We start from the raw sequence: 41,206 nt of genomic DNA on the forward strand, positions 1-41,206 counted from the left end.
ACAACACCCAAGAAGTGTTCAGAGACTTGTAGCAGATACCGAGAACGAATAACTAAATCAGCTTTTTCAGATTGAAGATTTTTGCCTGGCGGCAATAGCGCAGTGGAACCACCTGACCCCATGCCGAACTCAGAAGTGAAACGCTGTAGCGCCGATGGTAGTGTGGCATTCGCCATGCGAGAGTAGGACACTGCCAGGCACCCAATTAAACGGTGATGTGAAAAACACATGACCGGCTGCGAGGATGACACCTCATAAAGAAGCGGCAAAAGATTTAGCGAAAGCTAACCGAATGCGGAGCGGTAGTTCAGTCGGTTAGAATACCGGCCTGTCACGCCGGGGGTCGCGGGTTCGAGTCCCGTCCGCTCCGCCACTAAATTGAAAGGCCTTCCCTGACGGGAAGGCCTTTTTTCTTACTGGCTTTTGCAAACGTGATAAGGAAACAAGAAACAACCGACGGGCGACGGGGCTGCGACTTGCCACTGGCAACTCGGTCCCGGTCTGTTGTCTCTTGTGCTAGAGCCGGACGCTGTCCGTCTCCCCGTCCGCTCCGCCACTAACAAGAAGCCCAGTCGAAAGACTGGGCTTTTTTTCGTCTCTACGATCTCTTTATCTCATCTCAGTTAGCCTGATTTCGTTGCTCCATCCCGTTTCATGTTTATCTGAAATTCGCCGCCGCCCATGGTTGTCGCTATAATGGCCGCCCTCAAGCAAGGTGGTGGTATGAAAGCAGAATATCTACAGCGATTCGGGGGCATTGCCCGTCTTTATGGCCAGAGCGCGCTTAACTCCTTCAGCCAGGCAAAAGTCTGCGTGGTCGGGATCGGCGGCGTCGGCTCCTGGGCGGCAGAGGCGCTGGCCCGTGCCGGCATCAACCAGATCACCCTGATCGACATGGACGACATCTGCATCACCAACACCAATCGCCAGATCCACGCCATGCAGGGCACGGTCGGTCGCCTCAAGACGGAGGTGATGGCCGAGCGTATCCGTGCCATCAACCCGGATTGCGAGGTGATCGAGGTGGATGACTTCGTCACCGCCGACAATCTGGCCGAGTATATCAAGCGGGAGTTTGACTATGTGGTGGATGCCATTGACTCGGTCAAGGCCAAGGTGGCGCTGATTGCCTTCTGCAAGCGCAACAAGATCCCGGTGATCGTGGCGGGCGGCGCAGGCGGGCAGATGGACCCGACCCAGATCACCGTGGCCGATCTGGCCAAGACCATTCAGGATCCGCTGGCCGCCAAGGTGCGCTCCGACCTGCGCCGACTGCACAACTTCAGCAAGAATCCGGCGCGCAAGTTCGGGGTGGAGTGTGTCTTCTCAACCGAGCAGTTGAGCTACCCGGACGGGAATGGCGGTACCTGTCAGGCCAAGGCGGCCAGCGATGGCAATATGAAGATGGATTGTGCCTCCGGCTTTGGTGCCGTGACGCCGGTGACGGCCACCTTTGGCTTGGTCGCCGCGTCTCGGGTATTGAAGAAGATTGCGGAACGGGGGGCCCGCGCCGAGAAAGAGGCCGGGAATGAAGGCGCAGGGTCGATTGGTGAGGCCTGATCGGCCACTGAACAAGGCGGGTTAGACGGCCTGCTCCCGGATTGCCAACACGATTGCCCTGAGTCCGTTGCCCCGCGACGGGCTCAGGTGTTTCTCGAGCCCCAATTCGCTGAAATAGGCATCCATATCAAAAGCCTGGATAGCATCGGCAGTCTGATGATTGAGCGCCGCCAGTACGATGACGATGAGGCCACGCACGATGCGGGCATCGGAGTCGCAGGCAAAGTGCCAATTGCCATCCTCACCCACTTCTGCTTTTAGCCAGGCCTGGCTTTCACATCCCTTGAGGCGGAATTCCTCCTGCTGCCATTCGCCGGGTAGCGCGGGCAACAGCTTGCCGAGCTGGATGATGAGCCGGTACTGGTTCTCCCAGCCGTTCGCCGCCGCAAACTGTCGGCGGATGCTATCTGCGTCGGGATCAAGGCCGATCCGGGTATAGGTTGCGAGGCTGTTCATCGGGTTGTCTGCCTTAGAAGAAGTCACTGAGTTTGTGCAGGGCGGCCAGCAGGGCGTCCACATCGTCACGGTTGTTGTAACAGGCGAGTGAGGCTCGCATTGTGCCGCCAATGCCAAGGCTCTCCATCAACGGCATGGCGCAGTGGTGGCCGACGCGCAGGGCAATCCCCTGCATATCGAGCAGGGTGGCCGCATCCTGGGGATGGATCTCCTCCAACAGGAAGGAGACTGCACCGGCGCGCTGGCCTGGCTCACCGACCAGACGCAGCCCCGGCACCTGCCGCAGGCCGGCGACCAGATAGTCGGTCAGCGCCTCTTCGTGGCGGGTCAATCCCCCCCGGTCTTGTTCCATCACAAAGTCGATGGCGGCAGCCAGGCCGATGGCGCCAGCGATATGGGGGGTGCCTGCCTCGAACTTGAAGGGCAGGCTATTGAAGGTAGTGCCGCTGAAGCTGACTCTGTCGATCATCTCGCCTCCCGCTTGCCAGGGCGGCATCCGCTCCAATAGCTCAGTGCGGCCCCACAGCACGCCGATCCCGGTCGGGCCGTAGAGCTTGTGGCCGGAGAAGGCGTAGAAGTCGCAGCCGATGGCTTGCACATCCACTTCGAGATGAGCCACAGCCTGGGCGCCGTCGATCAGGGTCAGGGCACCGACCGCCTTGGCCGCCGCCACTATCTGCCCGACAGGGTTGACGGTGCCGAGGGCATTGGATACATGGGCAACGCTCACCAGCCGGGTACGTGGCCCCAGCATGGTCAGATAAACGGCCATGTCGAGATTGCCCCGCTCATCGAGAGGGATGACCCGGATGACGGCGCCGGTACGCTGGGCGACCAGTTGCCAGGGGACGATATTGGCGTGGTGCTCCAGGGTACTGAGCAGGATCTCGTCCCCCGCCTTGAGCGCGCTCATCCCCCAGCTCTGGGCCACCAGGTTGATCGCCTCCGTGGTGCCACGGGTCCAGATCACTTCGTGGTTGAGAGGGGCATTGATAAAGCGGGCGACAGTCTCGCGGGCATCTTCGAAGGCCCGGGTGGCCCGGCCGCTCAGGGCGTGGGCGGCACGGTGCACGTTGGCGTTGTCGGCTCGATAGTAGTGATTGATCGCATCCAGCACCGCCTGCGGTTTCTGGGTGGTGGCGGCGTTGTCCAGATAGATCAGAGGGTGGCCGTTGACCTCCTGTGCCAAGGCCGGAAACTGGCCGCGCAGCAGGGCGTGCTGTTGCTGATTCATGCTCCCCTCATCTCATCTGGAAAAGTCGGTCATGATCCGGAAAATGGCGGGCAAACACAAGACGAAGTGACGGGCTCCCGTGTCCGGTTTCGGCTGCCCGCGGGATCTCTGCTACAATGCCGCCCCTCATCATAAGCCAAGAGATCCGGCCCATGAAGCTCAACCCCAATCAGAACGAAGCGGTCAAGTATGTCTCCGGCCCTTGCCTGGTGCTGGCGGGAGCCGGATCGGGCAAGACCCGCGTCATCACCAACAAGATTGCCTATCTGGTTCAGCAGTGCGGCTACAACGCGCGCAACATAGCGGCAGTCACCTTTACCAACAAGGCGGCGCGGGAGATGAAAGAGCGGGTTGGCCAGACCCTGGGTCGCAAGGAGGCTCGGGGGCTCATGGTCTCCACTTTCCATACCCTGGGGCTCGAGATCATCCGTCGTGAGCACAAGAGCCTGAACCTCAAGGCCAATTTTTCCCTGTTCGACGATACCGATCAGCTGGCGCTGCTCAAAGAATTGACGGAAACCGAGCTCGACAACGACAAGGACAAGCTCTCCGCCCTCATCAGCCAGATCTCCAATTGGAAGAACGACCTCATCCTGCCGGCCCGCGCCATGCGCATCGCCCGCGGGCCGGAAGAGGTGCTGATGGCTCAGCTCTACGAGCGCTATCACCGGCAAATGGTGGCCTACAATGCGCTGGATTTCGACGATCTCATCGTGATGCCGACCCTGCTGCTCAAGAGCAACCAGGAGGTGCGCGAGCGCTGGCAGAACAAGATCCGCTATCTGCTGGTCGACGAATACCAGGACACCAACACCAGCCAGTACGAGCTGGTAAAGCAGATCGTCGGCGAGCGTGCCCGCTTCACAGTGGTGGGGGACGACGACCAGTCCATCTATTCCTGGCGCGGGGCAAAGCCGCAGAATCTGGTGCTGCTGAACGAAGATTTCCCCAATCTGCGGCTCATCAAGCTTGAGCAGAACTACCGCTCCAAGCGGCGCATCCTCAAGTGCGCCAACATCCTGATCGCCAACAACCCCCATGTCTACGACAAGGCGCTCTTCTCCGAGCTGGACGAGGGGGTGAAGCTCAAGGTGCTGTTTGCCAAGAACGAGGAGCACGAGGCGGAGCGCATCGCCGCCGAGCTGATGGGCCACAAGTTCATGAATCGCACCCGCTTCAAGGATTACGCCATCCTCTACCGGGGCAACCATCAGTCGCGCATCTTCGAGAAGGCGCTGATGACCAACCGCATTCCTTACCGTATCTCGGGGGGCACCTCCTTCTTCTCCCGCACCGAGATCAAGGACATCATGGCCTACCTCAAGTTGCTGGTGAATCCGGACGAGGACACCGCCTTCCTGCGGGTGGTGAACCTGCCGCGTCGGGAGATAGGCCCCACCACCCTGGAGAAACTGGGCCAATACGCCAACCAGCGTGGCAAGAGCCTGTTTGCTGCCAGCTTCGAGCTGGGGCTGGAGCAGCACCTCTCCGGCCGTGGCCTCGTCGCCTTGCAGGCTTTCACCAACTGGCTGGTTCGGCTCGGTGATCAGGCCCTGCGCGGCAACCCGGTGGAAGCGGTGCGGGACATGATCAAGGAGATCCACTACGAGGAGTGGCTCTACGAGACGTCTCCCAGCCCCAGGGCGGCCGAGATGCGGATGCAGAACGTTTCCACTCTCTATCGCTGGATCAGCGAGATGCTGGAGGGAGATGAACTCGAGGAGTCGATGACACTCGCCCAAGTGGTCACACGCCTCACCCTGCGGGACATGATGGAACGCAACGAGGGGGAGGACGAGGCGGATCAGGTGCAGCTGATGACATTGCATGCCTCCAAGGGGCTGGAGTTTCCCTATGTCTACATGGTGGGCATGGAGGAGGGGTTGCTGCCTCACCAGACCAGCATCGACGAGGACAACGTGGAGGAGGAGCGTCGCCTCGCCTACGTGGGGATCACCCGGGCCCAGACCGAGCTGACCTTCACCCTCTGCAAGGAGCGGCGCCAGTATGGCGAGTCGGTCCGGCCGGAGCCGAGTCGCTTCCTGCTGGAGTTGCCCCAGGATGACCTGGAGTGGGAAAACCAGAAGCAGGTGAGCGCCGAGGAGCGCCAGCAGAAGGGGCAGATGGCGGTGGCCAACCTGCGCGCCATGTTCAAGAAGGATTGATGTCGGAAGGTATCATTTCCCGACCCGTCTGACTCAGCAGGGGCAGGATGTCGGCTCCCGGCAGCGGGGGGGAGATGTGGCGCCCCTGCCCGAGAGCACAGCCGAGCTCGATCAGCTTCATCAGTTGCTGCTGGTTTTCGATGCCCTCGACCACCAGAGTGAAATCGAGATCCTGACAGATGTCGCGCATGGCGCGGATCAGCGCGAGATCCCTGGGGGAATTCATCATGCGGTGGGTGAAGCTGTCATCCACCTTGATGTAGTCCACCGGGAAGTGGAACAGGGCGTTGAGGGAGGAGAAGCCGGTGCCGAAGTCATCCAGGCTGATCTGGATCCCCTTGGCCCTGAGCTCATGCAGCGCGGTGAGCGAGTCGGCATTCTGCCTGGAGATCTCGCGCTCGTTGAACTCGAAGATGAAATAACCTGGAATGACTCCCTCCTCCTCCATGATGCCGACCAGCCGCATGATCTGATCGCGGCTGGCCAGATGCTTGCCGGAGAGATTGAGGGCTATCTTGAAGCGACTGTTCCCCGAAACCGGCAACCAGAGCTTCAGCTGCTGGCAGGTGCGCCTCAGGATCTGGCGATCCAGATCCTGGATGAGGCCGCACTGCTCGGCCAGGGGAATGAAGTCGAAGGCATCCTTGAGTTCCCCCTCCTCGGTGATCCAGCGCGCCATCACCTCCAAGCCGACCAGACGGCTGTCGCACAGCCGGATCACCGGCTGGAAGTAGGGGACGACCCTGCCTTCTCGCAAGGCCCTGAACAGCCGCTCCTCCGGTGAGCCGGCATGCTCGGTGCAGGCCTCGGAATACATGACGATGCGGCTGCGGCCGTTGCGCTTGGCCTGATACATGGCGAGATCGGCCTGGTGTAGCAGTTCGCTGATGTCGGCGGTCTGCTCCGACACACTGGCCACCCCCAGGCTGAGGGTAATGGTCAGCTCATTGCCCTGCAGCCGGAACGGGTGGGCAATGCGGGCAAGGATGCGGTTGAGCACGGGGCTGATGTCCGCTTCCCGCTGGCTGTTGTCGAGATAGATGACAAATTCGTCCCCCCCGAGCCGTGCCACCATGTCATTTTGCCTGATGCAGCTCTGCAGGCGGTTGCCCAGCTCCTGCAGCAGCTGATCCCCTGTGCTGTGTCCCAATGCGTCATTGACCTGCTTGAAGTGATCCACATCGGCGAAGATCAGGGTGAAACCGGCGCTCTGGTAACGGCGGTAGCGTGTCATGGCATGGTGAAGGTGATTCATCAGCAGGGCCCGGTTTGGCAGCTGGGTCAGGGGGTCGTGCAGGGCGTTGAACTGGAGCCGCCGCTCCAGCTCCTGGTAGTGCTTGAGCCGCTTCTGCAGCCTGAGGTTGGTTTGGCGAAGCTGTTGGAGCCGCTGGTTGATGGACTCTTCCGAGTTGAGAGCATCCAGTTGTTGCCTGACTCTTTTCAGCTCCAGCAGCAGGGTCAGCTGATGGCGCAGGAAGTCGAGAAACAGCCTGTCATCGGCTGCCAGGGGGTGGGCCGTGTTGATGATGAGGTGGGCAAAATACTGTTGTTGCTGGCGCAGGGGCAGACTGTACCAGTAGAGGCCGGCGTCGTGGCGCTCGATGCTGTTGGTGCTGTGGCACAGGGCCTGGAGAATGTCGTCATCATACGAGAGGTGCGTCGGGTAGAGTCGATCCAGGCGCTGGTTCTCCAGCCGGATCAGCAACATGTCGCTGACGGCCAGCATCTGGCGCAGCACCGCCTCCAGCTGGGCAAACAGGGCATGCTGCGGCAGGTTGTGAGCGAGCCGCATGATGCGGCCTATCTTCTCTATTTTTTCCTGCCAGTGGGGATCCCGCTGCATGAGGGGGGAGGCCTGCCCAGCCAGCTGGGCGCCGGCCTGGGTCTCGTGCAGGCGCTTGGCCAGGCACTCCAGCAGCAGCCGCAGGGTGGGTGTCTGCTCCGGGGTCGTGCGGGCCAGCAGCCACTGTACCTCGAGGTGCTCCACGATCTGCACGCACCAGCCCTGGTGCTCATCGAGCCGGGTGAGCTGTTCCGTGAGGCGGGGTTCTTCCCGTCCCAGCTGCTGCTTGAAAGTCTCGGGCAGCTGATGTTCGTGCAACCAGCGCAGGCCACCGTTGACCAGCCCCAGCATGGCAAAGTGCTGCAAGGGGCAGAGTCTGTCCAGCTGTGCAACGAGTCTTGCGTAATCTTGGGGGGCGGCGATGCCGGGAGCGGGAAAATCCATGATGGATGAAATGACCGCCAGCAAAGAGGAGGAGTCTGGCGGCGTGGTGGACTGGACTGACATGCAATGCTCCCGAATCAACTTACCTTCAAGCGTAGTCGGAAGTGCTTGGATTGAAAGGGCTGCAATGGGAGCCCTTTCAGATACTTAGAGCTTGTCGATCATGTAGTGAATGGCGTTCTCGATCTCTTCGTCACTACAGGCTGCGCAAGTGCCCCGTGGTGGCATCATGCCGGCCTTGCCGGTGAAGCCTTCGATGGCATGCTTGCGCAAGGTATCGAAGCCCTGGGCGATGCGCGGTTCCCAGGCCGCCTTGTCTCCCCGTTTCGGGGCGCCGGCGGCACCGGTGTCGTGGCAGGCAAAACAGGCTGCCTTGAACACGGTCTCGCCATCCCGTGGACCGGACGATGCGGCGGCAGGGGCTGCGGCGGCCGTCGCGATCCCCTCCAAATCCTTGGCGGTATAGACCTGGCCGACCGGGGCGATGCGCTCGGCGATGGCTTCCGGTGACATCTCATCGGCGGCAAACACGGTGCCGGACAGGGTGGCGGCCGCCATCCCGGCAGCCAGCAAATAGCTCAGTTTTTTCAACACGCTCATGTACTCCCAGCAGGCTCTTATTATCCCTAGAAAACGACGGGATTATAACCGAATAGTTACAGGCATTTAAACGCTTGTGTGTGAAGTGTTAAGCAATCTGCGAACAAAGTTTCGACGACGGGAGAGAGGAAGATCTGGTGGCCCCAAAAAGAAACCCGGTATGCACCGGGTTTCATGAGTCAGTCAAGGCGGGGGGCTATGTGCCCCGAGCTCGTCAGTCCCAGCTCAGGATCACCTTGCCGGACTGGCCGGAGCGCATGGCATCGAACCCCTGCTGGAAGTCGTCGACCTTGAAGCGGTGGGTGATGATGGGGGAGAGATCCAGCCCGGACTGGATGAGGCTTGCCATCTTGTACCAGGTCTCGAACATCTCGCGGCCGTAGATCCCCTTGATGAACAGTCCCTTGAAGATCACCTTGCCCCAGTCGATGGCCATGGTGGAGGGGGGAATGCCGAGCATGGCGATCTTGCCGCCGTGGTTCATCTTGTCGATCATGTCCTGGAAGGCGCTGGGTACGCCGGACATCTCCAGCCCCACGTCGAAGCCCTCGGTCATGCCGAGCTCGGCCATGACGTCGGAGAGCTTCTCCTTGCTCACGTTGACGGCGCGGGTGGCACCCATCTTGCGGGCCAGCTCGAGACGGTACTCGTTAACGTCGGTGATCACCACGTGGCGGGCGCCCACATGACGGCAGACCGCGGCGGCCATGATGCCGATGGGGCCGGCGCCGGTGATGAGCACGTCCTCACCCACCAGATCGAAGGAGAGGGCGGTGTGCACGGCGTTGCCGAACGGATCGAAGATGGCGGCCAGCTCGTCGGGGATGTTGTCCGGCAGCTTGAAGGCGTTGAAGGCCGGGATCACCAGGTACTCGGCAAACGACCCCGGGCGGTTGACGCCCACGCCAATGGTGTTGCGGCACAGGTGGGTGCGGCCGGCGCGGCAGTTGCGGCAGTGGCCGCAGGTGATATGGCCTTCACCCGACACGCGATCCCCCACTGCGAAGCCGCGCACTTCCTGACCGACGGCTACCACTTCCCCCACATATTCGTGGCCGACGACCATGGGTACCGGGATGGTCTTCTGGGACCATTCGTCCCAGTTGTAGATGTGGATGTCGGTGCCGCAGATGGCGGTCTTGCGGATCTTGATCAGCAGATCGTTGTGGCCGAGCTCGGGAGCCGGCACGTCTGTCATCCAGATGCCGACTTCGGATTTGAGTTTGGAGAGTGCTTTCATGACAGAGTCCTCACGGCGCTGTGCCGGGTACAGAGGGTAATAAAAGGGGCCCAACCTTGGCCCCTGTTTCAATCAATCATCCGGGTTCAGATCACGCCCAGTTCGCGGCCGATGCGGATGAAGGCATCGATCGCCTTGTCCAGCTGCTCCCGGGTGTGGGCGGCGGACATCTGGGTGCGGATGCGTGCCTGGCCCTTGGGCACCACGGGGAAGGAGAAGCCCACCACGTAGATGCCGGCGTCCAGCATGCGGCTCGCCATCTCGGCGGCCAGCTTGGCATCCCCCAGCATGACCGGGATGATGGCGTGATCGGCCCCGGCCAGGGTGAAGCCCGCGGCGCTCATCCGCTCGCGGAAATAGGCGCTGTTCTCTTTCAGGCGGGCGCGCAGGTCGTGGCCGTCGGCCAGCATGTCGATCACCTTGATGGTGGCCGAGACGATGGAGGGGGCCAGGGAGTTGGAGAAGAGGTAGGGACGGGAGCGCTGACGCAGCCAGTCGATCACCTCTTTCTTGCCGGAGGTATAGCCGCCAGAGGCGCCGCCCAGGGCCTTGCCCAGGGTGCCGGTGATGATGTCGACCCTGTCCATGACGCCACAGTATTCGTGGGTGCCGCGGCCGTTCTCGCCGATGAAGCCGACGGCGTGGGAGTCATCCACCATGACCAGGGCATCATACTTGTCCGCCAGATCGCAGATGGATTTGAGGTCGGCGATGACGCCGTCCATGGAGAAGACGCCGTCGGTGGCGATCAGCTTGAAGCGGGCGCCATCGGCATCGGCCTGCTTGAGCTGGGCTTCCAGCTCGGCCATGTCGTTGTTGGCGTAGCGGTAGCGTTTGGCTTTGCACAGGCGCACGCCATCGATGATGGAGGCGTGGTTGAGCGCGTCGGAGATGATGGCGTCTTCCGCACCGAACAGGGTCTCGAACAGACCGCCGTTGGCATCGAAGCAGGAAGAGTAGAGGATGCTGTCCTCGGTGCCGAGGAAGGCAGACAGCTTCTGCTCCAGCGCCTTGTGCTGATCCTGGGTGCCGCAGATGAAACGTACCGAGGCCATGCCGAAGCCGTGGCTGTCGAGGCCCTGATGGGCGGCGGTAATGAGATCAGGGTGGTTGGCCAGCCCCAGATAGTTGTTGGCACAGAAGTTCAGTACCTGCTCGCCGCCCACCGCAATCTGGGCCTGCTGGGCCGAGGTGATGATGCGTTCCTGCTTGTATAGCCCTTCCGCCTTGACCTGTTCGAGCTGCTCGGTCAGGTGACGATAGAATCCGTTAGACATCCTCGGTCCTCATTGCTGTATCGACTGGGTAATCAGGATCTCGGGCCGTGCAACCCGTACGGTGCGGCGTCGTCACGGTCGCGACGAAACGCCGACAGACCCTAGAATGGGCAACATTTTACTGTAATCCCTGCGCATAAATTCAAATTTTTATGCTGGTATTAAACAATTGTGAAACAGATCTCACCCGGCTGGTTGGGCCAGTTGGTGGTAATGCTGCTCCAGCTGGTGGATCTGCGTGGCCACCTGAGGCTGCACATAGGGGCGCAGCAGGAACAGCACGCGCAAGACTCCCTGATAGAGCAATGGCTTGGTGATGCGGGTGTGGGGAGCCTGGGCGATCTGGAAGGGGATCCAGCAGGTGACGACCATCTTGATGGTCTGGCCCAGATCCGGCAGGTCTTCGTCGCTGACCGCGAGTATGCCCCCCTCGCGCAGGCTCCTGAGCAGCGCCTCCACGGTGGCACGCAGCTGCTCCTGGGCTTTGAGGTATTTCTGTTGCAACGGTTCGTCGCGACTCAAAATGTCCGGCAGATTTGCGTAAAAGAAGCGGAATTGCCACATCAGGTAGAAGATGGCATCCAGATAACCCATCAGGTCTTCCAGATTGATCTCCTGTTTGCGCGCGGGGGCAAAGCTCTCGCTCAGGTGGCGGGCATATTGATCGAAGATGGAGTGAATGATGTCTTCTTTGTTGCGAAAGTGATAGTAGAGGTTGCCCGGGCTGATGCCGAGGTGCGCGGCAATGTGGTTGGTGGTGATGTTGCGTTCACCCTGGTCGTTGAACAGCTCGATGGCGCTGTGGATGATCCTGTCTCTGGTCTTCATCGCTGATCCCTCTGCCGGGCCCCGGGGGGAAAGTCATCGAGGTCGAATCCCCCTGCGGCCCGTGATAAACTTTTCGGCAATTTCAAATTGGCCCACTATACACAGCTTTAACAGGCAGTCACACGGGGCCACAACGTACGCGAGGCAAACTCCATGATCGTAGTAACTGGCGGTGCTGGCTTTATCGGCAGCAATCTGGTCAAGCAGCTGAACGCTCAAGGACGGACCGATATCGTGGTCATCGATGACCTGACCGACGGCACCAAGTTCGTCAACCTGGTCGATCTCACCATCGCCGATTACATGGACAAGGATGAGTTCCAGGCGCGCATCGTCTCCGGTGACGAATTCGAGGAGTGGGATGGCGGTATCGAGGTGATCTTCCACGAGGGTGCCTGCTCCGCGACCACGGAGTGGAACGGCAAGTTCATCATGGAGGTCAACTACGAGTACTCCAAGGATCTGTTCCACTACTGCATCGAGCGGGAGATCCCGTTCATCTACGCCTCCTCCGCCGCTACCTATGGCGGTCGCAATGACAACTTCATCGAAGATCCCAAGTTCGAGCAGCCCCTGAACGTCTATGGCTACTCCAAGCAGCTGTTCGATCAGTACGTGCGCCGCTGGATGCCGGAGATCAACTCCCAGGTCGTGGGCCTGAAGTATTTCAACGTCTACGGTCCGCGCGAGCAGCACAAGGGCTCCATGGCGTCCGTGGCTTTCCATCTCAACACCCAGGTGAAGCAGGGTGACAACCCCAAGCTGTTTGAAGGCTGTGACGGCTTCCCGGACGGCGGCCAGATGCGCGATTTCATCTATGTGGACGACGTCTGCAAGGTGAACCTCTGGTTCTGGCAGAACCCGCAGCACTCCGGCATCTTCAACTGTGGTACCGGCCGTGCCGAGCCGTTCCAGAACGTGGCCGAGGCGGTGATCAAGCATCACCAGAAAGGCGCCATCGAATACATCCCCTTCCCGGATCACCTCAAGGGCCGCTACCAGAGCTTCACCCAGGCTGACCTCACCAAGTTGCGCGGCGTCGGTTATGACGGCGAGTTCAAGACAGTGGCCGAAGGCGTGGCCGATTACATGGCCTGGCTGAACCGGGCTTGATCCCCCTCTGACGGGTGGCCCTGGCCACCCGTCGATCGGATGCGCTTGCATGAACATATTGATGGCTCTCTCCCAGCTCGAAGTGACGGGAGCTGAGGTCTATGCCACCACGGTTGGCAACGAGCTGACCCGGCGTGGTCACAACGTCTTCTATGTCTCGGATACCCTGACCAAGCCCACCCAAGGGCCTGTGTTCAAGCTGCGTTTCAACAAGCGCAGCATCCTGCGCCGTTTCTGGCACGTGTTTTACCTCGTCTACCTGATCAAGAAGCATCATATCCAGTTGGTGCATGCCCACTCGCGTGCCTCCGGCTGGAGCAGCTATGTGGCCTGCAAGCTGACCGGCACCCCCATGATCACCACGGTGCACGGTCGCCAGCCGGTGCATGCCTCCCGCAAGGCATTTCATGCGTTGGGCTACCGGGCGGTGGCAGTGTGCGAGGATATCGCCAGCCAGATCATCGACAATCTGGGGGTGGATCCCGCCATCGTCCAGGTACTGCGCAACGGCATCGAGACCGACAAGTTCCAGCCCGTGCCGGCTCCGGACAACGACAAGCCGGTGATTGCCATCATCGGTCGGCTGAGCGGCCCCAAGGGGGAGCTCTGCTACCGGTTGCTGGATGAGGTGCTGGATCTGGATGCCTGCCGGGTGCGGGTCGTCAGCGGTACCCGGGTGCCGGAGCGGTTCGCCCGGTTCCAGGACAAGGTCGACTTTGTGGGCTATATGGACGATGTGCCCGCCCTGCTGGCAGGCTGCGATCTGGTTGTGGGCGCCGGTCGGGTGGCGATGGAGGCTCTGCTGTGTGGTCGTCCGGCGTTTGCCATCGGTGAGGCCAAGGCGATCGGGCTGGTGGACGAGTCGAATCTGGATGAGGCGCTCGCCAGCAACTTCGGTGACATCGGCCCCAGGGATCTGGCCATCGACTTTGCCGGGCTGAAGGCGCAGATTCCTTCGGCGCTGGCCTGCAAGGTGGTGCCAGACCCTGTGCGCCAGCGTGTTTTGCAGGAGTATGACCTGCAAGGTGTGGTCACCGGGCTGGAGTCCATCTACCAGGACGCCGTAGTGGAGACCCTGCGCCGGGAGATGCCGGTCATCATGTACCACCGCTTCATCGAGCATGACAGTGAGAAGGGGGTGCATGGCACCTGGTTGCCCATCACCATGTTCGAAAAGCACCTGCGCTTAATGAAGTGGCTCGGCTATGAGACGCTGACATTCGCAGATATAGCGGACAAGGGTTTTATCCATCGACTGCAATACGGCAAGAAGTACCTGATGATCACCGTGGACGACGGCTATCTGGACAACCTGACCCGCATGTTGCCGCTGCTGGAAAAATATGGCTACAAGGCGGTGGTCTACGTGGTGACTGGCGAGGATCACAACCGCTGGGACGTGGAGCATCCGACCCACCCCGATACCCCGGTGACCCTGATGAAACCGGAGGAGATCAAGGCGATCGTGGCCTCCGGGCATGTGGAAATCGGGGGACATACCCTGACCCACCCCCGTCTGAGCCAGCTGACGCCTGAGCAACAGGCTCACGAGATCCGGGCAAACAAGGCGTGGCTGGAGCAGTTGCTGGGCCACCCGCTGCTCTCTTTTGCCTACCCTTACGGGGATCTGAACGACAGCGCAAAAGCCCAGGCCTGCGACGCCGGTTATCGCTATGCTGTGGCCACCAACAGCGGCCCCAGAGCCATGCATCAGGACCCGCTTCAGATCCGCCGGATCGCCATCTTCCCCCGTACCGATGTGTTCGGCCTGTGGCGAAAAATTTGTGGCAATTATGTATTTAGGAAGAATTAGTTAATGCCTATTAACAGCAAAATTCTACTTGTTCGAATGACAATAGGTTTATTTTCCTTATCAATTATATTTTTGTTTTGTGGTTTGTTTATCGTTCCATCTGGAACATCATACATGTCAACTCTTATTGTATTATCATGTTTTTTTGGTGTTGTTAATTTTTTTACTGGTGATAAGACAAGTGTAGGTTTGCGAGACAAAAGGCTGCTGTTTGCTTTTCTAGCATATGCACTGGTCATTCTCGTTAATAGACAAATTCATGGCGATGCGTCTTGGATCATGAGAAATATACTTTATGTTATAGTTTTTTCATTTTTCCTGCCAAGAGAGAGAATAATAATTAATATAGGTGTGCTGAGTGTGATTATGGGAGGCATATCTATTGGCGGGCTTAGTGTGTGGCAATACTATCATGGCTTGGATAGAGTTGAGGGGTATACAAATGCCATCTTATTCTCCCAGGCAGCTTTAGTCATGTTTATCTTAAACATGATGGTTGTGTTTTCCTGCCAGCGGATTTATGTGTCTTTTCTCGCTAGTGTTGCAGTACTTGGCTCACTCTATGCGCTATATCAATCACAGAGCAGAGGGGTATGGATTGCAGCTGTTTTCATCATAATGATCGTATCATTTGTAAAACTAAAACATAAGCCTATAAAACTGTCTCTTTTAATTCTTGCCTTTATCATATCAATGATACTGCTGTACCAGTACAGCCCTGTAGTGCAGCAGCGAATCTTGGATGCTACGAGTGACCTGGATAAGATGCAAGGTAATTCCTATGACACATCGTGGGGATTGAGGCTAATGGCATGGAAGAGTGCCTGGTTCGGATTTTTAGAATATCCCATTTTTGGCATTGGCTATCATGGCTTAGATGGTCTGAGGCTTGATCAACTGAAGTTAGGCATTGTTGATCAGTTCTATATAAATAATGGGGTGTATCATGCGCACAACCAATTCATGCAAAATATACTTATTAGAGGAATGTTAGGTGGGGTGGTGGCTATTCTTGTTTTAATTTATCCTATTGTAATAGCTAGAAGATCTTTTGGTGTTTTTTCTGCCTCGACATTAGTTCCTATCGGTATACTGATCTGCAGTTTATCAGATGTCCCTCTAGAGCATCAAAATACATTGTATATCTATACATTGAGTCTTGTGCTCTGCTGGTTTTACTATGAAAACGCTCATCTTTTAGAGGGTGTAAATAGTGAGGAGGGGATTTCTGAAAAATGAAAAAAGTAGCCTTTTTGATCGAGAGATTACACATGGGGGGGGCCGAAAAGGTTCTTCTAGAATATATTAAGTTACTGTCATCTTCAGGAAAGTATTCATTGCTGGTAATAACAAGCAAGAATAATCAGGAGGAGTTCCTGTGTCAGGAAATTATGAGGTATGCACAGTATGCATACCTCCTTGAAGATGAGGTTGTAAATAAAGCTAACTTTATTAACAAGATCAAGCGCTCATTGAATAGAAAAGCAAAGCTAAAAGCCCTTCTTGCTGGCTATGATGTGATAGTGGATTTTATTGATGCTGACTTTCATAAGTATATTAAAAAATTTAAAAATAAAAAAATAACTTTTTTACACTCTAGTTTTATTAATCTCGAGAAGAGAAAGCGTGGTATTAGAGAACGATGTGATGGTTATGATAATATAATTTTTATTTGTCACGATATGCGTGATGAAGTAGCGCCTCTGAATGTTTCATGGTGGAATAGAACATCGGTTATTTATAATCCGTTTGACTTTATCAAGATAGAACGTGAGTCACTAAATTACTCCGTTCTAACTTCAAAAGAGAAAGAGCTTCTATCGTGTGATTATATATTGAGCGTATCAAGGTTGGATGAAAAGACGAAAGATATTTCTGGTCTTATAAATGCTTTCTCTATCGCGAGAGATAATGGATTGAACAAAAAGTTATTCATTGTTGGTGATGGCGAAGATAGGTACCTGTTGGAAGAATTAGCTAGAAAATTTGGTTTGACAAATGAGATAGTCTTTCTTGGGCAACAATCCAACCCTTATGTGTGGATGAGGCATGCTAGTTCATTTGTACTTAGCTCTAAAGGAGAGGGATTTGGCCTTGTTCTTGTGGAGGCTTTATTTTTAACAGGCAGCGTTATCTCAACCGATTGTCCTGTTGGACCAAGTGAGATATTAGAAAGGGGCTCCAATGGAGCTCTGTATCCGATGGGAGACTATGACCAGCTTGCTAAGTTGCTTTGTAATCCACCACCAAAAATTGAAAATATTGATCTGACAAAATACTCAAGAGAAAAATTGCTTCGTGATATAGTATCTGTTCTGGATAAGTAGTGCTTAATTTATATGACAGTTTTTACATACATTATATGAATGAAACTTAAGTCTTTTTTCATAAATAGCGATTATAGTTTTTGAGGTGGAGTCTAATGGTCCCTGTCTTTGTTATCAGCTTGAACCGTAGCATGGATAGACGTGCAATGGTTACAAAGCAGATGAAGCATCTCAATATTGACTTTGAGTTTTTTGAAGCTGTCGATGGCCGCTCTTTGAATGATACTGATATTGGGGCGGTAGACTTTACCTTGGCTAAGGAATTTTGCGGTCATGACCTAAGTATGGCTGAGGTTGGCTGTGCTTTGAGCCATATCCGTTTGTATGAAAAAATTATTTCTGAGGGAATCGAACGTTGTATAATTTTGGAAGATGATATTTATCTGCACATGCACTTCAAATCAATTATAGAGTTTATTATCGGATGCAATCAGGCGGATATTGTTTTCCTTCATCATGGAAAAGCAAAGTATTGGCCAATATTAAAAATGCTCCCGGAAGGGTATCGTTTGGCTCGCTACATGACCCCGAGCCGAAAATCCAAGAGGGGTATAATCTCGGCTGCTGGTTATATGCTGACGTTAGCCGGTGCAGAAAAATTATTAGCAACAGCTTATCCGCTTCGAATGCCAGCTGACTATTTGACGGGGCGGTTACAGCTCAACGGTCTAACGGCATCGGGTGTTGAGCCTTGCTGTATGGATGTTGGTATGTTCGATACCACGATTGATGACCGCAATTATGGTCCTCATGTTGGCAATGAAGAGGTGTGATGGTGATCGGCTATCTGCAACTGTTGCGTGATCGGGTGCGCAGAGCGCTGGGCATACTCTTGTTTGACAAGAAGATGCCCCTCGGCATGCAAGGGGATGTCAACCATGTGCTGGTCGTCCGCTGGGATGCCAAACTGGGAGACTCGTTTATCTCTTCATTTTTCTTCAGGGAGATAAAAAAGCTGCCGGGGAGCAAGAGGGTGACCGTGATCACGACCCCTGCGTTGGCCAGCCTGTATCGGGATTGTTTCGGCGTTGATGAAGTCATCGAGATCGACAAGAGGCCCGGCTACCGTGCCATCGGCGAGATGGCGGCAACCATTGACCATGTCGATCTGGTGATACATCTCACCGAGGGGATGAAGATGAAAGATCTTTATCTCCTGCACAAGCTCTCGCCGACCAATGTTGCCTCCCTTGATGACAGTATCGGACGCGTCAATGTGAAACTCTCCAGGGCGACGGCGGGCATGCTGTTCCAGGATAAATATCGCCATCTGTTGTCTCTGCTGGGGGCTGGAGATATAGATCCCCAGTACATCATCCCTGTGGCAAGGAGGGGGAATGTGACCTCTGCCTGCGAGGATCTTGTTCTCCTCAATCCCTTCGGCAGCACCCAGTACAAGTCGTTCTCCCACGCCAAGGTGGTTGCGTTATTGAACACGCTGGGGAATGAATTCTCGGATTGCCGCTTCGGGCTTCTGTCCTCACCCGCCACTTATGACGCGGCAGCGTCCATGGTCAGCGCCTGTACAGCCAGCAATGTCATGCTGCTGGAGGGTGTGAAAACCATTGATGATGCGATCTATTGTGTCCAGCAGTCCAGAGCCGTGCTGTCGGTGGACACCGCCATAGTGCATATCGCCGTCGGATTGGAGAAGCTGCTGGTGGCGGTCTACCCGCGCCATGGTGAAGTGTTCAATCAGTGGCTGCCGACCAGCACGCCAAAGGTCCGAATCCTCTTCAGCGATTCCCCGGGCCTGAATGCCGACATGAACAACGTCGATAATCGGGCCGTTTGTGAGGCGCTATCTAGTCTGTTGACTGTGACTGAGCAAGCAGAGTCTCTAGCCGCTGAATAACCAGCTCCGGCGTAATTGCTCGGAACAGGGCTTCATCGAAGGCGTCTTTCTCCTGGGGCGGGAGCCGATAGTCTGCCCCCTTGGCATCGAAGATGTCGATGGCCTGATAGCGCGGGTGGTTCACCGGGTTGGCGATGATTTTGTCGCCACCTGGCGCCACTATGGTCAGCAGCGGTAGATCGATGGCCTGCGCCATGTGCCGCGGGCCGGTGTCGTTGCCGACGAAGAGCTGGCAATGGGCGAAGAGCCCGACCAGCTCGCGTACCGAGCGGGTCTTGATCTGGTCAAACACGCTGGCTTGCAGCGCCTCAGGCAGTAACGGTCTGAGACCCCGATTGTACTCCTCTTCCCCCGGCCCGCAGTAAATCAGTATCTGGGCGTTGTGCTCCTCGATGAGCCAGTGCGCCACCTCGGCGAAGCAGTCGATGGGCCAGCGCTTGTAGTGGCCCAGCGAGTTGACCCCCATGGCGATGAGCGGGCGGGCCGGATCTACATCGGCGGCCAGCAGGGTCTCGCGTCCCCGTTGCCTCTCCTCGTCGCTGAGCCAGAGATAGTAGTTGCGATCCTCCCTGACGAGGCCGAGGGGCTTGAGCAGGGAGAATCTGTCGTCCACCAGGGTGCTGTTGCCCCGATGCTCGGTGTCATGTCGGAAGCGCACGATGCGATTGTGGCCGAGTCGCCAGGGGAAGGAGTCGAATCCGATCCGCAGCCCGGCCCCGGAGAGCAGGCAGGTCAGCAGGCCTATCATCTGGCCCTGGCTGTTGATCACCACGTCGTATTGCTCGCGGCGGATCCTCAACAGCAAATCCTTCATGTAGCGCCACTCGTTGCGGCGCGCCTTCTCGATGACGATTAAGCGGTCGATGTTGGGGTTGCCCTCCGCCATTCCCGCACAGTAATCCATGACCAGATAGTGAACCTCCCCGGCAGGATCGTGCTGTTTGAGGTTGTTGCACAGGGCGGTGGAGATCAGCACGTCCCCTATCTGTTTGGTTTGTACTACCAGGTATTTCATGGAGAAGGCCTCATGTGAGGTCATGGTTGAACGACAGCGAAACAGCATATCGCACTCGACCGTCAGATGCTGCCGCGACGGCGTGAAAATCCGATCCCCGGCACTGTGCGGACCCGATTTTTGTCTCTCTGCTGGAATATTCGCCACTCACGCGGCCAGCGCAGTGAAAGGCAAAAGGCACGACCCTGGGTCGTGCCTTTTTTCGGCCACACATTGCTGCGATCAGCGCACGATAAGGCCGAGCAGTATCCCCACCACGCCGAAGTCGGCATCGCTGAAGGTGGTGTTGGCAAAGCCGAGATCCCCCAGCACTGGTAACAGGAACACCGGCAGGAAGGTGATCAGCAGGCCGTTGGCGAAGGCCCCCAGCATGGCACCGCGACGGCCGCCGGTGGCGTTGCCAAATACTCCGGCCGCCGCGCCGACGAAGAAGTGCGGTACCACCCCAGGAATGATGACGGTGAGCCCCAGCAGATAGAGCAGCACCATGCCCACCAGACCGGCGGCAAAGCTCGACAGGAAGCCGATCAGCACCGCATTGGGGGCGTAGGGGAAGACGATGGGGCAGTCCAGCGCCGGTTTGGCGTTGGGCACCAGCTTGTCGGAGATCCCCTTGAAGGCCGGCACGATTTCGGCGATGACCATCCGTACCCCCTGCAGGATCACATAGACCCCGGCGGCGAAGGTGATGGACTGCATCAGGGAGAACATGAACCAGTGCTTGCCCTTGGCGACTTCCGATACGTAATCCGCACCGGCAAACAGGGAGGTGATAAGGAAGATGATGCCCATGGCGAAGGAGATGGCCACCGGGGTATCGCGCAGGAACAGCAGGCTCTTGGGCACCTGCACCTCCTCGCTGCTGCGGGCCTTGTTGCCGAACCTGGCGCCGATCCAGCCGGCCAGCACGTAGGAGCGGGTGGAGAAGTGGCCGAGTGCCAGGCCATCGGAGCCGGTGATCTGCTTCATGTAGGGGTGGGCGAGGGCCGGGAACAGCACCATGGTCACGCCGACCACCAGGCTGCCCACCGCGATCAGCGGGATGCCGCTCATGCCGCCGGCGGAGAGGATGGCCGCCACCATCATCGACATGAACAGGGTGTGGTGGCCGGTCAGGAAGATGAATTTTCACGGGGTGAGCCGGGCGATCAGGATGTTCACCAGCATGGCGAAGAACATGATCATCGCCATCTCCTTGCCGAACGACTGCTGGCGCGGGATCTGCCGGCTGGCGTCTTCACCCAGGTGGCGACCGGGATCGGGCTGAGACAGGTGGCTGGCCGGACCTTAATTAATCGCTGACTAGCACCACTGGCGGGCCCCATTTTTCTGGATAGACTTTGAAGGCCGGTGCACTATCCAAGGAGAATGAGCATGGGTAAGCAGACACCGGATTTCGAGCTCGACGACGAGTGGGAGCCGGAATCCTGGGAAGACGAACTGGAGGAGTTCGACGACGAGAGCTGGCTGGACGACGACCCTCTCGACGATCAATGACTCCCTGTAACGCCTGCGGGCGGGCCCTGTGCCCGCCCGATTTATTTGGCGGCCGGGGACGTCGCCCTTGGTGGGAAGGCGTCGGGCTGGTTAGAATGAATCTCTCAAATGGCGCTGTGCTTGGCGGTGACCCGTCGGGCTGGCGGCTGGATACACACGCAAACGACAATCAAGGATGATTATGCGCTCACTCGTCATCATGTTTTGTGTCGCCCTGCTCGGGGGCTGCGTTTCCAACTCGGACGATCCCTGCGAGAAGGTGTGGAGTGACGTCGGCGAGGCCGACGGCAAGCTCGGTTTTGCCGGCGACAGGGTGGCATTCCATCAGACCCAGTGCGGAGACAAGGTGGACGTCGCTCTGTGGGAACAGGGGCGGCAGAAGGGACTGGCCTGGTATTGCCGGCCCGAGCACCTCTATCTGGCCGGGCGGTCGGGAGAGGAATATCGAGGCGTCTGCCCCAACGACGTCCAGGCCCGTCGCCTGGTCGAACAGGGCCGCCACGGCTGGACCGATCAATAGGGCTCGGCCCGCCCTGCCTTTCCCCTCAGCCCCTGCAGAAACGGGGCCTACTCCTCCTTGTTCTTCAGCCGCAGCGGCTGACACAGGTAGTCCTTGTCGTTGGCGCTGCGGGCACACTTGCCGCACACAAACTTGGGCTTGCGCAAGATTTTGCGCAGCGCCTTGAGATCGGCCGGGATCTCGTGGCGGCGCCATTCACACAGCGTCTTGTGACCCATGGCGTTATGTCCTCGACTGTGAATGTAAGGGGAGTGAGTTACTGGTACAGGTACTTGGTGAAAATGAGCTCGCGCACCGCCTTCTTGCCGGTCTCCTTGACCAGCAGTTCGTTGACTCTGGCCTCACACTCCTTGCGCAGCTCCTCCCGGCTCACCAGGGACTTGATCTGGGCGCCCGTCTTGCTGCCAATCAGGCGGATGATGGCGTCGCGGATCAGGGGGTCGTGCTGTTCCAACAGCGCGAGATCGGCGGCGTTCTCGGCCATCAGCTCCACCGTTACCCGCACGTAGCCCAGGGTTTTGCCATCGCCAAGGTAGTTGGTGATGATGTCCGGATCCAGCGCATGATAAGCAAAGCCCGGCTGGACGGCGGAGGAGGCAGCGTCGGTGGCTGCCTCTTCGTTGGCGAAGGCCTGCGTTTGCAGCAGGGTACAACCCAGGGATAACACCAGCAGAATTCTGAAGATCTTCATCTAGATGGCTCGGCAGCGATGGATGCCCCATTTTTGATGCTGTCATCGGGGCCGTCAAGCACGGATGTTCTTACAATTCGCCATTGATTTACGGATAATAAACCGGATTTTAACCTGACAACGGAAATCTCCGGATGGTGAAGCTGTGAAGTCCGAGTTGACTGTTCCCCTCATCCAGCTCGTCCCATGGCGGGCTCCCGCAGAGTGCGAACTCCCCGAGGCCTTGCGCCCCTGGTTGCTGGAGACCGATTCCATGACCCGGCGCCTGCGCCGTTACAATCGCCACCTCTCGGTGCAACTGCTCGGCAATCGCAGCGTGTCGCTGGCAGAGGACGAGCAGGCGCTGGTGGCGGTGCATGATCCCGTTGGGATGTGCCGCGAGGTCATTCTGCACGGGGACGGCGGGCCCGCCATCCTGGGCTGGACCCTGTTTGCCGAGGAGGTACTGCTTGGCGGCGGCCTGCAGGATCTGGGGGAGCAACCGCTGGGGGAGCGCATTTTCGGTGATCTGCCCGCGCGGCGCGATCACCTGCAACTGGCCTGCTTCGAGATCGCGAGCAATCCCTGGTGCCCGGCCGGCACTGTCTGGGGGCGCCGTTCCCGCCTCTATCTGGGGCAGTGGCCCTTGCTGGTCCACGAACTCTTCCTGCCCTCGCTATCGTCCAACGGGTTGCCATCGCATAAGGAGCTGGTGTGAAGCTGTTAACCAAGGAGCGGGGACTGGCCTATGCGCAGTTGGCCCGCATCGACAAGCCCATCGGCACCCTGCTGCTGCTGTGGCCGACCCTCTGGGCACTCTGTCTGGCCGCCGGCGGCCTGCCGGACCCCTGGATCCTGACCGTGTTCGTGATCGGCGTCTTCCTGATGCGTTCGGCGGGCTGCGTCATCAATGACTATGCGGATCGCAACTTCGACGGCCACGTGAAACGCACCGCCGGGCGACCGCTGCCCATGGGCCGGGTCGCCGAGCGCGAGGTACTGATCCTGTTCGCCGTGCTGGCGCTCATCTCGTTCGCCCTGGTGCTGACCCTGAACCCGCTCACCATCGGCCTGTCGTTTGCCGGCCTGCTGCTGGCGGTCTGCTACCCCTTCATGAAGCGGTTCATCCCCATTCCGCAGCTGGTGCTCGGGATGGCGTTCTCCTGGTCCATTCCCATGGCCTATGCGGCCCAGGCCAATGCCCTGCCGCCTGTGGCCTGGCTGCTGTTTCTCGCGAACCTGCTGTGGACCATCGCCTACGACACCGAGTACGCCATGGTGGACAGGGACGACGACCTCAAGCTCGGCCTCAAGTCGAGCGCCATCCTGTTCGGCCGCCACGACAAGCGGATCATCGGCGGGCTGCAGCTCGCGACCCTGCTGATCCTGCTGGGAGTGGGCCAGCTGATGGGGTTGGGCTCCGGTTACTACTGGGGTCTACTGGGGGCGGCGGCGCTGTTCGTCTATCAGCAGCGGCTCATTCGGGAGCGGCAGCGGGAGGCCTGCTTCCAGGCCTTCCTCAACAACAACTACGTGGGGGCCCTGGTGCTGCTCGGGGTGATCGTTCACTACCTGCAGGGCTAGCCCCACGAGATAAAAAAAGGCCGCATGATGCGGCCTTTTTTCTTTTCCGGTTGCTCCTCAGAGCCGGTTGCCCGCCTGTATGGTGCGGCGGATCTTGGTGCTGAGCAGCGGCACTATGTTGTCCGCCAGCGCCTGGAAGCGGCCCAGATCCGGCTTGCAGCCCGGGTCCAGATAGCCTTCGCTGCGCAGGGTGTGGATCAGGGTGCTGAACAGCTTGGGGTCGAAGAACTCGGGGGCATTGATACCGTGCAGGGTGCCGAGGCGCTCCGCCATCATCAGACCGTCCGCCTCCAGCTGCTCCGCCTCGATGTGGGGCTGGGCCAGCATGCGGGTCAGCACGATGGCGTAGCGCTGCAGGGTCTCCTGGATGCTCTCGGCCAGCAGCAGCAGGCGTGTCTGGTTGACCGGGTTGACCCAGAAGCCGCCGTCGCGCGCCTCGATGAGTTGCTGGCGCTGCAGTTCGGCCAGCAGGGCATCGACCAGCTCCGGCAGCTCGTCTTCCTGGTAGCGCAGGAACAGCTCGGTCTTGAGCAGCGGGTAGATGTCGACGCAGCGGGCGACGATTTCGTTGCGGGAGATCCCCTCGCACCGCTCGATCAATGCCGCCACCAGGGAGGGCATGGCGAACAGGTGGAGGATGTTGTTGCGGTAGTAGGTCAGCAGGATCGCCTGGTAGCGGTCCAGGCTGATGATCTGGCCCAGCTTGTCCTCGCTCACCTCGAACTTGTTGAGCTCCATCGCCTGATCCAGCAGGGTCTTGGCATCCTCGGCCGGCATGGTGCTGTGCGGGCTGTAGGGCACCTGCTTGAGCAGGTCCAGATAGGTGTTGAGCTGGGCCTGCAATTCATCCCGGGTCAGGGCGTGGCGCTCGGCGGCCAGCAGCGCCAGGGCGCTCAGGGTCAGGCCGTTGACGGCGGCGGCATCGTTGATGCGGGTCATCATCAGCTCGGCCAGCTGGTTGACGGTGGGCGCCATCCACTCGGGGCGCTCCTCCTTGCCGATGTGGGCCTTCCACTCCGGCACCCGTTCGTTGAGGTAGCCGTTGATGGTCAGGGGCTCGCCGAAGTTGACGAAGCCGCGGCCGTAGTTGCGCAGCTTGCGCAGGATGCCGAGTACCTGCAGGAAGCTCTCTTTTTCCTTGCGGCTGCCCTTGAGCTCGTTGTGGTAGGTGTTCACCTCCATCACGTGCTCGTAGCCGAGGTAGACGGGGACCAGGGTCACCGGGCGGTCTAGCCCGCGCATCATGGCCTGCAGCGTCATGGCCAGCATGCCGGTCTTGGGTGGCAGCAGACGGCCGGTGCGCGAGCGGCCGCCTTCGGTGAAGAACTCCACCGAGTAGCCCTTGGCAAACAGCAGGTTGAGGTATTCACGGAACACCGTGCTGTAGAGCGGGTTGCCCTTGAAGGTGCGACGGATGAAGAAGGCACCGCCGTGGCGGAAGATGGGACCCGCCGGCCAGAAGTTGAGGTTGATACCTGCCGCGATGTGGGGTGGCACCATGCCCTGGTGGTAGATGACGTAGGAGAGCAGCAGGTAATCCATGTGGCTGCGATGGCAGGGCACGTAGACGATCTCGTGCCCCTCCTGGGCCAGCTGGCGCACCTGCTCGGCACCGTTGACCGACAGGCCGCGGTAGAGCTTGTTCCACAGCCAGCCGAGGAAGCTTTCGCCGAGACGGATCAGCCGGTAGGAGAAGTTGGAGGCGATCTCGTCCATGTAGCCGTGGGCGCGCTTCTGCGCCTTCTCCAGGCTGATCCCCTCGCGCCTGGCCTCTTCCTCGATGGCCTGCTGGATCACGCCGGAGTCCAGCAACTGCTTGAACAGCAGGTTGCGGTTCGGCAGTTTCGGTCCGGTGGCGGCCAGCTGCTGGCGGCTGAAGTGGGTGCGGGCGACCCGGGCCAGCTTGTGGGCGATGGCCTCGTCGGTGCCGTGCTTGTCCGCCATGTAACGCAGAGAGAGGGGCGGGGAGAAGCGCACCAGGTTCTCGCGCCCCTTGAGGATCACGATCAGCGCCTTCTTCAGGCGGTTCGGCGCCAGGCTGCTGATGATGTTCCAGCCGGAGGCCTCTTCGCCCTCCCGGCCAGGGGCGCGGCCCCAGAACAGGGTGACGGGGACGACCTGGATATCCAGCGCCGGATCCTGCTTGTGCAAGTCCAGCAGCTGGTGGAACTCCTGCAGGAAGGGGAGCGGCTTGGTGCGCTTGCCAAACAGGGGAGGCGGACGATCCAGGCAGACATAGCGCGGCAGCAGCTGACCGTTCAGCTCCAGCGGCGTGAAGGGGCCGGGCAGGCCGAGATCCTCGCAGCACTGCTGCAGCGTCATCAGATCGGTGATCGAGCTGGTCTTCAGGGCATAGACGATGGGTCTGGCCGGATCCAGCTTGAGCTCGGTGATGGGGTTTTCCGGCAGGCTCTTGTGATTGACCAAGCCGCTGACCGGCCATTGCAGTATGGCTCTGGAAATCTTCTGTCCAAGGGACATGTGCGTCTGCTCTCCAAAAAAATGCGGCGTGAGCATAGCAAATCACCGGCGGCTTGTCGCCGAGAGGTACGATGAGTCCCGAGACGGGATCGAGGACACCCTTTTGGCTGCAATGGGGGACAAATGTCAGCAACGCCTTGCCTTGGCCACAGCACTGTATATACTGCCAGTGTGCTGTATAAAAAGACAGGTGCCCATGCTATGAAACCCCTTACCCCTCGCCAGGCCGAAGTCCTGGAGCTGATCAAGGCGAACATGAACGAGACCGGCATGCCGCCGACTCGCGCCGAGATCGCCCAGAAGCTTGGCTTCAAGTCGGCCAACGCGGCCGAGGAACATCTGAAGGCCCTGGCCAAAAAGGGGGTCATCGAGATCATGCCGGGAACCTCTCGCGGCATCCGCCTGCTGCTCGAAGAGGAGGAGGCGCAGCCGGAAGAGAGCGGCCTGCCGCTGATCGGCAAGGTGGCGGCCGGTGAGCCCATTCTGGCGCAGGAGCACATCGAGAGCCACTACCAGGTGGATCCCGCCCTGTTCCATCCGCGGGCAGACTTCCTGCTGCGGGTGCAGGGCATGAGCATGAAGAACATCGGCATCATGGACGGGGATCTGCTGGCGGTCCACAAGACCCAGGAGGTGCGCAACGGCCAGGTGGTGGTGGCGCGGCTCGACGAGGACGTCACCGTCAAGCGCTTCCAGCGCAAGGGCAGCCAGGTATGGCTGCTGCCGGAGAACGAGGAGCTCTCCCCCATCGAGGTGGATCTCGCCAGCCAGCACCTCACCATCGAAGGGTTGGCGGTCGGCGTCATCCGCAACGCCGACTGGATGTAAGCATCCGGCTCGGTGAGGGGCCTCCTGCGGGAGGCCCCGTCATTTGGACACTCCTCCCCGGGCGCCAGTCTGTTCCCCCTTTCGTCGCTCCCACCGCCCTCCCCGCTGCAAACAGTCCCGCCACAGACAGTGCATTTCGGATATATCCTTTGATAAGGCTCGCACTGTCATGGCCGGGTTTCCCCCATGACGACGCGTGTGCCGCACCGGCCGGTTGGGCGGATGTGCAGGGATGCATCACCGTCGGGACGGGGCGGGAAGAAGGGAGAGTCGTCTGCAATGGCACGACTCGTACAGTCAGTACGCGACGGTGGTTGGCTTGCCTCCCGATGGCAGTAACACTGGTCGGCGTGACCTGTTGAGCAAGGAGGACAGGTATGGCTTCAAGCTCGCCGTGGGATCCGGTGCCGGTCGCGGCCCCCGCATCCTCCATCACCCGATTCATCAAGGGCAGTCGGATGACGTGGTTCTATGCACTCTGGGTCTACCACAAGGGAGATGGCTGGACCGTCTGGCTTGGGTGTCCCAAGGACAAGATCGTCCGCCTGGTGCGTCTGTTTCGCCGCCACCATGACATAGGCTTGCCGGATGCCCCCTGGACGGCGCCCGTGATCCCGCTGCGTGCGCCGATCAGACGTTCCCAGCCGTTGCGCAGGCTGAAACCCTGACCCTTTCTGTTTGCTGCGAGCCCCGCCCAGTGCGGGGCTCTTGTTTTCCTGCCGCCAGGGCCACCGAGTGTCCCTGAATGGCGCCATCCGGACGAAGGGCTAGCCATAAGCGGGGCCTGGCGGGTTACAATGGCCCCTCTTCTGGTTCTGCCCTTTGGGCTGTTGATACAGGCAACACATTGTTTCATATGGTTAAACCACGCTTCTACCTGCTGCTGTTGCTCTTCATTGGCAGCCTCATGGCCGCCTATTACTGGAGCCAGCCCTCCCTGCCGGAGCAGGCCGATTACTATCCGACGGGGCGGGACATCAATCCCTTCACCCTGACGGACGGGGATGGCCAGCCCTTTACGCCAGCGGAGCTCGCGGGTCACTGGACCTTCCTGTTCATCGGCTACACCTATTGCCCGGACGTCTGTCCGACTACGCTGGCGGATCTGCGGGCCGTCTATCCGAGCCTGAAGACGATCGCGTCCAACAGCCAGGTGGTGTTCATCTCGGCGGATCCCCAGCGGGACGACAGCGCCCGCCTCAAGAGCTATACCGCCTTCTTCGAGCCGGAGTTCAAGGCGGCGACCGCGCCCCACAGCGCCCTCTTCCCCCTGGTGCGCAATCTGGGCCTCGTCTATTCCATCGTGGAGAACGATCGCAAGGATTACCTGATAGACCACTCCGCCTCGATCGTGTTGATCAACCCGGCGGGCAAGCTGGCGGCCATGTTCCGTCCCAGGGTGGCGCCGGGCGAAGTGCCCCACGTGGACATGCAGACCATGGTCTCCGATTTTGCGCGCATCGTGCGGCTGGTCGACGAGTGATCTCCCTGTCTCTGTCCCGCCCATGCTGATGGCACCCTGGTTGAGGGATGCCGGCCGCCACCGGGCGGTCTTTGCCCTGGCCCTGCCCATGGTGTTCTCCAATATCACCACCCCCTTGCTGGGGCTGGTGGACACCTGGGTGATCGGTCATCTCGGCGAGGCCTGGTTCCTCGGCGGCGTCTCGGTCGGTGCGACCCTCATCAACCTGTTGTTCTGGCTACTCGGTTTCCTGCGCATGTCCACCACAGGGCTGACGGCTCAGGCCCAGGGGGCGGCCAGCGCAGAAGGCCAGCTCGACACCCTGGCGCGAGCGCTGGGGCTGGCGATCGCCCTCGGGGTGGTGATCCTGCTGCTGGTGCTGCCTTTCCTCCCCGCCATCATCGCCCTCGGCGGCGGCTCCGCCGAGGTGCAGGCCTATGCCGGCCAGTATGTGTCGGTGCGGATCTGGAGCGCGCCGGCGGCGCTGTGCAACCTGGTGATCATGGGATGGCTGCTGGGCATGCAGGATGCACGCAGCCCCATGTGGCTGCTGATCCTGAGCAACCTCGTCAACATGGTGCTGGACGCCGGTTTTGTGCTGGGGTTGGGGTGGCAGGTGAAGGGGGTCGCGGCCGCCTCCGTGCTGGCCGACTACAGTGCGCTGGCGGTGGGGCTCTGGCTGGTGAGCCGCCACCTGCGACGCCTCTCGCCGGCGGTATGGCAGAACGCTTGGTCGCGCTGGCGGCAATGGCCCGCGCTGGTGCGCCTGCTCGCCCTTAACCGGGACATCTTCATCCGTTCCCTCTGCTTGCAGCTCTGCTTCGCCTTCATGACCCTGCAGGGGGCCAGGCTGGGGGACGTGGCCGTGGCGGCCAATGCGGTGCTGCTCAACTTCCTGATGCTGATCTCCTACGGGCTGGACGGCTTCGCCTATGCGGTGGAGGCCATGGTAGGGCGCGCCATCGGGCGGCGTGACCGGCAGGGGCTGCGGGAGGCCATCGTCCTCAACCTGGGCTGGGCCCTGCTGATCGCCCTGGCGTTTACCCTGGCGTTTGCCGTGGGGGGCGACGCGCTTATCGCCCATATCACCGACATACCGGCGGTGATCGCCGAGGCCAACCGCCAGCTGCCCTGGCTGGTGGCCATGCCGCTGCTGGCCGTCTGGTGTTTCCTGCTGGACGGGGTCTTCATCGGGGCAACCCGGGCCCGTGAGATGCGCAACAGCATGCTGGTGGCGGTGTTTGCCGGTTTCTTCCCGATCTGGTGGCTCTGTCAGAGCTGGGGTGTCGCCGCCTTGTGGGCCGCCATGAGCGCCCTGATGGCCGGACGGGGCCTGACCCTCGGCTGGCTCTGCTGGCGGCTGGAGCGTGACGGCCGACTGCTGACGGGGCAGAGGGCCAAGGGGGTGGCCTGACTCGTGATTCTGCCCGGCCGGGTCAGGCAGATCCTGCGTAGTCGAACTGTCGCCAGCTCTCGTAGACGAACACGGCGACCGCGTTGGCCAGGTTCATGCTGCGGCTCTGGGGCAGCATGGGGATGCGCAGCCGCTGCTCGAACGGCAGGCTCTCGATGATCTCCGCCGGCAGACCGCGGCTCTCCGGCCCGAACAGCAGGGCGTCGCCTTGGGCGAAGCGGACCGCCGAATGGGCGGTGCGTCCCTTGGTGGTGCAGGCAAAGACCCGTTGGGGGGCGACGGCCGCCAGAAATGCCTCGTAGCTCGGCCAGCGCTTCACCTCGGCGAACTCGTGATAGTCGAGCCCCGCCCGTTTCACCCGCTTGTCATCCCACGCGAATCCCAGAGGCTCGATCAGGTGCAGCCGATAGCCGGTGTTGGCACAGAGACGGATGATGTTGCCGGTATTGGGCGGGATTTCCGGTTGGTAGAGCACGATGTCGAGCATGACGGGATCCTGGGGTGGTGCGAAATGGGCGCCAGCATACCCAGCGCCCGTGTCGATGAAAAGGGGGCGACTCAGGCCATGGGCAGGCGGATGGTGATGACCAGGCCGGTCGGCTGGTTGCTGCTGGCCCGGATGGTGCCGCCATGACGCGCGATCGCCTCGGCGGCGATGGCGAGACCGAGGCCGGTGCCGCCGGTCTTGGCATTGCGGGCATCATCGACCCGGAAAAAGGGCAGGAACAGCCTGGGTTGCTGTTCCACCGGCACACCGGGGCCGTCATCCCGTATGGTCATCACCCACTCCCGACCCTCCCGGTACCACTCCACCTTGATGAACTCGCGGGCATATTTGAGCGCGTTGCGCAGCGGGTTTTCCAGGGCGCGCGCCAGCAGCTCAGGCCACATGGTGAGGGACTCCTCCGGCAGGGGGGGCAGCCTGAGCTGCTTGCCGTTCTGGTTTGCCTCGAACATGGCGTCATCCAGGATGGGCTCCAGCAGCTCCGCCAGCGGCAGAGACACCGGGGCCTCCACATGCTGCTGTACTCGCGACAGATCCAGCAGGTCCCCGATCAGCTTGTCGAGCCGGGCGATCTCCCCTTCAATGCGTGCCAGCTCGGCGCTGTCCCCCTGCTTGCGGCGGATCAGCGCCTGGGCCAGCTGGATGCGGGTGAGGGGGCTGCGCAGCTCGTGGGAGATGTCGGAGAGCAGCTGTTTCTGCTTCTGGATCATGTCCTTGAGGGTATCGACCATGTGGCTGACATGCTCCGCCAGCTGGCCGATCTCGTCCTTGCGACCGAGGTTGGGGATCTGCATCTCCAGGTTGCCCTGAGCCAGCCGGGAGACAGACCGTTGCAGCTCCAGGATGGGGCGGGTCAGGCGCCAGGCCAGCAGCAGGCAGAGCGGAGTGCTGACCAGCATGGCGATGCCGAGGATCTGGATGGGGTGATCCAGGATCTGGATGAACAGGAACAGGTAGGAATTCTCGACGTTGAGGCCGAAGTAGACGTGATAGACCTGGCCGTGGTGGGTCATCTGGAAGGGGCCGGCGATGGCGCGCTGGTGCTCGCTGCCGAGCATGGGCTTGGCCGGGTTGTCCGAGTCGAGCATGAAGCGGATCACGAACTTGCTGAGCTGGGTGCTGGCCTGCATCTGCCCCTTGGCGTCACGCAGATAGATGTTGTCCACCGGGAGGAGGCCGGCGGCATCGATGGCCTTGGCGAGATCGAAATCCTGGTCGGGATCCGCCCCCCGCTGCAGTGCCGCCAGGTTGTTGTTGAGGCGGGTGACCTCGTGGGCCGGTAGCGGAATGATGTTGCGGGGATCCAGGGTGGGCAGTATCACCACGGCCGCCACTACCAGCAGCAGCATGAACCAGAACCAGAGAAAGATCTGGGTCGAGATGCCGTTGAAGGGGCGGGCCATCTTCATGCCTGCTCCAGCCACAGGTAACCCCGGCCGCGTACTGTCTTGAAGCGGGGCTGGCCGTCGGTGCGTTCCGGCAGTTTCTTGCGCAGGTTGCTCAGGTGCATGTCGATGGATCGATCGAAGGGCTCCAGCTTCTTGCCCAGCACCTGTTCGGAGAGCAGGTTCTTGCTGACGATCTGACCCGGATTGCGCAGCAGGCACTCCAGCAGGCCGAACTCGGTGGCGGTCAGCTCCAACAACTGACCATCGCAGCGGGCCTGCTGCAGGCCGGGTTGCAGCACCAGATCCATGAATCTCAGTTCATCCGGGGTGCCGCGCTGGGGCTGGCTGCCCTGGGTGCGGCGCAGGATGGCACGCACCCGGGCCAGCAGCTCCCTGTCGTCAAACGGCTTGGCCAGGTAGTCGTCGGCACCCGCTTCCAGGCCGTTGACCCGATCCTGGCTGTCGCCACGGGCGGTCAGCATCAGCACCGGGGTGTCGTGGGTCTTGCGCAGCCGGGTCAACATGGCGAAGCCGTTGAGTCTGGGCATCATCACATCCAGCAACACCAGATCGAAAGGCTGCTCGCCCAGTCGCTGCAGCCCCTCTTCCCCGTCCTCTGCCACGGTCACCTGGAAGCCTTCCAGGGTCAGGATTTCGGTCAGCAACTGGGTCAGTTCGAGATCGTCATCGACCAGGAGTATTTTGTTCATCTGGGAGTCACTCTGTTGATTTCACACGCCAAACAGACGGTCGGGTCAGGGTATAATAAGTTTTTACGCGTCGGAGGAAAGCCGGTTTTGAGCCACCAACAATATTCCCGCTGGGTCACCCTGGCCAGCATGGCGGCGGTCGTCACCGCGACCCTGCTCATCCTGGGCAAGCTGATCGCCTGGCTGATGACGGACTCCTCGAGCCTGCTGGCCTCCCTGACGGACTCCTTCATGGACGTCAGCGCCTCCATCATCAACCTGCTGGCCATCCGCTACGCCATGGCGCCTGCCGACGCGGAGCACAGATTCGGCCACGGCAAGGCGGAGTCCCTGGCGGGGCTGGTCCAGTCGGCCTTCATCTCGGGTTCTGCCCTGCTGCTGATGATGCACGGTATCTCGTCGATGCTGAATCATGTGCCTGTGGTGCGCCTGGAGGCGGGGATCTGGGTCAGCGTCGGCTCCATCGTGCTGACCCTGCTGCTGGTCAGCTTCCAGAGCCTGGTCATCCGCAAGACCAACAGCGTGGCCATCAAGGCGGACATGCTGCACTACCGCTCCGACCTGCTGCTCAACGGCGGCGTGCTGCTGGCACTAGTGCTGGCGGGGCAGGGGTGGTACTGGGCAGACGGCCTCTTTGCCATTCTGATCGGCCTGTTCCTGGTGTGGGGCGCCGTGCATATTGGCTACGAATCGGTGCAGGCCCTGCTCGATCGTCAGTTGCCAGAGGAGGAACAAGCGAGAATAATGGCCCTCTGCTGTGCCGTAGAGGGGGTGCATGGCGTACATGATCTGCGTACCCGCCAATCCGGGCCGACCCGCTTCGTGCAGTTGCATCTGGAACTGGATGACCAACTGCCCCTGGTCAGGGCCCATCAGATAGCCGACGAGGCTGAACTGGCCGTCCGCCAGGCCTTCGAGCGGATGGATGTGATCATTCACATGGACCCCATCTCGGTGCTGACAAAAGAACGACAAAGCACTCACCCTGAACAACAGTAGGCTGCAACATGGATGATCTGGTTGCCAGAACCTGGCAAAAAATTCAGCAGGAAGCGCAGAGCATGGCGACCCAGGAGCCCATGCTGGCCAGCTTCTTCCACTCCACCATTCTCAATCACCGGGATTTGCGCTCGGCGCTGAGCTTCCAGCTCGCCAACAAGCTCGACAGCACCACCATGCCGGCCATCGCCCTGCGCGAAGTGATCGAGCTGGCCCTGCGCAGCGAGCCCGAGCTGCTGGCGGCGGTGGCCGCCGACATCTGCGCGGTGCAGGATCGCGACCCGGCGGTCGACCTCTTCTCCACCCCGCTGCTCTATCTCAAGGGCTTCCACGCCTTGCAGGGATACCGGGTTGCGAACTGGCTGTGGCGTCAGGGGCGTCGCGCCCTGGCCCTCTATCTGCAAAACCAGATCTCCGTGGTGTTCGGGGTTGACGTGCACCCGGCCGCGCGTATTGGCAAGGGCATCATGTTTGACCACGCCACCGGCATCGTCGTCGGGGAAACCGCGGTCATCGAGAACGACGTTTCCATCCTGCAGAGCGTGACTCTGGGGGGGACCGGCAAGGAGAGCGGTGATCGCCATCCCAAGATCCGGGAAGGGGTGATGATAGGGGCGGGGGCCAAGGTGCTCGGCAACATCGAAGTGGGCGTCGGCGCCAAGATCGGGGCCGGCAGCGTGGTGATCAATCCGGTGCCTCCCCACACGACGGTGGCCGGCGTGCCTGCCAAGATCGTGGGCCGTCCCGAGTGCGACAAACCCTCCCTGGACATGGATCAGTGTCTCTGATCCCCTGACCGAGGCCGTTGTATGGTCAAGCGCTGGTCAGGCTTTCTGATCCTGGGGATGTGGCTGCTCAACCTGCTCCATCTCTATCTGGGGTTCTCCCCCTGGCCGGCGGCCATCGCCGCCTGGGCCGCCTCCCTGCTCACCTGGCCCTGGCTCGTGGGGGCCGCGAGGCGCCAGGCCCTGGCCCTCTACGGTGCCGCGCTGCTGCTGCTGATCTTCTCCTGGTGGCGGGGGGCTGTCCTCAGCCCGGGGGACTGGCTGCTGCCGAACATCAACATGCTCACCATGTTCGCGGCGGTCAGCACCCTCAACCTCGCCACCTCCGGACTGCTGACGGGGACCACCTCCTGGCAAGGTCGCAAGGGGCTGTGGAGCACCATGGCCAGCCTCAATCTGCTCGGGGCCGTCATCAACCTCTCGGTGCTCTTTATCATTGGTGATCGGCTGGAACGGGGCGGCACCCTGGAGCGGCGCCAGGTCATGGTGCTGAGCCGGATTTTCTGCGCAGCGGCCTTCTGGTCCCCCTTCTTCGTCGCCATGGCGGTGGCGCTCACCTACTCTCCCGGCCTGCAACTGGGCAGCATACTGCCCTTTGGCATCCTAGCTGCCCTGCTTGCCATGGGGCTGACGGCCTGGCAGGTGGAGCGGCTCGGGGTGGCGGATTTCGAGGGGTATCCGCTGCGACCCCAGACCCTGGGGCTGCCGGTGGCTCTGGCGCTGCTGGTCTTGCTGATCCACCAGTTCTGGCCCGGTCTCAGCATCCTGGCGGTGATCGCGCTGGTGGCCCCCCTGCTGGCACTGCTGTTCATGCCACGAGCCGGGCGTGGTGCCGCGCTCAAGCGGCAGGTGGTGGAGCGCTTCCCGGCCATTGGTGGTCAGCTGGTACTGTTCCTTGGGGCTGGCCTGCTGGCGGCGGGCATCAACAGCGCATTGTCGGTGCTCGACTTTGGCGGCGGGCACGGTCTGCCGCTGTTCATTCACTTCGGCTGGCTGGAGGCCAGCCTGACCCTGCTGCTGATTTTCCTGGTGGCCATCGTCGGCGTGCACCCCCTCATCAGCATCTCGGGGGTGGCGCCTCTGTTGTGGCCCCTGTCACCGGATCCCAGCCTGCTCGGCATGTGCTTCCTGCTGGGGTGGGGGCTGGCCACCGGCACCAGCCCGCTCTCCGGCTCCAACCTGGCCCTTGCATCCCGCTACAACCTGAGCGCCGCGCTCCTGCTTCGCTGGAACCTGCTCTATGGCCTGCTGATGTACGGGGTTGCCTGCCTGTTGATGGGGGGCTTCATCGCCTTGCACGGAGCCTGATCTGCAGGGCTGTGAATATTGCGGGACGTGCCATGGAAAGGGACGCCTGCCACCTGCGAGAAAAACCGACGCATATTTAGGCAATACCGAGCTGGAGGGCGCATTTTGCAACGCGCTGGCTTGTTTGTGCCGCGCGCATCGGGGTATGCTGGCTTCACGCGCTTGAATCGCTCCCTGTGGGGCATCGCAATTGAACATACAGGTATGCATATGTCACTAGAAGTCCTTGAGCAACTCGAATCCAAAGTACAATCCGCCGTCGACAACATCTCCCTGCTGAAGATGGAGCTGGACGAGCTGAAAGAGCAGAACAGCAAGCTGCAAGACGAGAACCATCAGCTGCGCAACGAGCACGTTGCCTGGCAAGAGCGTCTGCGTGCCCTGCTGGGCAAGATGGACCAGATGGGCGATGCCATCTGATCCTGTCGCTGCTGACCGGAATGAAAGCGGGCCGCTCCTTGAGCGGCCCGCTTGTTTTGGACGGACGGAGTATCAGAGCGCGAGCAGCTGCTTGACCGTCTTCTCGATGCCGTCGGCCGCCTCGACGATGTTCTGCGCCAGCATGTAGGCGGGGGTGGAGATCACCTTGCGCTCCTGATCCACCACGAACTCGCTCACCGGACAGTCGAGGTGGCTGCCGCCCATTGCCTCGATGGCGTTGGCGGCGCCTTCGTCATTGCCTATGGTGGCCAGGGTACCGGCGCCGTAGATGAGCGGGATCATGGCCGGCGCGATGCAGATATAGGCCGCCGGTTTCCTGGCCTTGGCAAAGCTCTGGCAGGCCTTCAGCACATCCGGCTGGATCTGGCAATCGGCCCCCTTGACGGCGAAGTCGCACAGGTTCTTGGCGGCGCCGAAGCCGCCGGGCAGCAGCAGGGCGTCGAAGTCGGCCGCATCCAGCTCGGCCACGTCCTTTATCTGGCCGCGGCAGATGCGGGCGGCCTCGACCAGCACGTTGCGGCTCTCCCCCGCACTGACCTCGCCGGTCAGGTGATTGATGACATGAAGCTGAGGGACATTGGGGGCGAAGCATTGAACGGATGCCCCCTGACGGGCCAGTGCCAGCAGGCTGATGACGGCCTCATGGATTTCGGCGCCATCGAACACGCCACAGCCACTCAAGATCACGGCCACTTTTTTCATGGCGGACTCCTCGTTGTTGAAAATGTGAGCCAGGGTCAATTGTTGTACTTTTGTATGGTTATCGTTCGACCTCGGCTGGTCAAGTCATCTTGCTGTGCTAGGATTGTTTCGTTTTGGATCCTGCCTCAGCTACCCCTCTCAATTTTTTTCCACATTGATCGAGATCATGGACTGCCTTTCAAGGTGTGTTTTGTTGGTCTTAATGCTTTGTTTTAAATGTATTTTTATATTTTAATCCACAGCTTTGTCAGGGTGGTGTCGTCACGCGGCCATTTTTGAGCACAGAGTTATCCACAGGGTGGTCTGCTTGCGATGGCGTGCAGAGGGGAGGGGCTGCCCCTTGGTGTGGTGCGGGCCCTGTGGCATCCTAGCGGCTGTTTATCTCTGGCAGGACGATTTCATGGCCCCTAGCAACCCCCTTATTCTGGTCGACGGCTCTTCATACCTTTACCGCGCCTTCTTTGCCTCCCAGCAGGCCGATCTGCGGACTTCGACCGGTTTGCCTAGCGGCGCCGTCCGTGTCATGGCCAACATGATGCGCAGCCTGCGCAAACAGTACCCCGACTGCCACGTGGCCGTGGTGTTCGACGCCAAGGGCAAGACCTTCCGCGACGACATCTATCCCGAGTACAAAGCGACCCGTGCCAGCATGCCGGACGATCTGCGCAGCCAGGTCGCCCCCATCCACCAGATGATCAAGGCGATGGGCTTCCCCTTCCTGATGGTCGAGGGGGTGGAGGCGGACGACGTGATCGGCACCCTGGCCCGTCAGGCGACCGAGAAACAACTGCCGGTGCTGATCAGCACGGGGGACAAGGACATGGCACAGCTGGTCTCCGACCATGTCACCCTGATCGACACCATGAAGGACGTGAAGACCGACAGGGAAGGGGTGATCGAGAAGTTCGGGGTGCCGCCCGAGCTCATCATCGACTACCTGGCCCTGATGGGGGACAAGGTGGACAACATCCCCGGCATGACCGGCGTCGGCGAGAAGACGGCGCTGGCCCTGCTGCAGGGGATCGGCAGCATAGACCAGATCGCCGCCAACCTGGACAAGGTGGCTGCGCTCGGCTTCCGTGGTTCCAAGGCGTTTGCCGACAAGTTCCGCGAGCAGGAGGAGCAGGTGCGCCTCTCCTATGTGCTGGCCACCATCAAGACTGACGTCGAGCTGGAGCAGAGCCTGGAAGAGCTGGAGCTTGGCCCCATCGACAAGGAGGCGCTGCTGGCGGTCTATCGCGAGTACGAGCTGCGCAACCTGATAAAAGAGCTGGAGTCCGGTGGTGAGGAAGGGGCCGTTTCGACCGAGGGGGATGAAGACGCCGCACCTCAGGAAGCGGCCATCGAAACCGACTACTGCTGCATTCTGGACGAGGCCGAGTTCGACGACTGGCTGGCACGCCTGAAGGCGGCGCCGCTGTTTGCCTTCGACACCGAGACCACCAGTCTCGACTATATGGAGGCGCGCGTCGTTGGCGTCTCCTTTGCCATCGAGCCGGGCAAGGCGGCCTACGTGCCCTTCGGCCACGATTATCTGGGTGCGCCGGTGCAACTGACCGAGGCCGTGGTGCTCGGCAAGCTCAAACCGCTGCTGGAAGACGCATCTCGTCTCAAGGTGGGACAGAACCTCAAGTACGATCGCAACGTGCTGCTCAACCACGGCATCGAGCTGCAGGGTATCGCCTACGACACCATGCTCGAGTCCTATGTGCTCAACTCCACCGCCAGCCGTCACGACATGGACTCCCTGGCCCGCAGGTATCTGAACGTCGAGACCATCTCGTTCGAAGAGATCGCCGGCAAGGGGGTCAAGCAGCTCACCTTCAACCAGATCGAACTGGAGCAGGCGGCCCCCTACGCGGCGGAAGATGCCGACATCACCCTACGCCTCCATCAGGCGCTGTGGGGCAAGCTCTCTGCGGAGCCGGGCCTCGCCAGGGTGTTCAGCGAGATTGAGCTGCCGCTGCTGCCGGTGCTGGCACGGATGGAGCGGCTCGGGACCACCATCGAGCCCAAGCTGCTGCATCAGCAGAGCCAGGAGATCGAAGTCCGGCTGGCGGAGCTGGAGCGACAGGCCCACGAGCTGGCCGGGCAGGAGTTCAACCTCTCCTCGCCCAAGCAGCTGGGGGAGATCCTCTTCACCAAGCTGGGGTTGCCGATCATCAAAAAGACCCCTAAGGGCGCGCCATCCACTGCGGAAGAGGTGCTGGCCGAGCTGGCGGAGACCTATGAGCTGCCGCGCCTCCTGATGGAGCACCGTGGCCTAGCCAAGCTCAAGTCCACCTACACCGACAAGCTGCCGCTGATGATCAAGCCGCAGACCGGGCGGGTGCACACCTCCTATCATCAGGCGGTGGCGGCGACAGGGCGGCTCTCGTCCACCGATCCCAACCTGCAGAACATCCCGGTGCGCAACGAGCAGGGGCGCCGGATTCGGCAGGCCTTCATCCCGAGCGCCGGTTACAAGCTGGTGGCGGCGGACTACTCCCAGATCGAGCTGCGGATCATGGCCCACCTCTCCGGTGACAAGGGGCTGCTGACCGCTTTCGCCGAGGGCAAGGACATCCACAAGGCGACCGCTGCCGAGGTATTCGGGGTTGAACTTGATGCGGTGACCAGCGACATGCGTCGCAGCGCCAAGGCGATCAACTTCGGCCTTATCTACGGCATGAGCGCCTTCGGTCTGGCCAAGCAGTTGGGCATCGGCCGTGCCGAGGCGCAGAAGTACATGGATCTCTACTTCGAACGCTACCCGGGCGTGCTGGAGTACATGGAGCGCACCCGCCAGCAGGCGGAAGCCCAGGGCTATGTCGAAACCCTGTTTGGCCGCCGTCTCTATCTGCCGGACATCAAGTCCCGCAACGCCGGTCTGCGCAAGGCAGCGGAACGGGCTGCTATCAACGCCCCCATGCAGGGCACGGCCGCCGATATCATCAAGCGCGCCATGATCAGCGTGGACAGCTGGATCCGGGGGATTGAAGACGAGTCGATCCGCATGCTGATGCAGGTGCACGATGAACTGGTGTTCGAGATCCGCGAAGAGAAGCTGGAGGAGTACATCGCGCTCATCAAGGAGAAGATGTCAGCCGCTGCCGAATTGCATGTGCCGCTGGTGGTCGAAGCGGGCACCGGTGACAACTGGGATCAGGCCCACTGATCGCTGGCAGTCGTCATCGACACCTATATAGCTATATAAGACGCGAAGCCCGGCATCATGCCGGGCTTCCTGTTTGTGGCTGATAGGATTCAAGCCTCTTGCAGGTATTCGTCCTTGAGCAGCACATAGTTGTCGGCCGAGGTCTTGAGGAAGGCGATCTCGGCGGGCTTCAAGGGGCGAGCCTGCTTGATGGGGTTGCCCAGATAGAGGAAGCCGGCTTCGAGGCGCTTGCCCGGTGGTACCAGGCTGCCGGCACCGATCATCACATCATCTTCGACCACGGCCCCGTCCAGCAGGATGGCCCCCATGCCGACCAGCACCCGGTTGCCTATGGTGCAGCCGTGCAGCATCGCCTTGTGGCCGACCGTGACATCCTCCCCGACCAACAGGGGATGGCCGGTTGGATTGCTGGCACTCTTGCGGGTCAGGTGCAGCACGGTGCCGTCCTGAATGTTGCTGCGCGCGCCGATGCGGATGTGGTTCACGTCACCCCGGGCGGCCACCATGGGCCAGATGCTGGCATCGTCGCCCAGTTCGATGTCGCCCACCAGGGTGGCGCAGGGGTCTACATATACCCGTTTGCCCAGTTGCGGGCGTTTTCCCTTGTAGGGTCTCAGTCGCAAGTCCATCTTGGCCTCCTTGTTTTCGGCCATTCTAGCAACTTGGAACCCGTTTCTGTGGATAAGTTTGTATAAAAGCTGTGCTTGGATATGAATAACTAAAAAAGTGCGCTTTTTTGCAATTTTATTGCAGGGGAGGGGTTGCCAGAACGAATTCGCTCCCTATAATGCGCCTCCATCGACACGGCAAGCGGCAACGCAGAAAGCCAAGTCGGTAACCTCGAAAAGCCTTTGAAAATAAGGCTTGACTCGAGAAGGCGGTTGAGTAGAATGCCACTCCCGCAGCAGCCAAAAGCTGCGTCGCTCTTTAACAATTTGAATCAAGCAATCTGTGTGGGCACTCACAGCATCGAGCATCAAAAGCAATTTTTGATTTTCAATGTCTGATGAAGTGACCAAAGCAACTTTTAAGTTGCAGCAGTTAA

At 60.2% G+C, this 41,206-nt stretch carries 38 protein-coding genes, 1 tRNA gene, 1 rRNA gene and 1 pseudogene; 23 read left to right on the forward strand and 18 right to left on the reverse strand.

The window, feature by feature from the left end; translation table 11 throughout:
• Positions 1 to 84 precede the first annotated feature (84 nt).
• From rrf to tcdA, 3 genes are all read left to right on the forward strand, one after another.
• Positions 85 to 199: ribosomal RNA gene (gene rrf / locus BN1136_RS05810) — 5S ribosomal RNA — on the forward strand.
• A 97-nt stretch (positions 200 to 296) separates the two neighbouring features.
• Positions 297 to 373, forward strand: a tRNA-Asp gene (locus tag BN1136_RS05815).
• 350 nt (positions 374 to 723) lie between these two features.
• The gene (gene tcdA / locus BN1136_RS05820; protein ID WP_043763630.1) at positions 724 to 1,560 is read left to right on the forward strand and encodes a tRNA cyclic N6-threonylcarbamoyladenosine(37) synthase TcdA; all 837 of its coding nucleotides are present in this window, start codon (positions 724 to 726) and stop codon (positions 1,558 to 1,560) included.
• A gap of 21 nt (positions 1,561 to 1,581) precedes the next feature.
• Here the strand turns inward: tcdA and BN1136_RS05825 are convergent, their stop codons facing one another.
• Positions 1,582 to 2,016 carry a SufE family protein gene (locus tag BN1136_RS05825; RefSeq protein ID WP_043763628.1) on the reverse strand — a complete coding sequence of 145 codons (435 nt, stop codon included), beginning with the start codon at positions 2,014 to 2,016 and terminating at the stop codon, positions 1,582 to 1,584.
• A 13-nt stretch (positions 2,017 to 2,029) separates the two neighbouring features.
• Positions 2,030 to 3,250: a SufS family cysteine desulfurase gene (locus tag BN1136_RS05830; protein ID WP_043763626.1), complete on the reverse strand. Its 1,221-nt coding sequence runs from the start codon at positions 3,248 to 3,250 to the stop codon at positions 2,030 to 2,032.
• A 152-nt stretch (positions 3,251 to 3,402) separates the two neighbouring features.
• On the opposite strand from BN1136_RS05830, the gene rep reads away from it, so the two are divergent.
• Entirely contained in the window at positions 3,403 to 5,415 is a 2,013-nt protein-coding gene (gene rep, locus BN1136_RS05835) for a DNA helicase Rep (protein ID WP_043763637.1), read from the forward strand.
• Here rep and BN1136_RS05840 read toward each other — a convergent pair.
• The 5 genes from BN1136_RS05840 to BN1136_RS05860 all read right to left on the reverse strand — a co-directional run bounded on the left by BN1136_RS05840 (position 5,402) and on the right by BN1136_RS05860 (position 11,587).
• A complete protein-coding gene (locus tag BN1136_RS05840; protein ID WP_043763624.1) occupies positions 5,402 to 7,705 on the reverse strand; it encodes a putative bifunctional diguanylate cyclase/phosphodiesterase in 2,304 nt (767 codons plus the stop codon). The two genes, rep and BN1136_RS05840, sit on opposite strands and share 14 nt — an antisense overlap.
• 84 nt (positions 7,706 to 7,789) lie before the next feature.
• Positions 7,790 to 8,242, reverse strand: a complete 453-nt coding sequence (locus tag BN1136_RS05845; protein ID WP_043763622.1) for a c-type cytochrome — start codon at positions 8,240 to 8,242, stop codon at positions 7,790 to 7,792.
• Between the two features lie 214 nt (positions 8,243 to 8,456).
• Positions 8,457 to 9,482, reverse strand: coding sequence for an L-threonine 3-dehydrogenase (tdh, locus tag BN1136_RS05850; RefSeq protein ID WP_043763620.1), 1,026 nt, complete (start codon positions 9,480 to 9,482; stop codon positions 8,457 to 8,459).
• Positions 9,483 to 9,568: 86 nt separating this feature from the next.
• Positions 9,569 to 10,759, reverse strand: a complete 1,191-nt coding sequence (locus tag BN1136_RS05855; RefSeq protein WP_043763617.1) for a glycine C-acetyltransferase — start codon at positions 10,757 to 10,759, stop codon at positions 9,569 to 9,571.
• A 183-nt stretch (positions 10,760 to 10,942) separates the two neighbouring features.
• Positions 10,943 to 11,587 carry a TetR/AcrR family transcriptional regulator gene (locus BN1136_RS05860; RefSeq protein WP_043763615.1) on the reverse strand — a complete coding sequence of 215 codons (645 nt, stop codon included), beginning with the start codon at positions 11,585 to 11,587 and terminating at the stop codon, positions 10,943 to 10,945.
• Positions 11,588 to 11,740: 153 nt separating this feature from the next.
• Here BN1136_RS05860 and rfaD point away from each other — a divergent pair, with 153 nt between their 5' ends.
• The 6 genes from rfaD (at position 11,741) to BN1136_RS05880 (ending at position 18,695) form a co-directional block, all read left to right on the forward strand.
• On the forward strand, positions 11,741 to 12,700 hold the full coding sequence (gene rfaD / locus BN1136_RS05865; protein ID WP_043763612.1) for an ADP-glyceromanno-heptose 6-epimerase: 960 nt from the start codon (positions 11,741 to 11,743) through the stop codon (positions 12,698 to 12,700).
• 49 nt (positions 12,701 to 12,749) lie between these two features.
• Entirely contained in the window at positions 12,750 to 14,513 is a 1,764-nt protein-coding gene (locus BN1136_RS05870; RefSeq protein WP_043763609.1) for a bifunctional glycosyltransferase family 4 protein/polysaccharide deacetylase, read from the forward strand.
• Between the two features lie 114 nt (positions 14,514 to 14,627).
• Positions 14,628 to 15,752 carry an O-antigen ligase family protein gene (locus BN1136_RS19680; protein ID WP_160171621.1) on the forward strand — a complete coding sequence of 375 codons (1,125 nt, stop codon included), beginning with the start codon at positions 14,628 to 14,630 and terminating at the stop codon, positions 15,750 to 15,752.
• Positions 15,749 to 16,840 carry a glycosyltransferase gene (locus BN1136_RS19685; RefSeq protein WP_082034977.1) on the forward strand — a complete coding sequence of 364 codons (1,092 nt, stop codon included), beginning with the start codon at positions 15,749 to 15,751 and terminating at the stop codon, positions 16,838 to 16,840. Before BN1136_RS19680 ends, BN1136_RS19685 begins: the two co-directional genes overlap by 4 nt.
• A 95-nt stretch (positions 16,841 to 16,935) precedes the next feature.
• Positions 16,936 to 17,613: a glycosyltransferase family 25 protein gene (locus BN1136_RS05875; RefSeq protein WP_043763601.1), complete on the forward strand. Its 678-nt coding sequence runs from the start codon at positions 16,936 to 16,938 to the stop codon at positions 17,611 to 17,613.
• The gene (locus tag BN1136_RS05880; protein WP_231557833.1) at positions 17,613 to 18,695 is read left to right on the forward strand and encodes a glycosyltransferase family 9 protein; all 1,083 of its coding nucleotides are present in this window, start codon (positions 17,613 to 17,615) and stop codon (positions 18,693 to 18,695) included. Before BN1136_RS05875 ends, BN1136_RS05880 begins: the two co-directional genes overlap by 1 nt.
• On the opposite strand, the gene BN1136_RS05885 is transcribed toward BN1136_RS05880, so the two are convergent.
• Positions 18,646 to 19,710, reverse strand: a complete 1,065-nt coding sequence (locus tag BN1136_RS05885; protein ID WP_043808194.1) for a glycosyltransferase family 9 protein — start codon at positions 19,708 to 19,710, stop codon at positions 18,646 to 18,648. The genes BN1136_RS05880 and BN1136_RS05885 overlap by 50 nt on opposite strands.
• 222 nt (positions 19,711 to 19,932) lie before the next feature.
• Positions 19,933 to 20,922 (reverse strand): annotated as a pseudogene (locus BN1136_RS05890) (PTS ascorbate transporter subunit IIC); the annotation flags it as partial.
• A 162-nt stretch (positions 20,923 to 21,084) separates the two neighbouring features.
• Here BN1136_RS05890 and BN1136_RS20570 point away from each other — a divergent pair.
• On the forward strand, positions 21,085 to 21,207 hold the full coding sequence (locus tag BN1136_RS20570; protein WP_081843877.1) for a hypothetical protein: 123 nt from the start codon (positions 21,085 to 21,087) through the stop codon (positions 21,205 to 21,207).
• A gap of 175 nt (positions 21,208 to 21,382) precedes the next feature.
• A complete protein-coding gene (locus tag BN1136_RS05895; RefSeq protein WP_081843876.1) occupies positions 21,383 to 21,727 on the forward strand; it encodes a DUF2799 domain-containing protein in 345 nt (114 codons plus the stop codon).
• Positions 21,728 to 21,774: 47 nt separating this feature from the next.
• Here BN1136_RS05895 and BN1136_RS19695 read toward each other — a convergent pair whose 3' ends face one another.
• Together BN1136_RS19695 and BN1136_RS05900 are read right to left on the reverse strand one after the other, a co-directional pair.
• Positions 21,775 to 21,945, reverse strand: a complete 171-nt coding sequence (locus tag BN1136_RS19695) for a hypothetical protein (protein ID WP_081843875.1) — start codon at positions 21,943 to 21,945, stop codon at positions 21,775 to 21,777.
• A 38-nt stretch (positions 21,946 to 21,983) separates the two neighbouring features.
• Entirely contained in the window at positions 21,984 to 22,418 is a 435-nt protein-coding gene (locus BN1136_RS05900) for a flagellar basal body-associated protein FliL (RefSeq protein WP_043763586.1), read from the reverse strand.
• A 145-nt stretch (positions 22,419 to 22,563) separates the two neighbouring features.
• Between BN1136_RS05900 and BN1136_RS05905 the strand changes: the two genes are divergently transcribed.
• Entirely contained in the window at positions 22,564 to 23,115 is a 552-nt protein-coding gene (locus BN1136_RS05905) for a chorismate--pyruvate lyase family protein (protein WP_043763584.1), read from the forward strand.
• Positions 23,112 to 23,981 carry a 4-hydroxybenzoate octaprenyltransferase gene (ubiA, locus tag BN1136_RS05910; protein WP_043763581.1) on the forward strand — a complete coding sequence of 290 codons (870 nt, stop codon included), beginning with the start codon at positions 23,112 to 23,114 and terminating at the stop codon, positions 23,979 to 23,981. Before BN1136_RS05905 ends, ubiA begins: the two co-directional genes overlap by 4 nt.
• A gap of 57 nt (positions 23,982 to 24,038) precedes the next feature.
• Here ubiA and plsB read toward each other — a convergent pair whose 3' ends face one another.
• Positions 24,039 to 26,462, reverse strand: coding sequence for a glycerol-3-phosphate 1-O-acyltransferase PlsB (gene plsB, locus BN1136_RS05915; protein WP_043808197.1), 2,424 nt, complete (start codon positions 26,460 to 26,462; stop codon positions 24,039 to 24,041).
• A 201-nt stretch (positions 26,463 to 26,663) separates the two neighbouring features.
• On the opposite strand from plsB, the gene lexA reads away from it, so the two are divergent.
• From lexA to dinF, 4 genes are all read left to right on the forward strand, one after another.
• The gene (lexA, locus tag BN1136_RS05920; RefSeq protein ID WP_043763572.1) at positions 26,664 to 27,290 is read left to right on the forward strand and encodes a transcriptional repressor LexA; all 627 of its coding nucleotides are present in this window, start codon (positions 26,664 to 26,666) and stop codon (positions 27,288 to 27,290) included.
• Between the two features lie 377 nt (positions 27,291 to 27,667).
• Entirely contained in the window at positions 27,668 to 27,958 is a 291-nt protein-coding gene (locus tag BN1136_RS05925; RefSeq protein WP_043763570.1) for a hypothetical protein, read from the forward strand.
• 188 nt (positions 27,959 to 28,146) lie between these two features.
• A complete protein-coding gene (locus tag BN1136_RS05930) occupies positions 28,147 to 28,773 on the forward strand; it encodes an SCO family protein (protein WP_043763568.1) in 627 nt (208 codons plus the stop codon).
• 22 nt (positions 28,774 to 28,795) lie between these two features.
• Positions 28,796 to 30,166 (forward strand): MATE family efflux transporter DinF, encoded by a 1,371-nt coding sequence (gene dinF / locus BN1136_RS05935; protein ID WP_043763566.1) that lies wholly within the window; start codon positions 28,796 to 28,798, stop codon positions 30,164 to 30,166.
• A 22-nt stretch (positions 30,167 to 30,188) separates the two neighbouring features.
• Here the strand turns inward: dinF and trmL are convergent, their stop codons facing one another.
• The 3 genes from trmL to BN1136_RS05950 all read right to left on the reverse strand — a co-directional run bounded on the left by trmL (position 30,189) and on the right by BN1136_RS05950 (position 32,769).
• Complete coding sequence (gene trmL / locus BN1136_RS05940) at positions 30,189 to 30,653, reverse strand: tRNA (uridine(34)/cytosine(34)/5-carboxymethylaminomethyluridine(34)-2'-O)-methyltransferase TrmL (RefSeq protein WP_043763565.1); 465 nt, start codon at positions 30,651 to 30,653, stop codon at positions 30,189 to 30,191.
• A gap of 71 nt (positions 30,654 to 30,724) precedes the next feature.
• Positions 30,725 to 32,080 (reverse strand): ATP-binding protein, encoded by a 1,356-nt coding sequence (locus BN1136_RS05945; RefSeq protein WP_043763563.1) that lies wholly within the window; start codon positions 32,078 to 32,080, stop codon positions 30,725 to 30,727.
• Complete coding sequence (locus BN1136_RS05950) at positions 32,077 to 32,769, reverse strand: response regulator (RefSeq protein ID WP_043763561.1); 693 nt, start codon at positions 32,767 to 32,769, stop codon at positions 32,077 to 32,079. Before BN1136_RS05950 ends, BN1136_RS05945 begins: the two co-directional genes overlap by 4 nt.
• Before the next feature lie 87 nt (positions 32,770 to 32,856).
• On the opposite strand from BN1136_RS05950, the gene fieF reads away from it, so the two are divergent.
• The 4 genes from fieF to BN1136_RS20370 all read left to right on the forward strand — a co-directional run bounded on the left by fieF (position 32,857) and on the right by BN1136_RS20370 (position 36,281).
• Positions 32,857 to 33,768: a cation efflux pump FieF gene (fieF, locus tag BN1136_RS05955; RefSeq protein ID WP_043763559.1), complete on the forward strand. Its 912-nt coding sequence runs from the start codon at positions 32,857 to 32,859 to the stop codon at positions 33,766 to 33,768.
• Positions 33,769 to 33,776: 8 nt separating this feature from the next.
• The gene (gene cysE, locus BN1136_RS05960; protein ID WP_043763557.1) at positions 33,777 to 34,556 is read left to right on the forward strand and encodes a serine O-acetyltransferase; all 780 of its coding nucleotides are present in this window, start codon (positions 33,777 to 33,779) and stop codon (positions 34,554 to 34,556) included.
• A gap of 21 nt (positions 34,557 to 34,577) precedes the next feature.
• Positions 34,578 to 35,861, forward strand: a complete 1,284-nt coding sequence (locus BN1136_RS05965) for a hypothetical protein (RefSeq protein ID WP_043763555.1) — start codon at positions 34,578 to 34,580, stop codon at positions 35,859 to 35,861.
• 210 nt (positions 35,862 to 36,071) lie between these two features.
• Positions 36,072 to 36,281, forward strand: coding sequence for a cell division protein ZapB (locus tag BN1136_RS20370; RefSeq protein ID WP_010672454.1), 210 nt, complete (start codon positions 36,072 to 36,074; stop codon positions 36,279 to 36,281).
• Positions 36,282 to 36,353: 72 nt separating this feature from the next.
• On the opposite strand, the gene elbB is transcribed toward BN1136_RS20370, so the two are convergent.
• On the reverse strand, positions 36,354 to 37,004 hold the full coding sequence (elbB, locus tag BN1136_RS05975) for an isoprenoid biosynthesis glyoxalase ElbB (RefSeq protein WP_043763577.1): 651 nt from the start codon (positions 37,002 to 37,004) through the stop codon (positions 36,354 to 36,356).
• Between the two features lie 400 nt (positions 37,005 to 37,404).
• On the opposite strand from elbB, the gene polA reads away from it, so the two are divergent.
• Positions 37,405 to 40,161: a DNA polymerase I gene (gene polA / locus BN1136_RS05980; RefSeq protein ID WP_043763553.1), complete on the forward strand. Its 2,757-nt coding sequence runs from the start codon at positions 37,405 to 37,407 to the stop codon at positions 40,159 to 40,161.
• An 89-nt stretch (positions 40,162 to 40,250) separates the two neighbouring features.
• On the opposite strand, the gene BN1136_RS05985 is transcribed toward polA, so the two are convergent.
• A complete protein-coding gene (locus BN1136_RS05985; protein ID WP_043763574.1) occupies positions 40,251 to 40,790 on the reverse strand; it encodes a gamma carbonic anhydrase family protein in 540 nt (179 codons plus the stop codon).
• A gap of 153 nt (positions 40,791 to 40,943) precedes the next feature.
• Positions 40,944 to 41,206 (reverse strand): hypothetical protein (locus BN1136_RS20465; RefSeq protein ID WP_231557834.1); only part of this gene is annotated, 263 nt, incomplete at its 5' end.

The organism is Aeromonas taiwanensis (assembly GCF_000820165.1).
Lineage (GTDB): Bacteria > Pseudomonadota > Gammaproteobacteria > Enterobacterales > Aeromonadaceae > Aeromonas > Aeromonas taiwanensis.

What these genes read in the sequence shown, in the direction of transcription:
- tdh (WP_043763620.1), bottom strand. Translation starts at nt 9,482, where the DNA reads ATGAAAGCACTCTCCAAACTCAAATCCGAAGTCGGCATCTGGATGACA.
- trmL (WP_043763565.1), bottom strand. Translation starts at nt 30,653, where the DNA reads ATGCTCGACATCGTGCTCTACCAACCGGAAATCCCGCCCAATACCGGC.
- BN1136_RS05900 (WP_043763586.1), bottom strand. Translation starts at nt 22,418, where the DNA reads ATGAAGATCTTCAGAATTCTGCTGGTGTTATCCCTGGGTTGTACCCTG.
- polA (WP_043763553.1), top strand. Translation starts at nt 37,405, where the DNA reads ATGGCCCCTAGCAACCCCCTTATTCTGGTCGACGGCTCTTCATACCTT.
- BN1136_RS05945 (WP_043763563.1), bottom strand. Translation starts at nt 32,080, where the DNA reads ATGAAGATGGCCCGCCCCTTCAACGGCATCTCGACCCAGATCTTTCTC.
- BN1136_RS05985 (WP_043763574.1), bottom strand. Translation starts at nt 40,790, where the DNA reads ATGGACTTGCGACTGAGACCCTACAAGGGAAAACGCCCGCAACTGGGC.
- BN1136_RS05830 (WP_043763626.1), bottom strand. Translation starts at nt 3,250, where the DNA reads ATGAATCAGCAACAGCACGCCCTGCTGCGCGGCCAGTTTCCGGCCTTG.
- BN1136_RS05875 (WP_043763601.1), top strand. Translation starts at nt 16,936, where the DNA reads ATGGTCCCTGTCTTTGTTATCAGCTTGAACCGTAGCATGGATAGACGT.
- BN1136_RS05880 (WP_231557833.1), top strand. Translation starts at nt 17,613, where the DNA reads ATGGTGATCGGCTATCTGCAACTGTTGCGTGATCGGGTGCGCAGAGCG.
- BN1136_RS05860 (WP_043763615.1), bottom strand. Translation starts at nt 11,587, where the DNA reads ATGAAGACCAGAGACAGGATCATCCACAGCGCCATCGAGCTGTTCAAC.
- BN1136_RS05965 (WP_043763555.1), top strand. Translation starts at nt 34,578, where the DNA reads ATGGTCAAGCGCTGGTCAGGCTTTCTGATCCTGGGGATGTGGCTGCTC.
- BN1136_RS05950 (WP_043763561.1), bottom strand. Translation starts at nt 32,769, where the DNA reads ATGAACAAAATACTCCTGGTCGATGACGATCTCGAACTGACCCAGTTG.
- BN1136_RS19685 (WP_082034977.1), top strand. Translation starts at nt 15,749, where the DNA reads ATGAAAAAAGTAGCCTTTTTGATCGAGAGATTACACATGGGGGGGGCC.
- cysE (WP_043763557.1), top strand. Translation starts at nt 33,777, where the DNA reads ATGGATGATCTGGTTGCCAGAACCTGGCAAAAAATTCAGCAGGAAGCG.
- BN1136_RS20570 (WP_081843877.1), top strand. Translation starts at nt 21,085, where the DNA reads ATGGGTAAGCAGACACCGGATTTCGAGCTCGACGACGAGTGGGAGCCG.
- elbB (WP_043763577.1), bottom strand. Translation starts at nt 37,004, where the DNA reads ATGAAAAAAGTGGCCGTGATCTTGAGTGGCTGTGGCGTGTTCGATGGC.
- BN1136_RS05895 (WP_081843876.1), top strand. Translation starts at nt 21,383, where the DNA reads ATGATTATGCGCTCACTCGTCATCATGTTTTGTGTCGCCCTGCTCGGG.
- rfaD (WP_043763612.1), top strand. Translation starts at nt 11,741, where the DNA reads ATGATCGTAGTAACTGGCGGTGCTGGCTTTATCGGCAGCAATCTGGTC.
- BN1136_RS05930 (WP_043763568.1), top strand. Translation starts at nt 28,147, where the DNA reads ATGGTTAAACCACGCTTCTACCTGCTGCTGTTGCTCTTCATTGGCAGC.
- BN1136_RS05845 (WP_043763622.1), bottom strand. Translation starts at nt 8,242, where the DNA reads ATGAGCGTGTTGAAAAAACTGAGCTATTTGCTGGCTGCCGGGATGGCG.
- rep (WP_043763637.1), top strand. Translation starts at nt 3,403, where the DNA reads ATGAAGCTCAACCCCAATCAGAACGAAGCGGTCAAGTATGTCTCCGGC.
- lexA (WP_043763572.1), top strand. Translation starts at nt 26,664, where the DNA reads ATGAAACCCCTTACCCCTCGCCAGGCCGAAGTCCTGGAGCTGATCAAG.
- BN1136_RS19695 (WP_081843875.1), bottom strand. Translation starts at nt 21,945, where the DNA reads ATGGGTCACAAGACGCTGTGTGAATGGCGCCGCCACGAGATCCCGGCC.
- BN1136_RS19680 (WP_160171621.1), top strand. Translation starts at nt 14,628, where the DNA reads ATGTCAACTCTTATTGTATTATCATGTTTTTTTGGTGTTGTTAATTTT.
- tcdA (WP_043763630.1), top strand. Translation starts at nt 724, where the DNA reads ATGAAAGCAGAATATCTACAGCGATTCGGGGGCATTGCCCGTCTTTAT.
- BN1136_RS05925 (WP_043763570.1), top strand. Translation starts at nt 27,668, where the DNA reads ATGGCTTCAAGCTCGCCGTGGGATCCGGTGCCGGTCGCGGCCCCCGCA.
- BN1136_RS20370 (WP_010672454.1), top strand. Translation starts at nt 36,072, where the DNA reads ATGTCACTAGAAGTCCTTGAGCAACTCGAATCCAAAGTACAATCCGCC.
- BN1136_RS05840 (WP_043763624.1), bottom strand. Translation starts at nt 7,705, where the DNA reads ATGTCAGTCCAGTCCACCACGCCGCCAGACTCCTCCTCTTTGCTGGCG.
- BN1136_RS05825 (WP_043763628.1), bottom strand. Translation starts at nt 2,016, where the DNA reads ATGAACAGCCTCGCAACCTATACCCGGATCGGCCTTGATCCCGACGCA.
- BN1136_RS05870 (WP_043763609.1), top strand. Translation starts at nt 12,750, where the DNA reads ATGAACATATTGATGGCTCTCTCCCAGCTCGAAGTGACGGGAGCTGAG.
- BN1136_RS05885 (WP_043808194.1), bottom strand. Translation starts at nt 19,710, where the DNA reads ATGAAATACCTGGTAGTACAAACCAAACAGATAGGGGACGTGCTGATC.
- BN1136_RS05855 (WP_043763617.1), bottom strand. Translation starts at nt 10,759, where the DNA reads ATGTCTAACGGATTCTATCGTCACCTGACCGAGCAGCTCGAACAGGTC.
- dinF (WP_043763566.1), top strand. Translation starts at nt 28,796, where the DNA reads ATGCTGATGGCACCCTGGTTGAGGGATGCCGGCCGCCACCGGGCGGTC.
- plsB (WP_043808197.1), bottom strand. Translation starts at nt 26,462, where the DNA reads ATGTCCCTTGGACAGAAGATTTCCAGAGCCATACTGCAATGGCCGGTC.